Annotated in this window: 52 protein-coding genes, 1 pseudogene and 1 riboswitch (1 of these 54 running past the window's edge); of the genes and pseudogenes, 27 read left to right on the forward strand and 26 right to left on the reverse strand. The window is 47.4% G+C overall.

The genetic code is table 11. The annotated features are described in order from the left end of the window. Positions 1–261 precede the first annotated feature (261 nt). On the reverse strand, positions 262–858 hold the full coding sequence (locus J2Y43_RS32390; RefSeq protein WP_309993246.1) for a short chain dehydrogenase: 597 nt from the start codon (positions 856–858) through the stop codon (positions 262–264). Positions 859–1,074: 216 nt separating this feature from the next. Continuing rightward, a complete protein-coding gene (locus J2Y43_RS32395) occupies positions 1,075–2,001 on the reverse strand; it encodes an NAD(P)/FAD-dependent oxidoreductase (RefSeq protein WP_309993249.1) in 927 nt (308 codons plus the stop codon). A 403-nt stretch (positions 2,002–2,404) separates the two neighbouring features. Between J2Y43_RS32395 and J2Y43_RS32400 the strand changes: the two genes are divergently transcribed. Continuing rightward, positions 2,405–3,268, forward strand: a complete 864-nt coding sequence (locus J2Y43_RS32400) for a helix-turn-helix transcriptional regulator (protein ID WP_309993252.1) — start codon at positions 2,405–2,407, stop codon at positions 3,266–3,268. A gap of 98 nt (positions 3,269–3,366) precedes the next feature. Here the strand turns inward: J2Y43_RS32400 and J2Y43_RS32405 are convergent, their stop codons facing one another. The 7 genes from J2Y43_RS32405 to J2Y43_RS32435 all read right to left on the reverse strand — a co-directional run bounded on the left by J2Y43_RS32405 (position 3,367) and on the right by J2Y43_RS32435 (position 11,151). Continuing rightward, entirely contained in the window at positions 3,367–3,675 is a 309-nt protein-coding gene (locus J2Y43_RS32405; RefSeq protein ID WP_309993254.1) for a carboxypeptidase-like regulatory domain-containing protein, read from the reverse strand. A 79-nt stretch (positions 3,676–3,754) separates the two neighbouring features. Then, positions 3,755–4,168, reverse strand: coding sequence for a DUF202 domain-containing protein (locus J2Y43_RS32410; RefSeq protein WP_309993257.1), 414 nt, complete (start codon positions 4,166–4,168; stop codon positions 3,755–3,757). Between the two features lie 358 nt (positions 4,169–4,526). Next, positions 4,527–4,979: a hypothetical protein gene (locus J2Y43_RS32415; RefSeq protein WP_309993260.1), complete on the reverse strand. Its 453-nt coding sequence runs from the start codon at positions 4,977–4,979 to the stop codon at positions 4,527–4,529. A 69-nt stretch (positions 4,980–5,048) separates the two neighbouring features. Next, on the reverse strand, positions 5,049–6,125 hold the full coding sequence (locus tag J2Y43_RS32420; protein ID WP_309993263.1) for an efflux RND transporter periplasmic adaptor subunit: 1,077 nt from the start codon (positions 6,123–6,125) through the stop codon (positions 5,049–5,051). Between the two features lie 22 nt (positions 6,126–6,147). Further along, positions 6,148–9,345, reverse strand: a complete 3,198-nt coding sequence (locus J2Y43_RS32425) for an efflux RND transporter permease subunit (RefSeq protein WP_309993266.1) — start codon at positions 9,343–9,345, stop codon at positions 6,148–6,150. A gap of 12 nt (positions 9,346–9,357) precedes the next feature. Continuing rightward, the gene (locus J2Y43_RS32430; protein ID WP_309993269.1) at positions 9,358–10,656 is read right to left on the reverse strand and encodes a TolC family protein; all 1,299 of its coding nucleotides are present in this window, start codon (positions 10,654–10,656) and stop codon (positions 9,358–9,360) included. Between the two features lie 87 nt (positions 10,657–10,743). Further along, positions 10,744–11,151: a response regulator gene (locus J2Y43_RS32435; protein WP_309993272.1), complete on the reverse strand. Its 408-nt coding sequence runs from the start codon at positions 11,149–11,151 to the stop codon at positions 10,744–10,746. Between the two features lie 146 nt (positions 11,152–11,297). Between J2Y43_RS32435 and J2Y43_RS32440 the strand changes: the two genes are divergently transcribed. The 3 genes from J2Y43_RS32440 (at position 11,298) to J2Y43_RS32450 (ending at position 13,779) form a co-directional block, all read left to right on the forward strand. After that, positions 11,298–11,975 (forward strand): response regulator transcription factor, encoded by a 678-nt coding sequence (locus J2Y43_RS32440; protein ID WP_309993275.1) that lies wholly within the window; start codon positions 11,298–11,300, stop codon positions 11,973–11,975. Beyond that, positions 11,972–13,342 (forward strand): HAMP domain-containing sensor histidine kinase, encoded by a 1,371-nt coding sequence (locus tag J2Y43_RS32445; protein WP_309993276.1) that lies wholly within the window; start codon positions 11,972–11,974, stop codon positions 13,340–13,342. Before J2Y43_RS32440 ends, J2Y43_RS32445 begins: the two co-directional genes overlap by 4 nt. A gap of 167 nt (positions 13,343–13,509) precedes the next feature. After that, positions 13,510–13,779, forward strand: coding sequence for a hypothetical protein (locus tag J2Y43_RS32450; protein WP_309993279.1), 270 nt, complete (start codon positions 13,510–13,512; stop codon positions 13,777–13,779). 132 nt (positions 13,780–13,911) lie between these two features. Here the strand turns inward: J2Y43_RS32450 and J2Y43_RS32455 are convergent, their stop codons facing one another. Next, positions 13,912–14,646 carry a LytTR family DNA-binding domain-containing protein gene (locus J2Y43_RS32455; RefSeq protein WP_309993281.1) on the reverse strand — a complete coding sequence of 245 codons (735 nt, stop codon included), beginning with the start codon at positions 14,644–14,646 and terminating at the stop codon, positions 13,912–13,914. Positions 14,647–15,361: 715 nt separating this feature from the next. Between J2Y43_RS32455 and J2Y43_RS32460 the strand changes: the two genes are divergently transcribed. The 3 genes from J2Y43_RS32460 (at position 15,362) to J2Y43_RS32470 (ending at position 18,840) form a co-directional block, all read left to right on the forward strand. Next, positions 15,362–15,970 (forward strand): hypothetical protein, encoded by a 609-nt coding sequence (locus J2Y43_RS32460; protein WP_309993284.1) that lies wholly within the window; start codon positions 15,362–15,364, stop codon positions 15,968–15,970. Positions 15,971–15,985: 15 nt separating this feature from the next. Continuing rightward, positions 15,986–18,154: a cation:proton antiporter gene (locus J2Y43_RS32465; protein WP_309993286.1), complete on the forward strand. Its 2,169-nt coding sequence runs from the start codon at positions 15,986–15,988 to the stop codon at positions 18,152–18,154. 233 nt (positions 18,155–18,387) lie between these two features. Next, positions 18,388–18,840: a hypothetical protein gene (locus J2Y43_RS32470; protein ID WP_309993289.1), complete on the forward strand. Its 453-nt coding sequence runs from the start codon at positions 18,388–18,390 to the stop codon at positions 18,838–18,840. A gap of 249 nt (positions 18,841–19,089) precedes the next feature. Here J2Y43_RS32470 and J2Y43_RS32475 read toward each other — a convergent pair whose 3' ends face one another. Both J2Y43_RS32475 and J2Y43_RS32480 read right to left on the reverse strand, forming a co-directional pair. Further along, positions 19,090–19,650: a hypothetical protein gene (locus J2Y43_RS32475; protein ID WP_309993291.1), complete on the reverse strand. Its 561-nt coding sequence runs from the start codon at positions 19,648–19,650 to the stop codon at positions 19,090–19,092. An 830-nt stretch (positions 19,651–20,480) separates the two neighbouring features. Further along, a complete protein-coding gene (locus tag J2Y43_RS32480) occupies positions 20,481–21,809 on the reverse strand; it encodes a voltage-gated chloride channel family protein (protein WP_309993294.1) in 1,329 nt (442 codons plus the stop codon). 35 nt (positions 21,810–21,844) lie between these two features. Beyond that, a riboswitch (Fluoride riboswitch) is annotated at positions 21,845–21,910 on the reverse strand. A gap of 992 nt (positions 21,911–22,902) precedes the next feature. Here J2Y43_RS32480 and J2Y43_RS32485 point away from each other — a divergent pair. The 15 genes and pseudogenes from J2Y43_RS32485 (at position 22,903) to J2Y43_RS32550 (ending at position 38,357) form a co-directional block, all read left to right on the forward strand. Continuing rightward, entirely contained in the window at positions 22,903–23,778 is an 876-nt protein-coding gene (locus tag J2Y43_RS32485; RefSeq protein WP_309993296.1) for an SdiA-regulated domain-containing protein, read from the forward strand. An 81-nt stretch (positions 23,779–23,859) separates the two neighbouring features. Then, positions 23,860–23,964: pseudogene (locus J2Y43_RS33685) on the forward strand (hypothetical protein); the annotation flags it as partial. A 171-nt stretch (positions 23,965–24,135) separates the two neighbouring features. After that, positions 24,136–24,948: a prolipoprotein diacylglyceryl transferase gene (lgt, locus tag J2Y43_RS32490; RefSeq protein ID WP_309993299.1), complete on the forward strand. Its 813-nt coding sequence runs from the start codon at positions 24,136–24,138 to the stop codon at positions 24,946–24,948. Positions 24,949–25,351: 403 nt separating this feature from the next. Next, positions 25,352–26,032, forward strand: a complete 681-nt coding sequence (locus tag J2Y43_RS32495) for a response regulator transcription factor (protein WP_309993301.1) — start codon at positions 25,352–25,354, stop codon at positions 26,030–26,032. Then, positions 26,023–27,393: a HAMP domain-containing sensor histidine kinase gene (locus J2Y43_RS32500; protein WP_309993304.1), complete on the forward strand. Its 1,371-nt coding sequence runs from the start codon at positions 26,023–26,025 to the stop codon at positions 27,391–27,393. The genes J2Y43_RS32495 and J2Y43_RS32500 overlap by 10 nt, the downstream gene beginning before the upstream one ends. Before the next feature lie 294 nt (positions 27,394–27,687). Beyond that, complete coding sequence (locus tag J2Y43_RS32505) at positions 27,688–29,091, forward strand: TolC family protein (RefSeq protein ID WP_309993307.1); 1,404 nt, start codon at positions 27,688–27,690, stop codon at positions 29,089–29,091. 17 nt (positions 29,092–29,108) lie between these two features. Continuing rightward, complete coding sequence (locus J2Y43_RS32510; RefSeq protein WP_309993310.1) at positions 29,109–32,360, forward strand: efflux RND transporter permease subunit; 3,252 nt, start codon at positions 29,109–29,111, stop codon at positions 32,358–32,360. Positions 32,361–32,368: 8 nt separating this feature from the next. Beyond that, positions 32,369–33,484 carry an efflux RND transporter periplasmic adaptor subunit gene (locus J2Y43_RS32515; protein ID WP_309993312.1) on the forward strand — a complete coding sequence of 372 codons (1,116 nt, stop codon included), beginning with the start codon at positions 32,369–32,371 and terminating at the stop codon, positions 33,482–33,484. A gap of 688 nt (positions 33,485–34,172) precedes the next feature. Further along, on the forward strand, positions 34,173–34,835 hold the full coding sequence (locus J2Y43_RS32520; RefSeq protein WP_309993314.1) for a Crp/Fnr family transcriptional regulator: 663 nt from the start codon (positions 34,173–34,175) through the stop codon (positions 34,833–34,835). Positions 34,836–34,915: 80 nt separating this feature from the next. Then, positions 34,916–36,337, forward strand: coding sequence for an MBL fold metallo-hydrolase (locus J2Y43_RS32525; protein WP_309993316.1), 1,422 nt, complete (start codon positions 34,916–34,918; stop codon positions 36,335–36,337). A gap of 30 nt (positions 36,338–36,367) precedes the next feature. Beyond that, positions 36,368–36,571 carry a DUF2892 domain-containing protein gene (locus J2Y43_RS32530; protein WP_309993318.1) on the forward strand — a complete coding sequence of 68 codons (204 nt, stop codon included), beginning with the start codon at positions 36,368–36,370 and terminating at the stop codon, positions 36,569–36,571. 4 nt (positions 36,572–36,575) lie between these two features. Continuing rightward, positions 36,576–36,881, forward strand: coding sequence for a rhodanese-like domain-containing protein (locus J2Y43_RS32535; RefSeq protein WP_309993320.1), 306 nt, complete (start codon positions 36,576–36,578; stop codon positions 36,879–36,881). A gap of 14 nt (positions 36,882–36,895) precedes the next feature. Next, a complete protein-coding gene (locus J2Y43_RS32540) occupies positions 36,896–37,459 on the forward strand; it encodes a YeeE/YedE thiosulfate transporter family protein (RefSeq protein WP_309993323.1) in 564 nt (187 codons plus the stop codon). A 164-nt stretch (positions 37,460–37,623) separates the two neighbouring features. Next, the gene (locus J2Y43_RS32545) at positions 37,624–38,070 is read left to right on the forward strand and encodes a DUF6691 family protein (protein WP_309993478.1); all 447 of its coding nucleotides are present in this window, start codon (positions 37,624–37,626) and stop codon (positions 38,068–38,070) included. 101 nt (positions 38,071–38,171) lie between these two features. Then, on the forward strand, positions 38,172–38,357 hold the full coding sequence (locus J2Y43_RS32550; protein ID WP_309993480.1) for a DUF6132 family protein: 186 nt from the start codon (positions 38,172–38,174) through the stop codon (positions 38,355–38,357). 17 nt (positions 38,358–38,374) lie between these two features. On the opposite strand, the gene J2Y43_RS32555 is transcribed toward J2Y43_RS32550, so the two are convergent. Together J2Y43_RS32555 and J2Y43_RS32560 are read right to left on the reverse strand one after the other, a co-directional pair. Then, the gene (locus J2Y43_RS32555) at positions 38,375–38,719 is read right to left on the reverse strand and encodes a DsrE family protein (protein WP_309993326.1); all 345 of its coding nucleotides are present in this window, start codon (positions 38,717–38,719) and stop codon (positions 38,375–38,377) included. An 18-nt stretch (positions 38,720–38,737) separates the two neighbouring features. Next, positions 38,738–39,193 carry a DsrE family protein gene (locus J2Y43_RS32560; RefSeq protein WP_309993330.1) on the reverse strand — a complete coding sequence of 152 codons (456 nt, stop codon included), beginning with the start codon at positions 39,191–39,193 and terminating at the stop codon, positions 38,738–38,740. 259 nt (positions 39,194–39,452) lie between these two features. Here J2Y43_RS32560 and J2Y43_RS32565 point away from each other — a divergent pair, with 259 nt between their 5' ends. The 3 genes from J2Y43_RS32565 to J2Y43_RS32575 all read left to right on the forward strand — a co-directional run bounded on the left by J2Y43_RS32565 (position 39,453) and on the right by J2Y43_RS32575 (position 42,887). After that, positions 39,453–40,262: a sulfite exporter TauE/SafE family protein gene (locus tag J2Y43_RS32565; RefSeq protein WP_309993333.1), complete on the forward strand. Its 810-nt coding sequence runs from the start codon at positions 39,453–39,455 to the stop codon at positions 40,260–40,262. Between the two features lie 119 nt (positions 40,263–40,381). Next, entirely contained in the window at positions 40,382–41,446 is a 1,065-nt protein-coding gene (locus tag J2Y43_RS32570) for a c-type cytochrome (protein WP_309993334.1), read from the forward strand. Positions 41,447–41,486: 40 nt separating this feature from the next. Then, the gene (locus tag J2Y43_RS32575) at positions 41,487–42,887 is read left to right on the forward strand and encodes an OprD family outer membrane porin (RefSeq protein WP_309993337.1); all 1,401 of its coding nucleotides are present in this window, start codon (positions 41,487–41,489) and stop codon (positions 42,885–42,887) included. Positions 42,888–43,319: 432 nt separating this feature from the next. Here the strand turns inward: J2Y43_RS32575 and J2Y43_RS32580 are convergent, their stop codons facing one another. The 12 genes from J2Y43_RS32580 to J2Y43_RS32635 all read right to left on the reverse strand — a co-directional run bounded on the left by J2Y43_RS32580 (position 43,320) and on the right by J2Y43_RS32635 (position 55,497). Further along, positions 43,320–43,994, reverse strand: coding sequence for an ABC transporter ATP-binding protein (locus J2Y43_RS32580; protein ID WP_309993339.1), 675 nt, complete (start codon positions 43,992–43,994; stop codon positions 43,320–43,322). 16 nt (positions 43,995–44,010) lie between these two features. Beyond that, positions 44,011–45,252: an FtsX-like permease family protein gene (locus tag J2Y43_RS32585; RefSeq protein WP_309993342.1), complete on the reverse strand. Its 1,242-nt coding sequence runs from the start codon at positions 45,250–45,252 to the stop codon at positions 44,011–44,013. A 10-nt stretch (positions 45,253–45,262) separates the two neighbouring features. After that, positions 45,263–45,958, reverse strand: coding sequence for an acyloxyacyl hydrolase (locus tag J2Y43_RS32590; RefSeq protein ID WP_309993343.1), 696 nt, complete (start codon positions 45,956–45,958; stop codon positions 45,263–45,265). 33 nt (positions 45,959–45,991) lie between these two features. After that, a complete protein-coding gene (locus J2Y43_RS32595; RefSeq protein WP_309993344.1) occupies positions 45,992–47,098 on the reverse strand; it encodes an HlyD family efflux transporter periplasmic adaptor subunit in 1,107 nt (368 codons plus the stop codon). A 32-nt stretch (positions 47,099–47,130) separates the two neighbouring features. Then, positions 47,131–48,432 carry a TolC family protein gene (locus J2Y43_RS32600; RefSeq protein WP_309993348.1) on the reverse strand — a complete coding sequence of 434 codons (1,302 nt, stop codon included), beginning with the start codon at positions 48,430–48,432 and terminating at the stop codon, positions 47,131–47,133. 92 nt (positions 48,433–48,524) lie between these two features. Beyond that, entirely contained in the window at positions 48,525–48,902 is a 378-nt protein-coding gene (locus tag J2Y43_RS32605) for a DUF2147 domain-containing protein (protein ID WP_309993351.1), read from the reverse strand. A gap of 135 nt (positions 48,903–49,037) precedes the next feature. Next, positions 49,038–49,850 (reverse strand): hypothetical protein, encoded by an 813-nt coding sequence (locus J2Y43_RS32610; RefSeq protein WP_309993353.1) that lies wholly within the window; start codon positions 49,848–49,850, stop codon positions 49,038–49,040. A 16-nt stretch (positions 49,851–49,866) separates the two neighbouring features. Next, entirely contained in the window at positions 49,867–50,673 is an 807-nt protein-coding gene (locus tag J2Y43_RS32615) for a DUF4249 domain-containing protein (RefSeq protein WP_309993355.1), read from the reverse strand. An 8-nt stretch (positions 50,674–50,681) separates the two neighbouring features. Next, positions 50,682–53,006 (reverse strand): TonB-dependent receptor, encoded by a 2,325-nt coding sequence (locus J2Y43_RS32620; protein ID WP_309993357.1) that lies wholly within the window; start codon positions 53,004–53,006, stop codon positions 50,682–50,684. A gap of 55 nt (positions 53,007–53,061) precedes the next feature. Next, positions 53,062–53,562: a DUF6515 family protein gene (locus tag J2Y43_RS32625; protein ID WP_309993359.1), complete on the reverse strand. Its 501-nt coding sequence runs from the start codon at positions 53,560–53,562 to the stop codon at positions 53,062–53,064. 142 nt (positions 53,563–53,704) lie between these two features. After that, on the reverse strand, positions 53,705–54,493 hold the full coding sequence (locus tag J2Y43_RS32630; protein WP_309993362.1) for a LytTR family DNA-binding domain-containing protein: 789 nt from the start codon (positions 54,491–54,493) through the stop codon (positions 53,705–53,707). Next, positions 54,490–55,497 (reverse strand): histidine kinase, encoded by a 1,008-nt coding sequence (locus tag J2Y43_RS32635; protein WP_309993365.1) that lies wholly within the window; start codon positions 55,495–55,497, stop codon positions 54,490–54,492. The genes J2Y43_RS32630 and J2Y43_RS32635 overlap by 4 nt, the downstream gene beginning before the upstream one ends. A gap of 317 nt (positions 55,498–55,814) precedes the next feature. Between J2Y43_RS32635 and J2Y43_RS32640 the strand changes: the two genes are divergently transcribed. Next, positions 55,815–57,254, forward strand: coding sequence for a DUF1800 domain-containing protein (locus J2Y43_RS32640; RefSeq protein ID WP_309993367.1), 1,440 nt, complete (start codon positions 55,815–55,817; stop codon positions 57,252–57,254). Between the two features lie 73 nt (positions 57,255–57,327). Continuing rightward, on the forward strand, positions 57,328–57,671 hold the beginning of the coding sequence (locus tag J2Y43_RS32645) for a DUF1501 domain-containing protein (RefSeq protein ID WP_309993370.1). 877 nt of this gene lie beyond the right edge of the window; the window shows 344 of its 1,221 coding nt (coding positions 1–344); it begins with the start codon at positions 57,328–57,330; its stop codon lies off the right edge, out of view.

Genomic DNA, 57,671 nt, shown 5'->3' on the forward strand with positions numbered 1-57,671 from the left:
TGTGCCGGAATGGCAGTCGATTCCAGCGAATCAGGCCACTTTAACATTCCAAGACATTCCGGATTTTAAGGGGTCAACATCCTCCGGTATATCCATTTAATCTAAACTCCAAACAAAGCTGGTTCACTTTAAAGTCGACAATCGATTAGCTAACGGCAGAGTACTGATTCTTAGTTTTGCCAAAGAAAAGAGAAAGAGCCGCGTGCAGAACACATTAAAGATCGACAATGCCCTTTTGATGGTAAATAGTTAAAATTAAATTTATCTAGGAGTTATAACCTGGCCTGTTCTAGCTCCGAATATGCTTTTTCGGAAACCGTATTCAAGTTCCCTCATGGTAACCGGCACTTCTCCCGGGAAATATGGAAAATACTGGGGAGAATCTTCGATTACAGTAGGGCTTATTGCGTTGATCCTGATGCCGCTTTCCAGTTCGATCGCTGCTGCTCGTACGAACGCTTCGATCGCCCCATTGGCTGTTGCAGCATTCGCAAAATTTCGTTGTGGGTCAGTTGTCAAAGCACCGGCGATCAAAGTAAATGACCCCTCCGGATTGATATAATGCTGCCCGACGAGCACCAAGTTGATCTGACCCATCAGTTTTCCTTCCAAACCTTTTCGGAATTCCCGGTCTGTCAAGTTCCTCCAAGGGCCAACATACGAAGGACCTGCAGTGGAGATGAGCGCATCAAAGGAACCTACTTGCTTGAATAAATTCTCTATTGATTCGAGTGAAGTAATATCGACTTGAATATCACCGCCGCTGGAACCAACCCTTATAATTTCATGGTCTTTTTCAAATGCATCCGCAAGATACTTGCCCATGGTGCCTGTGGCACCCACTACTACGATTTTCATTTTTTGTCTACTGATTTAAAATATGTGTTTTATATAAGAAGATAGGTTGCACTGGTATGAACTAACCCATTCAATGGTGAGGTGGCTCCGAATTGGGGGGAATTCGGTTACAGAAATAGGAAATGCGAAGCCCCAGCCGGTTTAAGAAGATCAAAACACGCCTTGTTACTGAAATTGTCATCCCAACAATACCGATCAAAGCTATAATGAACAGGCTCATGGGAAGGCGCTTTTTGCACCAAATTCTTCCATAATCAACCTCTTGCCACCTATCATCCCCGCGGTTGTCCCCGTGGCGACTGCGTTAGCGATTGTTCGCATGCGGCCTGAATTGTCACCACAGGCATAAACGCCATCAATTGTTGTTTGTTGGTAAGCATCTACCTGAACATAACCCTCCGAAGTTATTCCACATCCCATGGATTCAGGGATCAAACTGTGCTGTGTAAAGGGCATTAGGGCATATGCTACTTTCAGTGGTGCCGCTGGCCCCTCGGCGAAAACGATAGCTTCTACTTTACCGTCAATATGGTCGAGCTTGAGAATTGGCTTTTCGATTATTTGTATCTGGTGCCTAGAAAGCTGCTGGGCTTGCTGATCTGTCAATCCGGATGACCCGTTCGAAAAAAGGGTCAAATCCTTGGTCCAATTGGAAATCAGCCTAGCAAAATCGTATCCCTGCCTCCCACTGCCGATGATTCCTGTAACCTGGTTCTTTACTTCATAACCATGACAGTAGGGACAGTGCAGTACGGAAATGCCCCAGCAGGCGGAAAACCCGTAAATATCGTGTATGAGATCCTTAATGCCAGTGGCAAAAATCAAGGCCTTTCCAAGAAACAACGTACCTGATTGCGTTATAACTTCAAAACCATTTTTACGCCTGGCTGCGCGGGTTGCCAGTTCCGTATTAAAGGAGATGGTTGGGTATGAGCTTACCTGCTCTCTTGCCAGTTGTGAAATCTCCCGTGGTTTTTGGCCGTCCTGTGTCAGGAAATTATGTGAACACGGGGTTTGCTGGTTGCATCGTTTGCCATTATCGATGATCAGCACATGCTTTGACGCACGCCCCAATGCCATGGCTGCTGCCAGCCCCGCATAACTTCCCCCTACTACTATTACGTCAAAATATTGCGTTTTCATCGCTATTTGGAAGGTTTCAGATTTTGTTAATACTTTCACGCCTATGCGATAGCAGCTCGACAACAAGGTTTACCACCGGCAGCCCAACAAAAACGATCCATGGGACGAGTGAAACTGTAAGAACAAGCGTCCTCTGATATAGTGGCAACACTGACAAAGGCTCTCCAAAAAAATAGAGGAACAGGGTAATGGAAGGGTAAATCACAACCCAAATTTTTATCGAGGCTGTTATTTTTGCTTTTGTTTTCACAGCTTAATTTGTTTTCTCCGAATGATGCAAAGGTAATTCGTGTTGAAGGTCAGGAAATAGGATAAAAATTGAGTTGGATAGCAGAATTATCGATTATGATTAACTATTGTAGGCTAATCCTAACAGATCGTCAACACCAATAGCCCCAGACCGATGAAATCAATCCCTGTAAGGCATATAGCACAAACACACCAGGATCAACATGATCATGGCCGGTTCAGTATTAGGGAGCTTAGTGCAGTTCTCAAAGGAGAAGACCTGGTGCATGATCTACACAGGCACGACTTTTATTTCATTTTGGCGATTGAGCAAGGCCAGGGCGTCCATGAAATCGATTTTATCAAATATGACGTTCATGACAATGCGATATTCATCCTGCGACCCGGCCAAGTCCATCACTTATGGTTAGCAGCCAACAGCCGGGGATATTTGCTGGAATTCGATAATTCATTTTACAAAGCCCACAGCCCGAGCACAGAGGCGCAGTGGAAAAGGGCAACTTCTCAGAATTACCGACAGGTTGACCAAATCCGTTTCAAAAAACTGATTAGCTACCTTTCTAGCAGTTTCTGTGAATATACCTTTAGGGAAGACGGATACCTGCCGGCGATAAAAGCCAGCATAGAACTGTTCATGATTGAATTTGCCAGACAAAGCCCAACTCCCGCAAAAGGCGCGTCTGCCATTCCCACCTACACACAGGAGCGTTACGAAGAGCTACTAAGGCTGCTCGAATCAAACATCACCCAGATTAAAAGCGTCGCCGAATATGCCAAGATGGCAAATCTGTCGATCTATCAATTGAATGCCATCACCAAGGCATCTGTCGGTAAGACGACCGCAGACCTGATCAATGAACAGATTATTCTGGAAGCCAAAAGGTTTCTGCTGGCAACATCGAATCAGATCAAGGATATTGCCTGGCATTTGGGCTATGAAGATACCTCCTACTTCATCCGCTTTTTCAGGAAGCAAACCGGTTATTCACCGGAAGCCTTTCGGAAGCAACTGAGCTAATACATTTACGGGGACATCCCGATTCCGACCATCGGTAATAAACACATCTTTCCTATTGCATTGCTGTCTAAGGTCGTTTGCGCAGCCGAATAGCCGGTCTATCTAAAACTGTTTGATTCTGTTTTGAGCATAACATCGAGCGTAGTCTTAGTGCCTAAATGGATTTCCTGTGACTGGTAGCCGGTTAACGAAAATACCAGTGTTGCTTCTTCGCCCGCGTTGACGGAAATTGAAAAGCGCCCGGCAGCGCTTGTCATCGTACTACGCTGCGTTCCCTTAATGAGCACATTGACATTTGACAACAATAAGCCGTCCTCATTCCTAACTGTACCTTCGACTTCTGCGACCATAGGGCCCGCCTCCATGAAAAGCTCATTCGCGGTTATTTTTGGCTTGCGATCGAACATAAACAGAGTTATTAAAAGCGCGGAAATTATCGCCGTATGCCTACCAAATGTCGTTATTGTTTTCAACATATCTGGGATTCTATTTGATTAGGTCTTGCAGGTTAACACTTTGCACCAGGTAAACTACAAGAAGGACACTAATTAACACCAGCACAACGGTCAACAGATTAGTCAGCCAGCTCCTTGGATGGTAAGTCCCACTTCTCAGCTCTGCCTCTGTCAAGTGATACTGGATAAAGGCAAGCAGTATCGAACAGATTCCGAAAAGTACCAACACGATCCCGATGATTTTAGAATATCCGTGCGAGTGAATTTTGGCCGGCTTTTCAAGTACAAGGCCAATTTGAGTAACAAATAGCGAAAATTTAACAACAACAAACCCAAATGCCATAATCCCGACTCCGGTCCTTACCCAGGCCAGATATGTACGCTCATTGGCAAGGTGATCATTAGGTTTGTAATATCTATTTTCACCTCCAGTATTTTCTTTCATATTCTTTTTCATCAATACTATGACGCAGGAAGGGTAAAAAGCCAGTACTCATCGATTACTGGCTTTCTTCTAAACGAACACGGTGTGATTTTATCACACCGAAAAAATGATGATAAAAATAGCATTTTACCCACAATGAAACACCATAGTGACTACAATTGCCATAATATTTCGCAAACAATAAAATCCAAGTACAGATTCAAAAATCCACCGCAAAACCATTGCGGTGGATTAAGCACTATCTGCTCATGCATAGCGATTTACGCCATACTATCGTAAAGTATCAAATAAAAACGGGTGCGTTAAAATTTTCTATTTTTTTAAATTAATGCTATTTACATTCACCTTATAAACTCGTTTATCTCTTGCCTTCAATTTTTAAAATTATGTTTTCTATTTTTTCAACCAATTTTCCATCCCACCTCCCCCCTCCTATTGACGGCCTATTAAGCTCATTTAGTTTATTTGCGATACCATCCGAAGTATTGAATTCTATTTCCCTTAACGCTTTAATAAAAGGAGCTACTTCCAAAGCAAGTTTTTCCGTAGAACTTAAATTATTCGCCTTTACTTTACCAAGCGGCCTATCAGTCCTTGATGTAGCACCAGGCATAAATGATTCGACTCCAATGGCAGCATGGCCAGCTTTCATACCTGCGCTGTACATTTCGCCAAGGACCTTGTAAAACAAATAACCGCTATAAGCATCAACGGACATTTTCCCTTCAACGGGTTTTACCACCATTCTGATGACTTCTTCAATGAAGATTTTTCGAAGCTTATCGTCACGCAATCTTTCCAGTAGCGACAAGCATAGTTGTACAAAATCACTATTTGAGTGCACCATTCTCCTAGGATTTATCGCATGACCTGCTGCCACCTACCGGCTCGCCACTACCTTTGTCCCCTGCCTAAGGTCATTGCGCGCGTTTACAATAATCTTATCTCCTTTTTTGAGATTTCCAAACACCTCGGTCATTTTCGATTGTTGGCCCAGGCGAACATCCACGAATTCTGCGTTACCTTCCGGGTTAATTTTGATCACGTACTGACGTTCGGTTGAAACGACAACGGCCGTGCTGGGTACGATCAATGCACCTTCGGTAGCTTCCGGGGTCAACATCACCTCTGCGAACATGCCTGGTTTAATCATTCGGCTTGCGTTATTGACGTCGATTTCGACAGTTTCAGACCTGAATTTCAGGTTCATATTGCCTGACCGGCGGCTGATCGTTCCTTTGAAAGTCTGTCCTGGTACCGCATTCAAATGGTAGCTAACCGGTTTGCCTTTTTTTAGGCCCAGGCTATAATTTTCAGGCACGTCCACCACAAGTCTCAGGCGGTCCTGCTGTTGCAGGTTAAGCATCGGCCCCACCTGCCGAAGACCCGAACCTACCAGCGCCCCGGGATGGACGTTCCGCTCGGTGATGATCCCATCGAAGGGTGCCCTAACGGTCAGGTAGCTTTTTATTTCCGTCAAGGCGTCAAAGTTTGCCTTCTCACCCATCGCCGAGGCGCTGTCAGCCATCATTTTGGCATGTGCACTTTCCAAATCGAGCGCCGATACCGAGCCCGTTATGCGTGTGCTGGCCTTCAACCTGCGGTAGTGCTCCTTGCTGGCCACGAGCATAGCCTGAGCTTTCAAAAAATTGGAACGCGCCCCTACCAGCTGCTGCTCGGTTTCGGGTGCTTCGAGCACCATCAATACTTCCCCTTTGCGTACCGGAGAGCCCCGGTCGACCAGCACTTTCTGCACAAAGCCGTCGGCCTTTGGGTAAATGCTGACCTCCTGAAAGGCCAGAAACTCGCCCGGCAACTGGATCTCTTGACCTACTTTACCCTGGGATACTTCGCCAATTTTAAAGGAAACCTCACTTTTATCCTTTTGCTTTTTTGACTGTTTGGGAGTGGATGATTCAGAGGAAGAACAGGCCGAAAAAGCGCCCAATCCTAACATTAGTATTAAACAGTGATATGGATTAGTTTTCATTTCTTAAAGATTGTTCAGATTTATGGGAGCCGTTTGCTGATATTGCTACGTTTAATGCTACCTCATGGTCGGGAAGCAATGATGGGTCTTGCAATGGTGTTTTCTTTTGCAGCAGCGCATACACCTGGGGTACGATATAAAGGGCAGCCAGGGTGGATGCGACCAGCCCACCGATGACGGCCCGTCCCAGGGGCGCCACCTGTTCGCCAGCTTCACCGGTGCCGAGCGCCATCGGCACCATACCGGCAACCATCGCAAAGCTCGTCATCAAAACCGGCCTTAACCGCAGTCCTGCGCTATCCAGGGCAGCCTTTCCGGCGTCCCGGTATTCCCAACGCAAGCGCTCGGCATTGGTCACAATCAGGATTGCGTTGGCAACCGAAATACCGGTGGACATGATGATACCCATATAGGATTGAAGGTTCAAAGTACTTCCAGTTAGTAGCAGTGCTCCGATCGATCCGGCGATGACGGCTGGAATCGTTGAAAGGATGACAAATGAAAGTTTAAAGGATTGGTAGTTTGCCGCCAAAAGCAGGAATATGACTAAAATTGCGATACCTAATCCGGTTTGGAGACTGCCGAGTGTCTCTGTCAAAAGTGATGACATCCCCTTTACCTGGGTGGCTATACCTTTGGGCGGCTGTCCGAGCGAAGCGATTGCATTTTCTACCGACCTGGTTGCCGTACCAAGGTCTTGATGGTGCATGTTGGCCGAAACGGTCACAAAGCGCCTGGGCCCGGTCCTGGAATATTCGCCCGGCAAGGTATCGACTGAGAATGTTGCCACATCCGCCAGCACGGGACGGGCCTGGCCCGCCACGAGTGGTACTTCCTGCAATTGCGCCAGGTTGCGCATAGCAAATTCAGGAATCTGCACCTGTACCTGGTAGGTATAGGCCGAGTTCTGGTCAAGCCACTGATTTTTCTCAGTGTACCGGCTCGATGAAGTAGAAGCGGTAATCGAGCGTGCAGCAGCTTGCAAGCTTAGTCCCATCACTGCCAGCTTTTGGCGGTCGAGTTTGATATTGATTACCGGAAATTTGAGGGGTTGGACAATCCTTACATCACGCAAGTGCTCATCGTCGGAGAGCTTTTCGACCAGCCGGGATGCATAACCTTCGATTTCCCTCATGTTGCGCCCGGCGACCTGAACCTCAATGGGCGTGAATGCCCCACCGCTCATCAGCTTTTCGGTCAGATCTGCCGGCTCAAAGGATAGAGTAATTTCAGGCATTTTTTCACCGACAAGATCCCGGATACGTTCCTTCAGGTCTTGAATGTTCGTCTTATATTCCGGATCAAGGCCGACTTTGATAACCGCGTCATTGGGCCCACTTGTACTTACATACAGGTTCGATGTTGCGTAATTTGTAGGAACCACGCCGACATAAGCCGATGATACAGCTAAATGTCCATCAGCTGCCTGGTCTACCTGTTCGAGCAGATTTGCCACCTGCTCTTCGGTTCTTTCCAGACGGGTACCGTCCGGGGTTTTCATCCGGATTACCATCTGACCTGAGTTTATCTGCGGGAGCATGTCCTTGCCGATCACTGAAAATCCCCATGCGGCCAGGCCGATGATTAGGACTGCGTAGATTGCTACGACCAGTTTATTGAAGGTAAGCAACCTTCGGTTTTGCGAGATAAACCCTGCCCGGACCTTATCGAAAAAAGTGGACGGCTTGGCAGTATCCCTCTCGTGCGTCTGCTCATGGTGCTCCTTAAGCATCCAGTTGGCCAGGATGGGTACCAGGCTTTGGGCAAGCAAGTAGGATACTGTCATCGCAAACCCGATCGAAAGAGAAAGGGGTAAAAACATCGCTCGGGGGACACCTGACATGATAAATGAAGGTGCGAATACGGCGATAATACAAAGCAGGATTAGTAAAAGCGGCAAAGCAACTTCCCGGCACGCATCGTAGATCGCCAATCTCTTTGGCTTCCCCATCTCAAGGTGCTGGTGAATATTTTCGATGGTCACCGTAGCCTGATCGACCAGTACACCGATCGCGAGTGCAAGTCCGGAAAGTGTCATGATGTTGATGGTCTGACCGGCAAGGTTCAAACAGAGCACCGCGGCTATAACTGAAACCGGGATCGTAATGATAACAATCAGCGAGGAGCGCCAATCGCCCAAAAACAGTAGCACCATTAACCCGGTCAATAGTGCGCCCAAGCCGCCTTCGAAGAGTAAGCTTTTCACAGAATTGATCACAAATACCGACTGATCGAACTCGTAGTTCACCTGGATATCATCCGGAAGCAGGCTGCGCATTTCCGGCAGCTTTGCTTTCAGCGCCGTTACCACATCCCAGGTTGAGGCGTCAGCCGTCTTGACAACCGGAATATAAGAAGACCGGCTACCATTGACCAGCGCATAGCCAGCGGTAACATCCGAGCCGTCTGCTACGTTGGCAATATCCTTTAAAAGAACTGTCCTGCGGCCCTGGGTGCTGACAGGGATCTGATCAAAATCTGCGACCTGCTCTTCGAGTGAGTTTAGCGTCGTGATATAAGTAGTGTTATCTACCCGGATATTACCCGAAGGGGTCATCGCGTTGTTGGAAGCGAGCGCTTCCACCACTTCGTCTGGCGAAATGTTCAGAGCGCGAACCTTTTGCGGGTCCAGGTTAATGACGATTGTGCGCGCATTGGTACCGATTGGTGGCGGGGCTGTAAGGCCGGGAACCGTCGAGAACAATGGCCGGATCCTGGTTACGGCCAGTTCATGGATTTCTTTGAGCGGCCTGGTCTTGCTGCTAAAAACCAAATCGCCAATCGGGACAGATGAAGCATCGTATCGGACCACCTGGGGCGGCAGCGCACCCGGCGGGAAGAATTTCATGGCCCGATTGACCTGGATGGCAACTTCGGCGGCAGCCTGCGCCATATCACTTCCCTCATAAAAGGATAGTTTGACGATCGTCAGGCCTTGCACGCTCCTGCTGGAAATTTCCTTAATGCCTCCAATGTAAAGAAACTGGTCCTGCATACGGGTGGCAAAGAAACCCTCCATCTGAGCAGGGGACATACCACCGTAAGGCTCAATCACGTAAATAACCGGCGAATTCAGTTTGGGAAAAATGTCGACCGGGATCTTGGTGGCGGACATGATGGAAAATACCACCAGTCCGGTGACAAAAACCAATACCGCGATCGGACGTTTTAATGATAGGTTCAACATGGGAAAATAATTTTACGGCCGGCGGAAAAAACTAAAAAACTCATCGAAGTCGCTGGTAGCATAGGCGCGTCGCAGCCTGAGCTCGACAGCGCGCCGCTGCACGTCAACTGCCTGTTTTTCGACTTTGGTCAGCAGCTGCATCGCATCTGTCAGCCCCAGGATATTTTCAATACCGTTATTATACAGGGAAAGCCGCTGTTGGTAAGCGCTCTGGGCAGACCTGATAGCGGTAGGCAATTCACGCAGCGCCTGGCGCATGATCGACATCACCGAGTCGGAGGAGGCCAGCGTATTTTCAAGTTTCATCCTTTCGAATTCGAGCTTTATATCCGCTTCCTTGACTCTGAACTGCTGGACTTGCAGACGGCTTTTGACACGCCGGAAATCAACCAGGTTAACCGTTGCGGCCAAACCTACCAAAAAGTTGGTGCGGCTGTAACCAAAACCTGACCCGAGCGGCCCGAAGTTGTTATCCAGGTCTAGGCTTGTGCCACGGGCCCAGGCAGCGGTCATTACTGAAACCCTTGGCAAGGCTGTCCTGCGGATCACTCCCACTTCGGTTTGCTGACGGCTCAATAAACTAGCCTGGTAGCGAAGCAGCGGGTGGGCAGGGCCTACCTGTAAGTCTAAGGGCACAGAAACTAGCGCCTGTTCATGGAATGTGGTGTCAATCACGAGCTCGCTGACTGTCCTGCCCGTGAGCATCGCCAGTTGCAGAAATGAGCGCCTGAGCCCTTCATCGATCTCATAGTAGTTGAGCCTGGCCCGGGAAAGCTCCACGCTTGCAAGCGATGAGTCAAGCCCTGGCCTGATGCCGTTGCTGACCAGGTTGTTGATGATTTTACTGACTGTGTCAGCGCGGGCCAGGTTACGCGATTCAATCTGCAAGATCCTTCCTCTCCATAGCACATCCAGATACGTTCCAACCACTGCCTGCCTGAGCAAAAACGCTTCCCTTTCAACCCCGGCCTGTCCGATAGCAATGTCGGCGCTAACAAGCTGGTCTTCCGCTTTGAAACGGCCAAAATTGTAAACTTCCCAGTCTGCTGTTGCCAAAGCAATGTTGCCAGAGGTCAGATCCATACGATTTTCAGGTCTTCGGCCGCCCGAGGTCGGAACGATCATCCCCATTGAAAAATACGAACCCGACAAGCCGTTCGCCGTTCCGATATCGATCTGGTCATGCAGGCGAACATTCGGTAAACGACTGTCTTTCAACACCCTGGCGCTAGCCTGAAATGCTGCCAGCGCTGCCCTTTGGGCTTCAATGCTCGGATATTTTTCTATCGCCGAACTTACTGCCTGCTCCATGCTGAGAGGTTGTCCTTGTGCGGCTGAATGGATGGCAAAGGCTATTAAAGTAAAAGCAAGCGTACGCGGTAATCTTAACATATTGGTTTATAGGTTCTTCGCAAACGAAACTGCCGGTCGCAATAATTCTTTCCACTCATTGAAAGACGCCGGCTTAAATAAATAGCTACTGGCTTGCTGGTTATATGCATTGGAAATAATCTCAGGGTTAACATTGGCCGATAATATAAAGACCGGTACATGGTCAAAGGCAGGGCTTCTGCGGATCTGGTCAAGTATACCAAATCCGGGTCCGGCGAGCGTCGGCAGGTTGATAAATATGATGATATGCTGCAAAGAACCATGGAAAGTAACCCCGTCAATTAAGCTTTCAAACGACTCGAACCGTTCGACAAGGCAATCAGGGTGAGTTTGGCTTACGGCCATTTCAAAGAAAATGAAATCATCTTCATCATCCTCGGCAAAAAACACCGTCCATTGATTATCAGTAGCCATTGCGCGTCAGGGTTTGAAACCCAAAGTAAACAGGCAAGTTCTTATAGGGTGGTTAGAAGGTTATTAAAAGTTGATTAGAGGAGCCATTTTTATAGGTTTTCTAAGGTCAAGGGTTGTTAATTTGGCAACGTAAATAACCGATGCATATGAATGTTTTAGTGGTAGAAGATGATGTCGAACTAACACAGTTCATCCAAAAAGGCCTGGTCTCTGAGGGAATCGGCGTCTCGATCGCTTTCGATGGAGTTATCGGGCGCACTATGGTCAACGAAAACCGGTTTGATGTGGTGGTTCTGGACGTAAACCTACCAGGCGTCAATGGCCTGGGCCTATGCCGCTTTATCAAGCAAAACTGGCCGGCCATTCCTGTGATCATGCTCACAGCGTTGGGCAGCCTGGATAATAAAGTATTGGGCTTTGAAGCGGGGGCGGACGATTACCTTGCCAAACCCTTTGCCTTTAAAGAATTACTCTTTCGCCTGAAAGCGCTGGCCCGAAGACATCCGGCCCGCGCCCCGCGCCCGAAGCGGTTGGAAGTGTTGGACCTGGCTATTGAGACCGATTCGCACCGGGTGTGGCGAGGGGGCGAAAGGGTCGAATTGACCGCTCGCGAATATGCATTGCTGGAATACCTGATGCTCAACCAGGGACGCGTCGTCAACCGGATCGACCTGCTTGAAAATGTCTGGGACGTACATTTTAACAGCAATACCAATGTGGTGGACGTCTATATCAATTACTTGCGAAGGAAGGTGGACCGAACCGAGCCCAAATTGCTGCACACTGTATTTGGCGTTGGATATATGTTAGGGGCCGAACCATGAGCATCAAGCAGCGGATTACGATCTGGTTTGCAGCCCTGGTAGCATCTTTGCTACTGCTGTTTTCACTTTTCATTTACCAGACCTACGAATCCTACCGCCGGTCGCTGATGCGCAACCGTTTGCAGCGGCGAGCGCTGGCCGGGCAGCTGTACTTTCAAAACCGCGTCGAATTTCACAGGTCGAGCTACCTCACCCTGCCAGATCAGCATGAAACCATTCTTGGGCCAGCCAATCATGTCATTTATAAATCCTCAGGACCAGACGACCACAAGCTTACGAAAGGACTGCTTGCTCAGGCGCGGAAGGGAGAAGTCCATTTCAACTATCAGGCCCGTCCCTGGAATAAACCAAAGGAAGGCGTAGCGCTCTCCTTCATCATTGACGGGCAACGTTATGTATCGGTAGTGACCGCCTATGACCTGCCCGGCAGGCAAGCCTCCAACAGCCTTCTGTTCATATTGTTTGTCGGTAATATCGTATTACTGGTCATTGTCGCTTTTGCAGGCTTCTGGTTTGCCCGCCGGTCGATGCGCCCCTTTGATCAGCTGATAGAGCAAATGAACCCCTCGACGGCCAACGATTTTTCATTTAGGCTCCAAAGCACTTCCAAGGCTGACGAGGTGGCTTACCTGGCTGGCTCCTTTAATGAACTTTTGGGAAGGCTGCAAGTGCTTGCCGATAGCCAGGAGCATTTTGTTGCGTATGCTTCGCACGAGATCCGCACGCCATTGACAGTTGTGAAAGGAATACTGGAAACCTCGATTGCCTATGACAATCAACTTGCCGATACTCGCATTAGTATGGAAAAAGCGTTGCTGCGGCTTGAAGATGCCATCAATCTGGCCAACTCGCTACTTCAACTCGCAGAAGTAGAAGGACTGCAATCGGTTAAAATGCAGCAAGACGTCAATGTCGTTGACACAATACTAGACTCCATTTCTTACTTCGGAGAAAAGCATCCTGATCAGCAGATTAACTTCATCTTATCTGACACCTTTACTGAAAAAAGCCAGGTTATTTATGTGATGGGTAACTCGCTTCTGCTCAGAACCGTGCTGATCAATATCCTTGACAACGCCAGCAAGTATTCAGGAAAAAAACCAGTTTCGCTGGATGTGGATTTAACAGGTGATCAGATGGCAATTACGGTCACCGATCGGGGAATGGGTATCCCCAATGAACAGATAGCGGACATTTTCATGCCTATGATGCGGGCCAGCAATGTAGGCAAGATCCCTGGCTTTGGATTAGGGCTAACGATCGCGAAGAAAATCATTGACATGCACCAGGGGACCCTTGAAGTCGATTCGAAAAGCAATCAGACCACTGTGTCAATCAGGCTTCCGGCAAGTACAATACAGGCTTAGTGGACATTGGTAAACAAAAGTAGTGCAAATGATAGGTTTACCCGTTTGCGGTTGCAATATGCCTCCGCAAACTTTTGGTCAGAAAAATGCAAGTTTGGGCGAAGAAATCGCTCTAAAATAATTGCTGGATACCGAAACCCATTCGCATTAAGTTAAGCTTGAATCAGATGTTAGTTTTTTTACTAGTTATCCTGGCAGTAGGCGCTTTTTGCCCTGCGATCATTTACTTTGCCAACCGGCTAGGTCGCGCTAAGTTTATGGCCAGACTCAAACGGGAAAACCTGGACAGAATCAAGTCTGATCTGGATGAAGTCTCACACGCATTTAATAATGGGATGCTCAATGAAGAAGAGTTTGAAAAAAAGTGCAATCTTCTGATCGACGAATTGCTGGAACAGCTCTTTAAAACAACAAACGAAGAAAACGAGCAGGTATGAGTGCCGGATGCCTGAGAAGCTTACCTGAATGCTGCCTTCCTAAGCAGACCACCGCTTCTCGGCAATAGATCTCCGTTTCTCAGGGTGTGATGCTGCTGCGATTATTAAAGTCGTATGATCTCTCAGAATGCATTATAAATCAGGATTGCCGGAAAGATTCCGCTGTTGAACGCGCTGTATCAGCGCCTCGCGATACGTTCTGCTTACAGGGATTTCTTTTTTACCAATCCAAATTGAATTGCCCTGAATGGCATCGATCTTTGAAAACTGAATGATAAAAGAGCGGTGCACCCGCATGAACTGCGAAGCGGGCAATATTTCTTCCATTTTACCCAGCTGCATAAGCGTCATCAAGCGATCGGCGCTGCGGTGGATAAGAACATATTCGCCGTAAGCTTCCAGATAGTCAATATCGCCTAATGTTACCTTGTAGGTTTTGGCATCCGATTTGATAAAAATATAATCCTGCTCAATATCCGCCAGGACATTTTGGCGTATAGTATTACGGGTTCCCAAACGGTCCATCGCCTTACCGACGGCCTGAAAGAATCTTTCAAAGGCGATGGGCTTAACCAGGTAATCGAGCGCATCGAGCTCATAGCTTTTGACGGCGTATTCTGTGTAAGCTGTGGTGAATACAGTCAACTGGCTTTTCCCCAGCGTCTGCATGAAGCTGATACCATTAATGTCAGGCATCTGCACATCCAGAAAAAGTAGATCGACCCGCCGGCTTTTCAGCACTGCCCAGGCTTCAATCGCATTCGCGCAGGTTGCTACCAAATCTAATGAGGGGATTTTGGAGACATAATCCGTGAGCAGTTTGCGGGCCAGGGTCTCATCATCGATGATCATGCAGGTAATTTTCATAGGTTCACAATCAGTCGGATTTCAAATGTATCGGCATTATCGATGATTTCCAGCCCATGTCTGCCAGGATATGTGAGTTCCAGGCGTTTTTTTACATTCGCGGAAAGCACAGTCTTTCACTAACTCGTGATCCGCGTCAGAAATGCTTGCTCAAATGAATAATGCCCAACATGGAAGACCCGTTACTAATGTTTACCATCGCTCTTTACGCTTGTCAAACAGAATGATTCGGTCCATACCTTATTTGGTCCGGGTTTTCCGTCACTAAGTTGTCTCTCGCCCGAAATTTCACAATTGTTATTAAATACATGGGAAAGGTTTGGTTAGTAGCTGGTTATCGGCACAACCACTTTGAAATACAAGGGCCGGTAGTAGGGCCAGAATTTCTGTCGGCCCGCTGTGCATTGAAATGGCGGGCAGTGAGAAGTATTGTAAACCTTTTTCAGAACAACCAGACCAATCCAATGTTTCATTGCTTCTCTCGCTGACGCACTTTGATCCGATCCTACTCCCACCCGCGTTAATTGCAGATGCATTCCAATCGATGCGTCCCAGACCATGGTCATAGCGACCTTTCAAGTCACCGTCGAGCGCTATGGCATCTCTATAATCCAACAAACTTCCGCTTAGCGGACACTGATTTTGAAGCAATTGGTTTGCAACAGGATTTTGTCGATTTCGGCCTTTGATCTCTCCTTATAAATACTAGCTCTCTTTGAAAACCTCTTTTTATTCGCTAATCTTAGGCACCCAAAAAGAGGCACAAATGAAGAGATGGACGTTACTATTTCTGGCTATCGTAGCAAGCTTACAAAGTTGCGGATATAAGGAAAAGGAGGTGCAGTTGACCAAAAGAGAGCAACGGATCGCTGAAAAAGAACTCTCATTGATGCAATGGGAACAGCGGTTGGCACTTTGGGAAAAGGATTTACAGGAAAAGGAGAAGAAACAGCACCAAGATTTCGATACAGCCACAGACTCGCTGAACGTACAGCCCTTAACAGGAAAGTGGATCGTAAGAATGCGCTGTACTGAAACAAACTGCGACGGGTCAGCGATTGGTGATTCGAAAACAGAAACCTGGGAGATTGCGTACTTGAATAACGGTATTGTTATAAATGCTTTTGCTGGCAACAAACTGTCAAGGATATACAATGGGACTTTCAGGGAAACCCGTCTGGAGGCCACAAATGGTCAACCAGACTCCGAATCGGTGATACGTGTAACATTGGAAATGAACGGAAATAAAATGGAAGGGACGCGAGAAGTAGAGCGGGCCAATTGCAAAATCCTCTATACCCTGACTGCTGAAAAGCAGAAATAATTTTTAAACACGCACATGACTCCTTTGTTGCTGATAGATCTCTCGCTCCCCCTTAAAAACCCGGTCATTATCTTTTCGGTAGTGCTGTTTATCATCCTTTTTGCGCCAATCCTATTCAACAGAATCAAAGTCCCACACATTATCGGACTTATAATTTCGGGAATGATCGCAGGCCCGTACGGATTTAACCTGCTAAGCCGCGACAGCAGCATTGTGCTGTTCGGAACGGTTGGCTTGCTGTATATTATGTTTCTGGCTGGCTTGGAAATAGACCTGGCGGAATTCAGGAAAAATCGAAACAAAATTATCGTCTTTGGTCTCACTACATTTGTGCTGCCACTTTTCACCGGCACTCTGGCCAGTTACTACATCTTGGGTTACGGATTTTTGTCGTCTTTGCTGCTAGCCAGTATGTTCTCCACTCATACCTTAGTATCTTATCCCATTGCCAGCAAATACGGTGTAACCCGAAACAGGTCAATTAACATGACAGTAGGCGGAACCATGATCACCGATATTCTTGCACTTCTTATACTCGCAGGCGTAGCAGGCATGTCAAAGGGCGACGTTTCGTCGACATTCTGGCTCCAGCTGGGATTTTCGCTCATTGTTTTTACTACCATAGTCCTATTCCTTTTTCCAATCATCTGCCGCTGGTTTTTCAAGAATTTCGACGACAGCATCTCACAATACATATTTGTGCTGGCAATGGTATTTCTGGCCTCGTTTATGGCAGAGATAGCGGGAGTTGAGGCAATTATCGGGGCATTTTTCTCGGGTTTGGTGCTAAATAAATTTATCCCTCACTCTTCCCCACTGATGAATCGGATTGACTTTGTGGGCAACGCGTTGTTCATTCCTTTTTTTCTAATCAGTGTTGGCATGCTAGTAGATATCAGCGTGTTATCCCATGGATGGGGTGCCTTGAAAGTCGCCGGAGTAATCCTTGTGATAGCTTTGGCAAGCAAGTATTTAGCTGCCTGGATCACGCAGAAAGTATTCAGATTATCTCCCGATGAAGGCTTGATGATTTTTGGACTAAGTTCTTCGCATGCAGCCGCGACACTGGCCATTATCCTTGTCGGCTATAACATCATCATTGGAGAAACGGCATCAGGTCAGCCCATCCGGCTCTTGGACGAAGACATACTAAATGGCACTATCTTGCTGATTCTGGTAAGCTGCGCAGTAAGCTCGTTTGTCGTGGAACGAGCTTCTGAAAAACTGGCACTACTAGACCAAGAGGAGAGCTCGGACGCGTCATACGAGGCTGCCAACCAGAAGATACTAATCTCCCTTGCCTATCCAGATATGGTTGAGGACCTCGTCGATTTCGGGATAATGCTAAAAGCTAAACATAGCGCTACCTCGCTTTACGGTTTACACATTGTTACCGACGAAGATCAGAAACACGATTCAGCTACCCACGGTAAAAAGATCCTACAAAGGGCTGTCAACCATGCTAGTTCATCTGAAAATGTCTTAATTCCACTTACGCGTTACGATACCAATACCAGTAATGGCATCATTTATTCAATCAAAGAACAAGGCATTACGGATGTGGTGATTGGATTGCATCAAAAAACTGATCACAAAACATTCCTTGGCCCAAAAGTCGAGAATATTGTTAAGCGGATTTTTGAAACCATATACATCTACAAACCGGCTCAGCCCTTTAACACCCTTACCAGGATTGTGGTCGCTGTGCCGCCGACCGGGATCAATGAACCCGGTTTTTTGCATTGGCTGGGTAAACTTGTTGCCTTGGCAAAACTGAATACAATGCCCATCCATTTTTACGCCTCAGTCCAGACAATCAAAGTCACCAGGAGTCTACTGGACCGAAAGCCAACCACTGTTCAGGTAGAATTCAGTGTTTTCGATGCGTGGGACGATTTTCTTATCTTTTCCCGTGAACTAAAAATAGATGACTTTTTTGTCATCGTTTCAGCCAGAAAAAGTTCGGCTTCATACCTTTCACAACTGGAAAAAATACCCGGGTATCTTTCAAATTACTTCCACGAACAAAGTCTAATGCTGATCTACCCCAAGCAACTTGAATCAGGAATTAACATGGGCGACATTGAACAAACCGATAGCGCATTGATCGGAACACTGGCCGAAAAGTTGGGTTCGTTAAGTAAAGCAGCTAGTTATTTTCGCAAGAAATTTGGTGAAAAATGAGGATACGAAGCCCCTTGCAATGGTGTTCCGATGTTCAAGGCTGTTCTTTGGCAAATTCTCAGTTAATTTTTTATCGTATGGATTTTTTTATTGAGTAAGACATTTCCGCCCGGGACTTAAAGTGCAATTTACCCACGTCTTAATAAAAAAATCTCGGATCATTAAACCCAACGTGTACCTACATGTCTAATCGGTGAATTGACTGGCCAAGCGCTTTGCAACGGCATAAGACTATGGGAATACGAAATATTCATAAGAAGTCCATTTCTGTCCGTCTAATTGCAATATTATTGCTCGGCCTGACAGATGCCAGTGGACAGCCCAAAATGTCTGCGGAAAGACAGAGGCTTAGCGACATAAAAATCTCGCTCATAAGTAACAGGCTCAATCTCTCGGCTGAACAATCTACCAAGTTCTGGCCCGTCTACAATGAATACTCGGTAAAAAGGCGGGAAATACATAGAGAAATTCGACAGATAATCAGCTACAAGAAGCCAATAGCAGTATCCGAAATATACTCGTCAAAAGATATAGTCAAAATTCATCAGCTAAAACAAAACGAGCTGGACCTGGACAAGCAATATCAGCAGCGCTTTCTTGAAATAATCTCAGTAAACCAGCTCGGAGAGCTATACCTGACGGAAACAGCATATCGCAAGATGCTGCTGAAAAGACTGAAAAGATAGCACCCAGAGCATCTCCGCGTATATCACAATGGCCGCCGGTGCTAGAAGTCCAATAAGGTGCTGGTGATCCTGACCGTGATGAGTCCCATGCTCTAAGTAAGATCGTTTATAAAGTTGACGATTTGTTCGATAATCTGTGGTCGTTATAGGGTTCAATGAAAGAGTGTATCTGCCGTATTTACTTCTGGCTTGACCAATCATTGTGCATACTAAATCTCTTTATCTGCTAAAATGGGATCTAGTGAGGCTTTACCTGTCGGCTCGGTCGGGAACCAACATTGCTGGCTTACTAATGTGTTGGGGCGAACGATGTCTCGACAAATACATTTCGGAGAAGAATTTATGCTCATGCAACGAAGGGAGCCACTTAGATTTCTGGCTGATGTCTATCAGTAACTCTGCGACAGGATCAACGTTCTCGGAGTTTACGCTATTATGCAGGTAAGTTGGCGCGTGGGAAGAAGATCGTAGAGCGAGTATATATTGCCAGCCGATAGCAGCGGCCCCCGCCCAACTCGAATCCATCGCGTCAGTATCGTATTCCTCTAAGAGGCTGTCGAGCTGATTGACCTGAGTTTTGTTCAAAAGAAAGTAATTCGCTTCATGATACGCTTTGCCAAGTTCTGCATCTCGATAGTTGTTTTTTAGCCAGATAGTGTCACTACCGGTAAATTTGACAGAAAATGAGTTCACACCATCTCGGTAAGTCAAGTCAATCACTTTTCCACTATCTGTTTGACGTTGATGACAGTTGGTCAAAAAAAGAAGAATTAGCCAGGCGCACCATTTCATTATCTGCGTACAACTCATAAATATGTATTCAACTATACAATCAATCTGCAAGATCTTCTAGCATTGAATCCTAATCGTATCGATGTGCTCCGGCAGAATATTTATAACGACATCCGCAGAGTCTAAATTGGCCTTTCATTCAGTTTTTCCTGTCATTTGTCAGATTTCTTGATCGCAAATTAGCGAGTGTCTTTAAGCAGAATAGCCAAAAACTTTTGGGCACTAACAGCGCATTAACTATACACCTTATTTTTTAGGTCGATTTTAATATACAGGCTTGGATTCTCAACTATACAGTTTATTGTGGATTTTCATCCGGCTTTCTTCGGTGTTTGTCTTTTGTGTGACTGTTTTATCGAAGGCGCTCAACCTGGATGAGCTGCATTTCTGGTGCCGTACGGATGCCATGCACGTTCTTACCCATACCGGCAGAGACGTATGTACCGAAGAGAGCAAAAAAAAATGGTAAATACGCATAGCCAAGGTCAGTCAGGTCGGCTCACGACCCGGTAGGTTTCCGTGTTCTCCGTTACGGCGAAGGCAGAGGCCAGCAAGTTCTTATTTTCTGTGATAAACAATCGGATCTTTCCAGGATCATCAATGATCTCGATACAAACGGGCAGGCGCTGGGCGGGCTTATTTCCGTCGAGTCGAATACAAGCCTTGCGTCTCCCAGGAATCCCGCCTTAACCGGCAGCATGATCGCTTGTCGAAGTCCGGCCGCTTTGGCACGCCTCAGAAGGGCTGTCGATAACAAATTATCGCCCAGAAAACGTTTCCAAAATGAAGTGTTAGGCACTTTTTGACCTTGATGTATGTAAATCCTGACCGTATTCAAGAGGGAGATATCAGCGTTTTTCATGAGCTAGTTTTTTAGGGTTGGATTGAAGATTACTAAGGCTTTCGCCCTCGTGTTGACGGTAGACCATGTGCTTGGACCGGCCAACAACCTGCGACCCGTAAATTCCGCGGTGCCCGGAAAAGAAGTAGGCGATTATACAAGCTATTGCCGCATATAAGCCACAATCCGCGCCGAACAATTCGATGGCCATAATAGTGCAGGCCAGCGGGGTGTTGGCAGCACCCGCAAAAACAGCGACGAACCCCATCCCTGCCAGAAGCCCAACAGGTAGCGGGACAAAATAAGATAGGGTATTGCCCAAGGCGGCGCCGATAAAAAACAATGGGGTCACCTCCCCACCCTTGAACGCTGCCCCAAGGGTTATTGCGGTAAACAGTATTTTTAACGCAAAATCATAAGCAGGAAGCTGTTCGTTAAAGGATGCGACAATCGTCGGAATCCCCAGGCCGATGTATTTGGTGGTTCCAAGTCCGAATACTGCGACGGCTACAATGATCCCGCCTGCGACCGGGCGCAGTGGCGGATATGCAATTTTCACTTTGAAGAAGCTGCCCACTTTATGGGTAAGCTCGCTAAATACTACTGCACACATGCCAAAAATCGCGCCGGCAATTACCGCATACAGCACATTTGCTGCTGATAAATCCGGGATGTGCGGGATATGGTAGCGCGTATGGCCTACCTGCCAGGCCTTTGTGGTCATATCGGCAAACACGGAGGCTGCAAACGCTGGAAGCAATGCATCATATTGCAGCCTGCCCAGCAGGAATACTTCCAGGCCGAAAATGGCCCCGGCCAGTGGCGTGCCAAATACCGAACCAAATCCTGCGGCGATACCGGCAATCAGGATCAGCTTCCTGTCCCGCGGGCGAAGCTGCAAGATACGGGTGAACTGGTCTGATATCGAGCCCCCGATCTGCAGTGCCGTCCCTTCACGACCTGCAGATCCGCCAAACAGGTGTGTAGCAATGGTTCCGATCAGCACAAGGGGTGCCATTTTCAGGGGAATGATCTTTGAGGGATGGTGTATGTTTTCCAAAAGCAAATTATTACCCCTTTCCACATCTTTGCCCAAGTAATGATACAGGCATCCAATCGCAAAGCCCGCAACCGGCAGTAACCAGATAACCCAAAGATGGCTTTCACGCCAACTGGTCGCCCAATCCAGCGATACCAGAAAAAACGCAGACGCAGAGCCAACCAGCATGCCGATCAAGGCAGAGATCAGAAGCCACTTAGTTAGAAAAAAAATAATGGGGTTTTTCCAGAAAAGAAAAGCAAAAGGCCGGGGGAGACGAAAACGTGGTGTTGACATATGTATATACCTATTAGATGAACAAAATAATTTTGATCCTAATAGGCGCCATCAGCCCAATCGGGCGGTTCCAGCAGGAAGACACCATTTCCTGTATTGATAGACAAAATAACGATTTAATACACAATCATCCAAGGAATGAGGACGAAACATCACAGTTTAGACAGCAGACAGTGGCTTATCCAAGTCATAACCCGATTCAAAAATTCGGACAATTTGAGTTCCTGGCAGGGTGAACCATGTCCAACAGACTTTCACCCTCCGGACGATCCATCCTATCCTTGCCGATGCAACGAAGAAGCGCCTGAAAAACTTGGAGACGGACCTGGTCAAGTCACTCAACACTGTAAACATGATGGTGCAGGCTCCTAAACCTGGCGAGGATCATCCGCGCCGATCTACGTCTGACTATATCCAAACTGGACAACGAGGCCAATAAACTCACAAATTGAAAATTCGGCGAGATCTATGAGACCGAACTGCCCAAGGAGGAAACTGCCGAGCAACCAAGCTCGGAGGGCGGTTCTGTGAGTGCTCCAGCTATCGTCTGGTAACATCAGCAAACTTGCGTATAGGGGGCACGACCGACTAAGTCTACCTCTTGTAAGGCTAAGCACCTCTTTTCACTGATACTCAAAATTGTCCAATTTTGCTGACGATTTGCAACTACGGTGCGCCAGGCGCGGCATTTTTCGGGCATCGGGGAATTCTTGCCACCTGTAATTGGGAATGAGGAACATCGCTTTTTTATGCGAACCAGGATTTGCCCGGCACTAACCTCAGGGCATGTTCCCTACGAAATCTACCACGGTGGGAAGCAAGTGTTTACAAGCAAACTCAACCACATTAATGCCTTATCATTCCACCATCCAGTGATCCATGTTATTACCTGGCGACAAAAAGAACGGCTAAGGATATATGTCGGCCAAGCAAATTATGGGGATCTCCCCCACGCCTTTGCGGCCGCCGAAAGACCACAACACACTCATTTTCAGAAAAATAAAATACAGCAATGATATTCTCGTAAGAATTGGACACTATGTTATCGTTGATAAACTGGATACCTTTGTTCAAATCAATTGACTTGTCGGCCATGCGAAACGTCTATAAATTCTCACTTCTTCTTATCTGGGTCGTGATCTTGAATTGTGAAACATCCAAGAAAAGAGAAGTAAGTCAAACGGCTGACCTAGCAGTCAACAATAGTTTGAAGCATTACAATCTCGACAAACCGCAAAAGTTTAACATGCCTGAAAGTTTGCTGGAAATTTCAGGGATTGCTTTCCGTGACCAGCTTAACGACACCATTTATGCAATAAATGACGAAGAAGGTAAAATCTTCCGGCTAGGCTGGAATGTTCGTAAACAGCTGAATTCAAAATTTGGGAAACATGGCGACTACGAGGATGTAAGCATAGTTGGGGGAACGGCTTATGTACTCAAAAGTAACGGTACCCTTTATTCATTTCCTTTTGACAGCGCAAATTCTAAGAAAGTTAATGAAGTGAATGAGATCAAAAATGTACTTCCCAAAGGTGAGTACGAAGGTATGTATGCGGACCGACTCACCAACAGCTTATACGTGCTCTGCAAGAACTGTTCGGTTGATCACTCAGCCGGTACGGCGTCAGGCTATATCATCAAGCTCGACAATTTCCCCGCAATTATGAATAGTTTCCGAATTGATTTAGAGTCAATTGCAGATTCTAGAAAGAATGTCAAAGATGGATTAAGGCCCTCCGGATTAGCAAAAAATCCACTTTCTGGTGAATGGTACGTAATTTCAGCCGCTCGAAAATTGTTGATCGTGACTGATTCTAGTTGGAAAATCAAAGGAACATTCTCCCTAAATAGCAACTTATTCAATCAACCGGAAGGCATTGCATTTGACAAATTTGCAAACTTATACATCTCCAATGAGGGTGATGACATTACAAATGGTAACATTTTAAGGTTTAATCGGCAATGATCTTGGTATTCGGCAAACTGGTGTTTTTTTTACAGGTGCGTCCGATGGATGACGGCGGCCATGCTTTAAGGTTATACAAATAAGGAAATTGCTGTAATACTGGATTTAACAGCAACCAATGTCAGTGCAGGGTTGTACCGGCTACAGTCCAAAATCAAAGACTTCTTTCAGAATGAACATCAGTGAGCTAAAACGCGCCTGGGAGCAGCAAAAGGTATACTTTGAAGACCTTTCAATCCCGGAGAAGGCAATTCTACGAGTGATACAAAAGGATCTGAACAGGGAGCAGCAAGTTCGGCGGGTTCTTTATAATGCATCGTCATTTATGTTGTTGATCACCTTATGTCAAACCTGCTAATGCTCCATTACATTATCTGGGATGTGCGACCCGAAGTATTCTCCTGGGCCAATGTGCCTCGATGGTACGGCGTTTTCTGGGCGACCGGCATCTTTCTGAGTATTTACGTTGCCAGCTATATTTTCAAGATCGAGAAGCGCCAACGGAGCGAAGTGGATGAGCTTACGCTCTACTTGATCATCGGTACTCTGGTCGGGGCTCGCTTAGGGCATATTTTGTTTTATGAGCCCCTGCATTACTGGCAACATCCCATCGAGATACTGCCTGTTTCGGTAACCCCATCGTTTCATTTTACCGGTCTTGCAGGGCTGGCCAGTCACGGAGGCGGATTAGGCCTGATCATTGCGGTATTCATTTTTGCCAGACGAAAAAAGATGGGTTTCCTGTGGCTACTAGACCGTATCGCGGTTGTAGTCCCCTTATGCGGCGCATTTATCCGTTTAGGTAATCTGATGAATTCGGAAATGATTGGGATTCCAACGACGATGCCTTGGGCATTTGTCTTTGCCCAGGTTGATCATCTCCCAAGGCACCCAGCCCAGTTGTACGAAGCGATTTACTGTGTTTTCCTATTCGGGCTTGTCTTCCATCTATGGCGTAGCAAACGTAATAGGTGGGGAAGTGGAACACTTTTTGGCGTGACATTGTCAACACTCTTCACACTGCGGTTCTTGGATGAGTTTTTCAAGATAAATCAGGAAAGTTTTGAAAACAACATGATGCTCAATATGGGTCAGATACTGAGCATTCCATTTATTATAGTCGGATTGCTTATTATCGCTGTCAGACTGCACAAACCCGCACCTCTTTGATTGCGTCACATCCTGACCGTTTGATTGCTGTGCTACTCATTTTTATTGGTCAGTATTTTTTCCCAGCTGGCTGATCGAAGTAAATCTTCCTAGGCGTCTAACTGTTTCTTGTGAGTTGAAGCCCTGGCATCCCTTAACAGAAGGTTCAGGGGAACTCATATTTTGGTTAAAGCTACGCTTGCTTTTCCTGCCGCTGGCAACCATGATAACCCCAGTCTGCGCAGCCAATCTTGCCGAAAAAGCCAATAAATATCCTCTGCGCCATAGGCAAATACACCGAATGGTTGACCAGGAGCTTTTGCTAGCATATGTCTAAAACGGATTTTTAATTGACTTTTAATTCTTTTCTAACCGGATCTTTAGGCTGCCAGGCTAGCTTGACAACCAAAATGAATTTAATCCTATGCAAGTATTACTCGTAGAAGACGATCCTAAGTTAGCGGCGTTTGTTCAAAAGGGTTTTTTCAGCGAAAACATCAACCTGGAAATAGCTTATGACGGTTATATAGGCAAGCGAATTTTAGAGCAGCATAAATTTGATGTCGTTATCTTGGACGTCAATCTACCTGGTCTGAATGGCTTTCAACTCTGCGGGTTTGTCAAAGCAAGCTGGCCCGAGACACCTGTCATGATGTTGACCGCGCTGGGTATGCTGCAGGATAAAATTTCCGGGTTTCAGGCTGGTGCGGACGATTATCTTTCCAAACCCTTCGATTTCCAGGAGTTGTTGATGAGAACGAAGGCGCTTGCCCGCAGAGCCGGGGCATACTCCCAGGCAAAGATATTGCAAATCAGCGATCTGGTGATGGAATTGGATGGTCAGATTGTTAAAAGGGGCAATAGAATCATCGATCTCTCAAAGAGGGAGTTTGATCTGTTGGAATACCTTCTTTTGAACAAAAGAAAAATTGTGAGCAGAGTCGATATTTTGGAAAAGGTCTGGGGACTTCACTTTGACACAAGCACCAATGTCATCGATGTATATATTAATTACCTGAGAAGAAAGATTGACAAAGATTTTGAGCAAAAGCTTATTCACACAGTGGTCGGTAGGGGGTATACAATTCGGGAGCCATGGCAATAAAGCAAAAAATCATCATTGCTTTTACATTGATAGTTGCTGCTATACTAGTACTTTTTTCGTTTTTCGTTTACTATTCTTACGAAGACTATCGTGCGGAACTGATGAAGGAAAGGCTTTTTGGACGGGCAGAAGCAACCAAAAAACTTCTTGCCACGCCAAGGGCTTTTAAAACCAATGTATTTTTCCCGCTCACAGAGCAGTATGAAGCCGTTTATGATGAGGAAAACATGCTGCTGGTTTGCACCCAGAAAAGTAACGACTTTATTCCAGATCAAGCATTTTTTAAAAGTGTACGATTGAAAAAGCGGTTTGCTTTTACCTACATCTCCCCGCTACATGATTTTGATAAAGAGGGCGTGGCCATCACTTACCGAGTCAAGGGTAAACCTTATTTGGCCCTGGTGACAGGCTATGATCTACACGGCTATAATATGAGCAGGACCCTTCGGTTTTCGCTTTTCTTTGGAAACCTACTAGCGCTCTTGGTGATCGGAGTTACAGGATATTTCTTTTCCAGAAAGGCGATGTCTCCTTTTGACGATTTGATCCGGCAGATCGATCGTGCTGCGATTTCAGATTTCAGTTTTCGCATTAACCATAATGCCGACGTTAATGAAGCTACGGTTCTGGCAAAGTCATTTAACCAACTTCTTAAAAAAATCCAGCAACTTGCAGACAATCAGAGGAGTTTCATCTCTTATGCTTCCCATGAAATCAGAACGCCATTAACGGTTATCAAGGGTGTTCTGCAAACATCTTTAGCGTATGACAGGCACCCCAAGGACTATCAAACTTCGGTAGGCGAAGCATTAGGGGGAGTAAATCATGCGATCGAGCTTGCCAACAATCTGCTTCTGCTCGCAGAAATAGAGAGCCTCCAATTTTTCGTCAATAAGAAGAATATCAGTATAGTAGATCTGATCATGGATTGTATTGGTGATATCAACCAAAAATATAGTTCTCAAGTCATCCATTTTCAGTTCATTGAAAACAGTGCCGTTGTCCAGCAGCAAGCGGTCGCCGAAGGAATCCCACATCTTTTGAAATCGGCGATCGGCAATGTAATCGACAATGCCTGTAAATATTCCGCTTTTCAACCAATAACGATTCTGATCACCGAACAGCAGGAATTTGTAGTCATAGTGGTTCGGGATCAGGGTATTGGTATCCTCCCTGAAGATTTAGAGGACATTTTCTTACCCATGATGCGGGGAAGTAACACCGGTCAGGTAACCGGATTTGGTATTGGACTCACGCTGGTCAGAAAAATCGTTGAGTTTCACGGTGGCTTTCTGGCGATAGAATCCCAGGTTTCCAAAGGAACAGCTGTCAGCCTCCATCTTCCTAAAATTACATTCTAATGGCATTCCGCGTCTGATTGGTTGCCTCGGACAACCAGCTGTACGAATCCCGGTTTTGAGATTAAAGCTTTTTAATGACACCTGTCAAAAAAAGGTAGGGCCATTTTGGTATATCAATAGCCAACAGACTCATTATTAGCATTTTGTAAACATATTCAGTTAATAGTGCCTATTGGCCATGGCACAAAAATCATCGACAAGCCATTCAGGATTCTCATTGCATTTTAACGCGGTTCTCAGACCGTTCTAAGGCTAAGACCTGAAATTTGACATCATCAAAAATAGAGATGTCAAATGCACAAATACATTGTAAAAATTATGCTGGCAATACTGCTATGCTCCCAACAAGCCGTCAGTCAGCAAATGCCGAAAGTGCTTTCCCTGGATGAGGCAATCAGCCGATCAATTGAAACTTACCCCTCAATTCGGGCCAAGCTGGCGGAAATTCAGGCTAGCAAGGCAGAAGCCGCGGCCAGTCGTGTAGGTTACACTTTGCCTGCCATAAGTTTTCAGGCACAGGCCCTTTATGCCACGTCCAATCAGGTCAGGGGGACTTTTTTTCCAAATGAGGGAACAGCTATTCCTACTTCTGGTGGTATTAAAGTAAATGGCTATACTTCCGACGCGGTGTTGAGCAGCTTCAGTACACTCTTGGGAAGCTACAAGCTGGTGAATTTCGGAAAAAAGAAAACAGACGAGACCCTATCAAAGGCCCGTATCGAGCAGGCCAGCGCGGATTATGAGCGCGAATTGTTTGAACACAAGGTAGAAGTGGCTGATGCCTATCTGCTGACACTTGTTTTTCAGGACGCTCTTAAAGTGCAGCAAAAGAACTTTGATCGAATACAAGCATTCTACAGTGTAATACATGCTACGGCTGCTGCGGGTTTAAGGCCTGGTGTAGACAGCTCAATGGCGGCGGCAGAACTGTCCAAAGCCAGTGTAGTGCTTTTGGAAAGCCAGAAAATAGCCGAACAACAGAAAATCAAACTGGCCGAGCTCTTGGGGGGTGAGAGCCCCAATTTCGAGCTGGTTTCAGACAAATTCAATGTCACACTCCCCGTGTATAATGTACACAATATTCAGCAGGAAAATCCCCTTCTGAAGTTTTACGAAAAGCGGATCGGTTCCAGTATTGCACAAACCCAGGCCATCAGAAAATCATATCTTCCGTCGATTATGGCCAGGGGAGCGCTATGGGCGAGAGGCTCCGGGATATCTGACCGGACTGATGACGCAGGCAATTTTGCTTACAATTCATCTCTTTCCGGTCTCAAGTTCAGGGCATATGATTACATGGCCGGACTGACAACACTTTGGAACATTTCGGACGTGTTCCGTACAAAACAGCAAGCCAGATCCCAGCAATATCTTACGGAAAGTTACCAGCAGCAATTTAATGAGGCTAGGCTGCGAGTGGATGGACAAATGCAGACTGCTGACCTGCAATATGCTAGTTCCTTAAAGGTCGTCGAGCAGGCGCCGATACAGCTTTCTGCTGCCCAAGCGGCTTATGCGCAAGCTGACGCCCGGTATCAGGCGGGCCTGTCTACCGTTGTTGAACTGACCCAGTCCATAGCGCTATTGAACCGGGCCGAGATCGATCAGATAATTGCCCATAACAATGTATGGCGCTCATTTTTACAAAAACTGGCGGCTGTCGGTGATATAACTGATTTCTTAAATCAAGCCAAATAGTATTTAAACACTGAATTATGGACAAATTACTGACAGGCGCCCTTTCCAAACCTGTGATGGTGGTAGTGGTCGTGCTGGGGCTGGCAATCTTTTCGATCATGGCCCTTTTTAAAATTCCGGTTGATATTTTTCCTAAGTTAAACCTTCCCACTATTTACATTGCCCAGCCCTACGGCGGGATGACGCCATCGCAAATGGAGGGGTTTATTGCTACCAGGTACCAGAACCAAATGCTATATGTCTCTGGTATCAAGGACATTGAGGTCAAGAATGTTCAGGGGCTTTGCCTTGTCAAACTGACCTTTTACGAAACTGTGGACATGGCCCAGGTAGCCGGTGAGGTGGCCAACCAGGTAAGCAGGGTGATGAGTTATATGCCCCCAGGCACGGTACCACCTACGGTGGTCCGTTTTGACGCGACTAACTTGCCGGTGGGTCAGCTCGTCTTCACCAGCAAAAGGGCTACCCTCAATGAAATGCAGGACTATGCCTCCACACGCATCCGGCCATTATTTTCGCAGATACCTGGCGCATCATCGCCGCCCCCATTCGGCGGGAATGAAAGAACTGTGGTAGTAAGAGTTGATCCTGAGGCTATGCGCAGCTACCAATTTTCACCAGAAGAGGTTGTACAGGCCGTTGTAAAAAACAATCAAATTGCCCCAGCTGGCAACGTACGTGTAGGGGACTTCACCTATATGACCCCAATGAATTCCGTACTGGGCAATGTGGAGGACTTCCTGAATATCCCACTGCACAAAGGGGGCGGGCCAACCGTCTTTCTCCGTGATATCGCCAGCGTCGAAGACGCTTCGGATGTTACCGTGGGTTATGCGCTTGTGAACGGAAAGCGCTCAGTATACATCCCCTTGACCAAGACATCAGATGCCTCTACGATGGATGTGGTCAATGCTCTTAAGGCCAAACTGCCGGAAATGCAGTCGTTACTTCCTGACTATATTCAATTGAAATATGAATTTGACCAGTCCGTTTATGTGATCAATGCTGTGGAAAGCCTTGCCTCTGAGGGGCTTATTGGGGCCTTGCTGACCGGATTGGTAGTGTTTCTTTTTCTGGGCGATCTAAGAAGCTCGCTGGTTGTCATCGTGACGATACCGATTTCGCTGTTGGCTGCTGTTTTGGCCATGAACCTGTCCGGGCAGACTATCAATATCATGACCCTTTCCGGCCTAGCATTGGCGATCGGTATCCTGGTCGACCAGTCGACAGTGGTGATCGAGAACATACATCAGCATCTGGAAATGGGCAAACCCAAGGCGCGGGCCATACTTGATGCGACACGCGAGGTGTCATTCCCGCTGCTGCTGATCACACTTTGTATCCTGGCAGTATTTGCGCCTGCGCTTTTGATGAATGGGGTACCTAGGGGGATGTTCATGCCGTTGTCACTTGCGGTCGGGTTTTCGATTATCGCCTCTTACCTGTTCTCGCAAACGTTGGTGCCAGTACTCTCTAATTGGTGGCTGAAAAATCACGAACATAAAATGCCCCATCAAAAGAAAATTCTCAACGATCTTTCCTCGGGTGCAGAGACGAAAATGGAAGTTTATGAGGAAAAGCACTTGGAGAAAATAAGTGGATTCGAAAAGTTCAAGCTGAGGTATCTCAGCATCCTGGACATTCTCATGAAAAGAAGTGCCCTGGTCATTCCTATTTACCTGCTTATAAGCTTTGGGATTCTGACTTATGGGTATTTGGCCATCGGTAAAGATATGATGCCCAAACTGGATCATTCACGACAATTTCAGCTCAGATTAATTGCCCCGCAGGGATTGCGAATTGAAAGGACAGAGCAGCAAGTCATACAAACCATCAACCTGATCAAGGGTATTGTAGGTGAAAGAAACGTTGACATCACCTCGGCATTTGTTGGGATGACGCCGTCAAGCTATGGCACAAGTGCATTGTATGTTTTTAATTCGGGACCACACGAAGCTGTTCTGCAGGTAAACCTGGCCGAAGGATATAAAATCAGCTCCCTGGATGAGCTGAAAGAAAAAATCAGAAAAAAGATCCGGCAAAATCTCCCCGATACCCGCGTTTCCTTTGAACCGATCGAACTGACGGATAAGATAATGAGCCAGGGTGCGCAGACACCGATCGAGATCATGGTAGGGAGCAAGGATCTCCCCGACGCAAAGAAGTACGCAGACAAGTTAACTTCTGCGCTGAGCAGGATACCCTATTTGCGTGATGTGCGCATCAACCAGCCACTGAATTATCCGACTTTTGACATTCAGATTGACCGTGTCCGCGCGGCCCAATTCGGGCTCTCGGCCGATGAGATTTCCAAATCGTTGGTCGCCGCTACATCATCAAGCCGTTTTACGGCAAAAAATTTCTGGCTCGATCAGAAGAAAGGATTTGCCTATCAGGTTCAGGTGCAACTTCCGGAGTACCTGATGTCCTCACCACAGGATATTGATAACATACCACTAGTCCCTGGTCAGCTTCGGCCAACGCTGGGAGACGTGGCTTCAATAAAAAAAGTGACAGTGCCAGGGGAATTTGACCGGATAGGCCCAAGGCGGATCGTAACCGTTTCTGCAAATATTTACAAAAAAGACTTGGGAACCGCAGCAGCCGATGTCAGCAGTGCCATACTGAAAGCCGGGGCGCCAGCTACTGGTACGATTGTAGAGCTAAAGGGCATGGCGCGGCTTTTGCAGGATACGCTAAGCAGTTTAAGTTCCGGACTGGCCCTGGCCGTCGTCGTCATATTTCTACTATTGGCTGCCAACTACCAATCATTCAAAGTGTCATTTGTGGTGCTAGTCACCATTCCCGCGGTTTTGGCGGGCTCTATAACGATCCTGCTTCTTACTGGCAGCACACTCAACTTGCAGTCATATATGGGAATTATCATGTCGGTGGGCGTATCGGTGGCCAATGCGCTGTTGCTGGTAACAAACGCTGAAACATTAAGGATCAAATACAAAGATTCTGCAAAAGCTGCCCGGGTGGCAGGGGCAGTCCGGTTGCGCCCCATTTTGATGACATCCATTGCGATGGTAGTTGGGATGGTCCCAATGGCCAGCGGTATGAGCGAATCCGGGGAACAGACTGCTCCGCTTGGCAGGGCCGTGATCGGGGGGCTTGTTGCCTCGACAGTTGCAGCCCTACTGATCCTGCCCTTGGTATTTAACGCTATACAAAGGAAATCCTCTGTCAAATCAGTATCGTTGAATCCGGAAGATACTGAAAGCGAAGTGTACGACATAGACGAAGTATTCACAGAAAAAGCTTAAAAATAAAGATGAGAACAAGAATAGTTATTTTTTGCAGTGCACTCGTAATAGCTGTTGCGATCAATGGATGCAGCACCAGGGGTGCAGAAGAAGACTCAAAGAGCATCGAAAAGCAGGACGAGCAAGTGGTCTTTCCGGCAGTGAAAGTCACGCGAGCCAACCCGGGCGAAAATTTACAGATACCAGGTGAGTTAATGAGCTATTACGAAACAGATATTTATCCAAAGGTCAATAGCTATATCAGAAAAATGAACGTAGATATTGGCGATAAGGTCCATAACGGGCAGGTATTGGCAGAACTTGAAGCGCCGGAGCTCACTGCGCAACTTGCAGAAGCTTACGCCAAAGTTCGTTCCTTTGAGGCTCAAATGATAGCTAGTAAAGCAGTATATCGACGTCTGCTGGTAGCTGCCAATACCAAAGGCGCTGTTTCACCCAACGATATGGATGTGGCCCGTTCCAAAGTTGTGGCCGATAGCCTCTCTCTGCTTGGGGCGAATGCAGTTTATCAGGCGCATCAGGAAATGATTAGCTATTTGAGAATCAAAGCACCATTTGACGGCATCATTACCGACCGTAAGCTGGCGCCAGGGGCATTCGTTGGACCAGCGGATAAAAGTGCTACGCCTATGTACAGGATTAAACAAGAGTCCATGCTTCGCTTACAAGTAGCCATTCCTGAGCGGTACACTGATGCGATCCGTGAAAAACAACCCATCAGTTTTTCGGTGGTAAGTCTGCCCGGACAGATGTTTAAGGGTAAGATCAATAGGGTTACTCATAATATTGATCGCCAGACCAGGTCTGAGCTGGTCGAAATACAGGTCATCAATCTGGGTCAGAGGCTGGCCCCGGGAATGTACGCTCAGGTAGTCCTTCCAGTAGGCAGGTCCGGTAGTTCATTGGTCGTGCCAAGCTCGGCAGTGTCAACAACAATGGAGAAATGTTTTGTCATACGGATAGATAACGGAAAGGCGAACTGGATCGATGTCAAAAAGGGCATGGAGAGTGGCGGGAAAACCGAAATCTTTGGACCGGTCAAAGATGGCGACACAGTGCTGAAAACGGCGAACGATGAAATTCCGCAGGGGCAGCCCGTCAAGGTCACTTACTCGGACTTCTGACACTGGTCTTGACCTTATTGACATATGCGTAAGATGCTCTGGGTGTAATCTTTTATTTTCCAGAAGTTTCTTACGCTATGTTGTTCTACCCTGGTTCCCGGAGCTGATTCACGAAGATTATTTTGAAAAGGTGCTGGCATTGATCGGCCAGCTCAAGCCCTTTTGTTTTAGGTGATGAATCCTGATTACATCAAATATCGGACTACTGGGCTTTACCAATTAATGGTCTGTCGAGTATCTTTCCATATTCTTTTCCATTTTGCAGAATATGCACTTTACTGGCCAGAACTTTACAGACCAGCCGCAGAGTTGAGGTAAATGATGAGAATATAGATTTTAATGCACCAGATTACCACCTTTCTTGAATCATTTGGAAATGTGTTGGGATAGCACTCTAGCTATGATACAAATGTGATATATATTCTGAGAGTCGCATCTTGCAAAATGAGTGCACAGATTTACCAAAATCGTTTCAACAAGGTGTGTCCAATATTTTTGACACACCCTTCAGTTAGTAATAATACCCGAGCCCTATTTCGCAATAATTTATCCTGAAAGCCGAAGACCCCAAAAAAGTGTAGGCAGGTCTTTCGAAGGCAGTGTCAACGCTCGCATCGCAATGTGACTCTGGTCACAGACCGGCAGTAGTGATTTTGTAAATTTGCATGTTTTCCAATCACGTCAGAAAATGAACATGCATACAGAGCAAGCCGCGATAAGTCAATACCTGGAAACCTATTTCAGCCAATTCGAGCCGGAACTGATCAGAAAGCTGGCCGAAAACAGCATCCTGAGGGACTTTGAGGGTGACGAGCAGTTGATGCGCCCGGGGCAGTATTTCAAATCCACCATGCTGATTGTGGAGGGCGGTGTGAAGCTATACCGGGAAGGTCAGGACGGCAACGAGTTTTTTATTTACCAGCTAGGCCCTGGCGATGCATGCGCACTTTCGATGATTTGCGCGACAAAAAAAGAACAAAGCCAGATCTCTGCCAGGGCCGTAGAGCCCACACGGGCTATACTCATTCCTATCGCCTTGATGGACGAGTTGATGACGAGCTATAAAAGCTGGTACTATTTCGTGCTGGAAACTTACCGGTCCCGGTTTGAAGAACTTTTGCAGGTCGTCGACGGCATTGCTTTCAGGAGCATGGACGAGAGGCTGGAATTTTACCTGAAAAATCAGCAAAAACTGCTGCATAATGATGAAATCCCCATCACCCACCAGCAAATTGCCAGTGACCTGAATTCATCCAGGGAGGTTATCTCACGGCTTTTAAAAAAGATGGAACAGAGGGGAATGGTCCGCTTGGGCAGAAACACGATTAAAGTACTGAGAAATTTTCCCTGAGTGACAAATATCACTGACGGCCTTACCCGCACTTCCGAACTTTGTATTGTTCATTAAGAAGAATCAAAACAAGGAAGGCTATGCGAATCGAGCAAATCTATACCGGCTGCCTGGCCCAGGGCGCCTATTACATTGAAAGTGAAGGCGAAGCAGTGGTTATCGACCCGCTTCGCGAGGTGGAGCCGTACATCAACCGGGCTGAAAAAGATGGAGCAAAAATCAAGTACGTGCTCGAAACGCACTTCCACGCTGATTTTGTCTCCGGTCACATTGATCTGGCCGAAAAAACAGGAGCGCAAATCGTATTTGGACCCACTGCCAAGCCGGGATTTCTCGCCCATGTTGCACAGGATGGTGAAGTGCTGAAAGTAGGTAGTGCCACAATCAAAGTGCTGCACACCCCAGGGCATACGATGGAGAGCACCTGCTTTCTTCTCTCCGATGAAAACGGAAAGGATATCGGGCTTTTTACCGGCGATACATTATTTATCGGAGATGTCGGCCGTCCTGACCTGGCGCAAAAGGTTGTTGCAGACCTTACCCAGGATAAACTGGCACGACATCTGTTCCATTCATTGCGCAACAAGATTATGCCGCTTTCTGACGATATCATCGTCTATCCGGCCCACGGTGCAGGCAGCGCCTGTGGTAAAAATATGAGCAAGGAGACCACCGATACGCTGGGCAACCAGAAGCGGTTCAATTATGCCTTGCGCGCGGACATGACCGAACAGGAATTTGTGAAAGAAGTGACGGACGGATTAATGCCGCCCCCCGCATACTTCCCCGAAAACGTGATGATGAATATCAAGGGGTACGAAAGCATCGATACGGTGCTCGAACGCGGAAACGCTGCCCTGGACCCGGATGCCTTTGAAGCCGCCGCAAATGAAACCGATGCGGTAATGCTCGATACCCGCGATGCCAGCGTTTTTGCCCAGGGGTTCATCCCCAATTCGATCAATATCGGGATTGACGGAAGTTTTGCCCCCTGGGTTGGCGCCATGATTCCCGATATCAAACAGAAGATACTGGTGATTGCCGACCAAGGCAGAGAAGAAGAGGTCGTCACCAGACTGGCAAGGGTCGGCTATGATTACACCATCGGCCACCTCAAAGGTGGCTTTCAGGCCTGGAAAAAGGCCGGGAAGGAAACAGACCACATAGAATCGGTAACGGCCATCGATATGGCAGAGCTTCTCAAAAAGGACCCTTCCCTGTCGGTGCTTGATGTGCGCAAGGCAAGTGAGCACTTTTCCGAGCACGTGATCGGCTCCGAAAATATACCGCTGGATTATCTGAATGACCACCTCGCAGAGATCAGCAAGGACAAAACCTACCTGGTACACTGCGCGGGTGGGTACCGTTCGATGATTTTCAACTCCATTCTCAAATCAAGAGGATACCATAACCTGATTGACGTTCAGGGAGGCTTTAAAGCCATTAAAGAGTCGGGGCTTGTTCCGGTAAGCAACTACGTGTGCCCAAGTACCATGTTATAGCTATTTGGATTCAATTAAACCACTTATGTCATGAAATCAAATTTAGGAACCACAGACAAAGTAGTCCGCGTGCTGGTCTTCTTGGCCGCCATGGTCTTATACTTTATGAAAGTAACCTCGGGAATCTTCGGAATCACATTAATTGTGGTCGGAACGGTACTGCTGCTGACTTCATTGCTGAATTATTGCCCACTGTATTCCATACTGGGCATCTCCACCAAAACGAAAAAATAAACTTATGGGAATCTTATCATCATTATTCGGATCAAAGAATTCCGATTACAAAACCCTGATAGAGCAAGGAGCGGTTATTGTCGACGTGCGCTCGCCTCAGGAATTTGCCACAGGACATATTCAGGGAAGTATCAATATCCCGCTGGATCAGATCAATGCAAAAGCAGACATGCTGCTCAGGAAAAACAAACCCATAATTACATGTTGCCGGAGTGGCGCAAGAAGCAGCATGGCCGAAGGCATGTTGAAATCTGCCGGGGTAGACGCCTATAATGGCGGGTCCTGGGAGAGTCTCAAACAGAAAATTTAAATATAAGCGCTCACATGCTGGAAGTAGTCAAACAGCCGTGGCCCTGGTACGTCGCGGGGCCGCTTATCGGGCTCACCGTACCCGCCCTGCTCATTCTTGGAAACAAGTCATTTGGGATATCATCTTCATTGAGGCACGCCTGCGCGGCATGCCTGCCGGCCAAAATTCCATTTTTCCAATATGAATGGAAAAAAGAAACCTGGAACCTGGTATTTGTGCTGGGAATTTTTCTGGGAGGGATGGTCGCATCCCACTTTCTGCCCAACCCTGCTCCCATCAAAGTAAATGAAAACCTGGCAAGAGAGCTCGCGGCCTACGGTATAACCGACTTTTCGGCAATGGTACCCCTGGACATTGTGAGCTGGGAAAAGCTGCTTTCGGCTTCCGGCCTGATCATGATGGTCGGCGGAGGGTTTCTGGTAGGATTTGGGGCGCGATACGCAGGTGGATGCACGAGCGGGCACGCCATCATGGGGCTCTCCACATTACAATGGCCTTCCCTGGTCGCTACCATCTTTTTTATGATTGGAGGATTTGTGATGGCCAACTGGATTTTACCCATTATACTCAGCTTGTAACACCATGGATGACACATTGAGACACCTCCAAAAAATGATCCCATCATCGACATTGGTGGTGGGGAAAGATTTCGAATTTAAAAAAACTAATGCTGTAATAGATGAGCAACTTCACATCTGAAATAAGCAGGGCGAAAGAACACGATATCCGCGCGACTGACGCGATGTGCATCAATGAAAGCGAACAGGACCATAGTTGGTATTACAACTCAAAATATCTGGTCACAGGTGTATTGTTCGGTATTGTATTTGTTAAAGCCGAAGTAATCAGCTGGTTCAGGATACAGGAAATGTTCCGCCTTCAGTCTTTCCACATGTATGGGATTATTGGCAGCGCTGTGCTCGTAGGCATGCTCTCAGTATGGCTTATCAAAGCCCTAAAAATCAAGACCATACATGGAGAGAAAATTACTTTCTCCGATAAAAAATTTAGCAGCGGACAAATTTACGGCGGGCTCATATTTGGATTGGGCTGGGGACTTACCGGCGCTTGCCCGGGTCCTTTATTCGCACAGATTGGCCTGGGAGCTACGGTCGCAACCGTGACCTTGCTGAGCGCGATCGCGGGAACTTGGGTGTACGGACGTTTCCGGCAGCAGTTGCCCCATTGAGATCAAAACCAATGGGGACAGGGATTATGGGCCCTGTCCCCTGTTATTTTCACTGTGCAATCAATAATCTTGCATTGGTGTGCCGAAAACTTTATTTAATGATGAAAAAAACGTCAATCTTATTTCCTTTTGCAGGCATAGCGATCGGGTCGATCTTAGGTTATCTGTACTACCATTTCATAGGCTGCTCTTCGGGTACATGCCCCATTACCTCAAATCCGGCAACCTCAGCCGCCTATGGTGCTGTGATGGGCGGGTTATTAATCAGTTCATTGGTCAAAAAATAAAACTATTTCAATGCTTGTTAGCCAGCCTTTACATAACTCCATCCTTGCTGTTGCTTAATGACCAGGTCCGCTATTGCAGAAGGAATTATTTCCAGGCCAGCAATGAGCTCGCTTTCTGACTTGGCATTTGAAACAAGCATGTTGTGACACGCCGCAACGGCAACTTTGCGCAAAAGCAGTGACTTAATGTCTTCCCGAAACGGGTTGCTCTGATTCAAACAGAATGGTAGAGACGCGCCATGGCAGACTATCCTGACCTGGATGTTGCCCCTAAGGTAGTCGAGCAGGTTGTTTACCTGACGAATCATGCTGCGATGAACTTTTATATCGTCCGAGGTCAGCTGTATGATTGCTTTATACATTTTTAAAAAAAGTTATTATCAGGGATGTATATAAGCCCAACCCTCGGCCTGACGTATGATCAGTTCTCCGTTTGCACTGGGTGCAAATGAAACAAATGGCCACAGTTCTTCTTTATCAATCTTTCTTTCCCGCAGCGTATTTTCGCATTGAGCCAGTATCACACCCCTATTGAGTAATGCCATAAGTTCGGCCTGGTAGGGTCCATCTTTCATGTAAAGCGCCACACCGCCGCCGTGTACAATCAGCTCTATCTGTACTTTTCCTTTCAGGCGCGGATCATCCAGCGCGTTCTGAATGTTTTTCAGCGTCACCTTTATTTTCTTGTCATCATCAGAATTAAGTTGATAAATCGCTTTATACATTTTTTTTGTCGCCTGGGCACCCTTAAACACAGGGGGATCTGCCTTCTGTGCGATGGTCGAAAGGGAGAATGCCATTAGTATGGCCAGGCATGCGAGTCTGAAAACATTCATTTGTGTCTTATTTATGTTGTGCTGCCAAGTTGCATAAAAGCAGCATAATGCTTTGTGACATTTGTTACACAGCAGCGGGATTGCAGGGTAAAACCTTAATCAATTTCGGTGATCGGCCCTTCGGTACTTTTCTGCCGAAACTGTATTGGAATTCCTGCAAATCGCTGATGTAATTTTTCATGTGTAACATTTATCACTGACCAGGGCTTTTGCGGCTGGTACTTTTGCAGGGTAATTAATTCAATAATCTCATCAAAACATGGACTCCACAGAAGTTTTGGGATTTTCGGCCTCCATATTAATCGGGATCAGCCTGGGGCTAATCGGCGGAGGGGGCAGTATACTCACATTGCCAGTGCTCGTATACGTTATGGGTATTAATCCCGTTCTTTCAACGGCATATTCCCTTTTTGTTGTAGGTACGACTTCACTGGCAGGCTCTTTCAATTTTATGCGCAAAGGGCTTGTTAACTACAAAGCAGCGCTTGTGTTTGCCATTCCGTCCTTTGTCGCCGTATTTCTGACACGAAAATATTTCGTTCCGATGGTACCGGATTCGCTGTTCACGGTGGGCGGCTTTGAAGTAACCAAAGATGTAGCGATCATGCTCTTTTTCGCTGTGGTGATGCTGGCTGCCTCTTACTCGATGATCAAAGAAGACAAATCCGGACCGCTAGAAGTGAGCCGCCGACCCAAATTCAACTATCCGCTGATAGGACTCGAAGGAGGGGTGGTAGGTATGCTCACCGGTGTCGTAGGCGCGGGAGGCGGGTTTTTGATCATCCCGGCTCTGGTTTTACTGGCAAAACTGCCCATGAAGATGGCAGTTGGGACTTCACTACTGGTCATTGCAGCTAAATCGCTGATTGGTTTTGCGGGTGATATTTCAAATACGACCATTGACTGGACTTTCCTGATAGAATTTACCTCCCTATCTATTTTAGGCATCTTTCTTGGATCCTTTCTTTCCAGATTCATATCCGGTGAAAAGCTCAAAAAGTCCTTCGGCTGGTTTGTGCTAGCGATGGGCATCTACATCATTTCAAAAGAAATTTTCTTCAAATCGTGACCGGTACCAAGGATGGTGTTAGCCACACCACCGCACAGGACGTTCCGCAATAGCCGAATGCGAACACGTGAAAAGCTCAAACCCCTGCGACATGCGTATATACATAATCGTCATCAACAATGTCTCCCGATGATTCAGTTGTTAAATTAATCCGCTCCCTGAAGCTGCTTGTCACCCTTTTGGGCGTTGTGCTGGGGTTGCTGCTCATACTGCTGCTTATTCTGCTGTTCGGCGTGCCGGAATTCGATTTGGCTCAGCCGCCCGGCAAAAAACTTGCTGAAATGAAATCAGTCAATGCAGACCGGCATATGATGTGGAAAGGTCCCTCTGAAAAAGATATTTCAAAACTCTCGCCGACCGAGCAACAAATGGTCGGATACGGAAAGGAGCTGATTGTACATACAGCGGATTATCTGGGTCCGAAAGGCAGCGTAAAACATTTGTCCAATGGCATGAATTGTCAGAACTGCCACCTGGATGCCGGCGGCAAACCCTGGGGAAATAATTATTTCGCGGTCCAGGCTACCTATCCCAAGTTCAGGGCACGCTCCGGAAAAATCGAAACCCAGGCCAAACGGATCAACGATTGTTTTGAGAGAAGCCTCAACGGGGAGAGCCTCAATGAGCAGAGCAATGAAATGGCGGCCTTACTCGCTTACATGAAATGGATGGGAACGGGTGTTCCGGCCAAACAGGTACCTGAGGGTTCGGGGATCTATAAAATACATGACCTTGACCGCGCTGCCGACCCGGTTGCGGGCAAAGCCGTATACGAACAAAAATGCCAGAGCTGCCATCAGCCGACTGGCGAGGGCGTAATGGCCCCCGATGAAAAATCCTATTTATTCCCTCCGCTTTGGGGAAAGCACAGCTATAATACCGGGGCAGGGCTTTTCAGAATGTCCAATTTGGCAGGATATGTGAAGGCCAACATGCCGCTCGGCGCTTCCTATGACGCTCCGCAGCTCACTGACGAGCAGGCCTGGGATGTGGCGGCTTTTATAAATTCTATGCCCCGCCCACAGAAGGACCTGAGTAATGACTGGCCCGATCTGGTAAGTAAGCCATTCGACCACCCTTTTGGCCCCTATGCGGATCCATTTCCTGTAAAGCAGCACAAGTATGGTCCTTTCACCCCTATTAAAGATTGGCAAAAGCAACATAAAAATTCAAATACCAGATAGCCGCCGGTGAAGGCACCTGAGGCAGGGAAAGGGAATATGCATGAAAACACAAATTTTGTTTCTCCTTATATGGTCGTTCGTAACCAGTTCCCCGCTTCCCGCGCATGGACTGCAAAAGTCGCACGAGGCAGTCAGGGATACGAACACATTAGGGCATCTATTAAAAACAGGGAAGTTTTACGGGCATGCCAGGTCCTACTGGTCAGCAACCCTGAACCAAAAACGCCTGACCGATTACTATGCCTGGGGAGTGGGTGCCGGAATTGGTTACCAAACGCCAAAGTTCTTACACCGATTTCAGCTGGGAATCAGTAGCTTTTTCATATTCAACCTGACCTCATCCGATCTTGCCAGGCCCGACCCGGCCACCTCGATGGTAAACCGCTATGAAATTGGCCTTTTTGATATCGAACGACCGAACAATCACCAGGACCTTGGTCGTCTGGAGGAATTTTACATGAAAGCCCATCTTGGCAAAAAATCGATACTGACACTCGGTCGCCAGATTCCTGAGACACCCTTTATCAACCCACAGGACGGACGTATGAGCCCAACACTGACCGAGGGGGCCGTGCTGGACATCAATGAATGGCAACATTTGAAACTACATGGCCAGTACCTATGGCGGATCTCACCCCGCTCAACCACGCGCTGGTTTGGCGTAGGGGAAAGTATGGGAATGTATCCGGTTGGGGTTGGCATCGATGGAGTGCCTTCGCAGTACAAGGGGCAGACAGATGCGGATTTCATGGCAATTTTTGGCGCTACTTACAGAAAGAAGAAATGGGAGATACAGCTATGGGACACCTACGTTGACAATGTCCTGAATACATTTTTTGTAAAAACAGAGTGGAGATCCCAAGCCAAAGGAGGAACAAACTGGCTGGCAGGTGCCCAGTTCACAATGCAGAACACCACAGGGAACGGAGGAAACCCTAACGCCTTGATAGCTTACGCGCAGCCCGGCAGTGGTTCGGTTGTAATCTCAACACGTGTGGGGCAAGAGTCTGCAAGGTTTGACTGGCAGATGAATGCAACGCACATCGGGTCTGACGGACGGTACCTGATGCCCAGAGAATGGGGCAAAGAGCCATTTTACACCTTTATGCCCCGTGAGCGTAACGATGGATTCGGTAACCTGACGGCCGTTACATTGAATACCCGCTTTAAACCGGAAAAGCGTATCGACCTGACGCTGAGCGGAGGCTATTTTCATTTGCCCGACGTCAGGAATTTCCAGCTGAACAAATATGGAATGCCCAGCTATTCACAAGTTAATTTAGGTCTTACTTATCAATTTGACCAATACCTGAAAGGCCTCAGCGCATTTCTGCTGGTTGTCCGTAAAGACAAAACTGGCAGGGTTTATGGCAATGACCGGTTTGTATTTAACAAGGTAAACATGGTGCATGCAAACCTTATTCTCAATTACCGGTTCTAACAAAAAGCTCTACTTTAAACCGATCCACATAACATGCGACCTCGACCTTCATTTTTCGGATTTAATCGGCTTTATACAAAGGCTTGACTATCTAAACCCAAGAATCACAGTCAAAAAAAATCGTTGGCATAGCCCTCGCGTTTTTAAAATTCTGGCACAGAAATTCTGTTTTCCGGGAACGTATTAGTTTGCTTTTCGCAGATTGCCCGCGAAAACATAAGGCAGTAAGCCCAGTTCAGCCGCCTACGCCACTTGGATCGCCGTCCTTGGGCTTACCTGCCGAGCTGGTATTGATTTGATAAATGGTAATGACGGTCGTCTTCCCGGTCAGGCTGGCAGAATAACTCGATAAAACGGCTTGTGCGAGTTACTGAAGGACAGCATATCCGCGCTGGAATCTTTCATCAAATCCAATATCTTGGTTACGTTTGCTCAAGACATTATTTTCCCATCCACCATCTCGATGATCCGGTCACAATTCGCAGCAAATTCATCGTCGTGGGTGACGGCTATAATGGTTTGTCCTGTTTCGTGAGCTAATTGACGGAAGATGTCAAACACCACTTTAGTATTCTGCGAATCGAGATTTCCAGTAGGTTCATCCCCCATGATGATTGCCGGTTCGTTGATCAGAGCCCTCGCAATGGCCACCCGCTGCTGTTGTCCGCCAGATATTTTCGATGCCTTCTTCATTTCGTGCCCTCTAATGTCCAGCATCGTCAGTAGCTCCATGGCTTTTGCTTCTATCAACTCTTTGGACTTTTTGCCTAGTTTGAGTGCAGGCAGCATCACGTTGTCCAGCACCGAAAATTCAGCCAGCAGGTAATGGAATTGAAACACGAACCCGATGTGTGCGTTGCGGAACCGTGACAACTCGTTTTGGCTAAGTCCGGTAACGGTGGTCCCATTGATAGCGATACTTCCCTGGTAGTTCGTATCCATTGTCGAGAGCAGGTAAAGCAGGGTCGATTTACCGGAACCTGATTTGCCGACAATGGCCACAAACTCTCCTTTTTTCACTTCAAAGCCCACGTCCCTGAGTACCTGGAAGGTATCCGGCTCATGGAAATATTTGTTAAGGCCTTTTGCGGACAGTGCTGTGTTCATTTTCTTATAAAGATGATTAACCTCTGAGTATTTCCACGGGATCTATTTTGGACGCTTTGCGTGCGGGCAGGTATCCTGCCACAAATGTGATGATCAGCCCAAAGACCATCGCCAGTATGTAGTCAGCTGGCAGGTAAGAGATCGGAAGTGTATCCAAAGATGCGATTTTGAAGGGAATACGGTCAACGATGGAAGCAATGGTAAAGCCGAGCAACAGCCCGATAAAACCACCGATTAAACCAATAATAACGGATTGCACCAGGAATATTTGTACAATGTCTTTGCCATCGAAACCCATGGCTTTCAGGATCGCTATTTCCCGTATTTTCTCGCTGACGGTCATGTTCATAATGTTGTAGATACCGAACCCGGCCACGATCAGTATGGTGAGTGAAACGGCAATGGCGATGATGTCCCGCAGGGTGTTTGCTGACTCCAGCTGCCCGTTACCTTCCTGCCAGGCTTCTGTTTTATATTTGATATCGGGGCTAATAGCACCGGCTATTGCTTTCGCCTTGTTGTAATCGCCGATATTGGCGAGCACTTCGGTTGCATAACTTTTATTTTTGGATAGCAGCTGCCTGGCCGTATTGATCGAGATCAGGGCGCGGCTCTTGTCCACGCTGCCCGTTCCGGTCTGTATCAGGCCGGTCACTTTAAGGATTTTGCTGACGCCATCCGATGTGGTTAGCGTAACATTGTCGCCCACCGACGCGCTGAGCTTGTCTGCCAGCCCCGTCCCCAGCACGACCGCATCGGAACGCCTTTCCAGCTCGTTCAGGTCGCCTTCGGTCATGTATTGCATGGTATTGAACATCCTTATCTCATTGGTTACCGCTATTCCAGAAAGCGTGCCGCTTACTTTGGTCACCCCGTTGCGGAAAAACACGTTCTGGCTGACCTGTTCAGTAACGGCCACTACTTCTCTGTGTTTTTGCAGCACCTGTACCACCTCGTCCGCGTTTCTAATGCCCTCGGTGTAGCTGATATGCCGGGCATTGCTTACGCTGAGGAGGGTATCGCTGCCGCCGTTCTGTGGGATCAGTATCGTGGGTTCACCACCCAGCTCATTATACACCCTGATGTGCGCCATAGTGGTAAAGGTGATCTCGGTCTGGGCCCCGTTCACACCATTCATAAAGCTGTTCATGAAGATGTACATCGATATGCCGAAGGTGACGCTCAGCACTGCTACGATAAGCTGCCTTATTTTTGAGGTCAGATATACCCAGGATATTTTCGTATTTACGTTTGCCATTTTTTTTGTTTTATAAAATCCAGCTTAATCCCGCAAATAGTCCATTGCTGTCGTGTGAGGGGTTTCTGTCCGCGCCTTTTGTATTACCGTTGGAAATATGCAGGTGTCGTGCTCCGAACAGGAGCTGTATATTGCTGCGGAGCCGGACGGAAGCACCGATCCCGTATTTGGAGGTGCCATTCAGGTACGTCCCGGCCCTGCTGTCCCGGCTGGTTGGTTTGGGAAAATGATCGGTGAAGTACACCAGCCCGCCGCCCGATTCAAACCATAGTTTCCAGGCAGGCTTATCAACGGCACAAAACCGGGCAAAAGGCCGGATGGCGAAGCCAACCGTACTGTTATAGTCATCAAAGGGAACGGTCGTGCTCAACTCCACGCCAACCGAAAGCCATTTGCGCAGCATCAGGTTAAGGCCGGTACTGCCCTGGGTCATATTCGTATAGGGGTATTTGTAACCGGATGTGGCGCTCACTTCGGTATACAGGGTCAACCTTTCATGTAATGCGCTGTCCTTCCTTGTCAGTATCAGGGCGGCGCCCGTGAGCAGCGCTGGTACGATCAAACCCATGCTGGTGTGCAGGCTAAGGGGCTCAAATCCAAGTGGGTTCTGATACCATCGGTCTCCGGGAGGATACTGTGCACAGGCTTTGTCTGCTCCTGCTGTGATTGTGAGGATAAAAAATACAATTGCGCTTACTTTTCTCATATCGGACATAATGATATTCAATGTTCGGTCATGTCAGGTACCCGGTAGTTCTACGCCCTGTTTTTTGTTTTTATCCTTAGGCAAAAGGATAACATCCTTTTCGGTCAGGCCTGCTTTCACCTCCACCCAGCTACCCGCTTTCTGCCCGGTCCTGATCGCCCTTTCCGTTCCGTCCCGCATTTGTACAAACTGCCCTCTTACCAAAGCTGCCGACGGGATCACGAGCACAGACCTGGTTCCTTCCTGCATAATATTGGCCTGCAATTGGGTACCCGATAACAGGAGCGGCGGAGGGCTTACAAACGCTGCTTCGACCGAATACGATTGTGCCGACTGGTCGAATGCGGGCAATATGCGGGTGATGGTAGCGGTGAAGGTGGTGTCGGGGTAATTGTTCATCTGTATGATAGCGCGCTGACCTACGCTGAGCCGCGTGATATCGTCCTCTGCAATAAAAAGCTTCATAATATGCCGTCCGCTGCCGATCCTTGCAATTACCTCGCCCTTGCGCACCAGCTCACCCTTTTTTTTGAGCACATCCAACACGACTCCCGGCTTATCTGTACTGATTTCGTACTCGCTCAAAATAGCCTGCTGGGTTTTTACCTGTTGCAGACTTCTGTCGGCGTTCAGGCGCAGCGCATCCTGCGCCTGGCTGTAACTTTTTTCCAACGCAACAAGGTTACTCTGCGAAGTTTTATACTGCAGTCCGGCTTTTTCAAATTCCAGCTGCGATACTGAATTTTTGCTTCTTAAAGACCTGTAACGTTCATAATTGAGCCGGTCCTGATCGAGCTGTGCCCGTGCTACACCGATTTGCGCCTGTAGCTGCGACAACTGCGGTGCATCAGGAGCGGCATTTTTCAAGGCATCGTTGTACACGATCCGTGCCTCCTGCAATTGGGTGCGAGCAGCATCGCTCTTAATGCGGACCAGGATCTGCCCGGCGGTAAGCTTATCTCCCTCACGCATATTAAGCTCCCTGATCGTGCCTTCCGCCGTGGCGGCGATCACGAATTCATTTTCCTGTTCCAGGTGGCCACTGGCAAAAACAGCCTGTTGAAGAATTTTCCTGACCGGACTGGTTTCCTGTTGGCTACTGCATGCCCAGAGGCACGTCAACAGCATTGCTGTAATCATTGTCGTGCTGTTTGCCTTCATTGATTTCGACATTATAGTTTTATCCTCAGGTAGCGCTGATAATAGCTAACGTAATAGTTGCTAAGGCTTTGCATGTACTGGTTCTGCACCAGCAGCAGGTCCTGGAACTTGTCCAGCCGTTCGTCCAGACCGATAATCCCGCTTTCATACCGGTCGTTGGTATGGCTATCACTGCTGCTTTGGAGCCGCAGGACCGCCTCCTGTTGTTTCAGGTCTTCCGTGCTCTGACGGAACTGGATCAACAGGTTCTCGTCTTCCTTTCGGGCGACGCGTGCCTGATTGTCCAATACCCGCTGCTGCTGATGAAGCTGTATTTGCGCCTGGGTAACCTTTTCCCGGGTAAACAGACCGTTGAAAACGGGTATGCTTAACTTGAGACCCCAGAATTGCTGGGGCAGGTTGTTGGCCGCCGACAGGTCGAACATTTTATCTGTGGCCCAGTTGCGATTAAATTGATAACCTACTGTCAGCGAAGGATATGCCATAGCCCGGCTTTGAGCAAGCTGCCGTTCGTTCAGTCGCAGCTGCGCCTGCTGAACCTGTACCTGCGGGTGAATGGGCGCAGTGCTTTCTTCTCCAACGCTGCCAGGCTGAGAAGCAGTTAATTCTCCTGAGAGCATAACCTGCTCGGAGGTATTCAATTGCGACTGGAACTGGTTGTACAGCTGCGCGAGGGATGCCGAAAGACTCCCTGCCTGCTGTACAGTTTGTATGTGCTGGATTTTGCTGCGGTTCAGATTTTCTTCGGTAAATATGCCGGCTTCGTATTTGTCCTCCGCAATGCGGCAAATGCTGTCCGATACTGCAATGTTGCCCCTGGCGATGGCAATGTATTTTTCAGTAAGCAGGATGGAATAATAGGTTTGCGCAAGCTGGTTATAAACCTGAAATCGGGCACTGCGGGTATTGGCCTCACTGAGCTTTTGCGCCGCCCGGGAGGTTTTCACATCGAACCATTTTTGGAAATTGATCACCTCCCAACTCGCCTGCACCCCTGTGCTGTACAGGTATTTCCTGCCGAAAGTATATTCATTAAATATCCCCTCCGGGGCGGCAGGATTCAGCAGGCTCGCCGGCACCAGCGTGGGCTGGAGGGTAATGTTATCATTAAACCCGGCCGAAGCGTTCACAGCCGGGAGCAAGGCCGCTTTCGCAGCCCTGGTTTTTGAGGCCGCAATAAGTTGCTGATCCCTGGCGCTTTGTATACTGACAGCATTTTGATCTGCATAACCGAATACTTCTTCGAGCGAACTAAACCTGAGTTGAGCATGGCCGGGAAAACTGACAGTACAAAGGAGGAGTAATCGGAGCATTAATTTTATTTTTATCATCTTCAACAACCTCTTAGGCTTTGTGGCAATAAAATGGACCAATGGGCCTGGAACTGAAAACCGCTCATTTCAGATCATTTACATCTCTTCCATAGCTTCTTCCGGCTCATCATACCGGCTTTTCCGGTAATTTGAAGTTCGTCGTTGCCAGACATGGAAATGCTGACGGGGATGTCCTGATCACGGGCAGGTATATACGCCTTTCCTTCCCATTGGTCGTTTTTGTAAGTGATGTCTTTCAGAACGATATCGCCCACCCGTATCTTACCGGCGGTGTTTTTCAGCCAGATAATTTTTCCAAAGAAGCTTCCATTGTTTTCGAAGATTTCGATTTTGCGGTCGCCGTCCGGGCTGAGCCATTTTCCGGTAATCTCTTTTTGACCGTAGCCAGCGGTAGACAGAAGAACAAGAATGCCCGCTGCGAAGTATGCCGATTTCCTGAATGGATCCATGAGTGTTTTGTTAGTTTGGTATTCAAATTAAACATCTGTCCAAATGTCCCTTTTGTCAAAATGGAATGAAGAGGACACATTGCCGGTCGAAAGGGACGGAATACTTGCCAGGCTGTATGGCAGGCCGGGATTACGCTACCGTGTCACCAGGGCGTAGCTTACTTTGAGGGTCAGCGAAGGCAAAAAGAAAGAGCTGAAACTATCCTTGGTTTTCTCCCGCAAAATGGGCTCTGCGAACTGGTTAACGAGCACGTTCCCGATGAGCGAGCTGGATTCAATCGAGGTGCGGCTACCCATATTCCATTGTCCCGACAACTCTGTGTGAAGCCCGAAACGTGGTATTTTCATGAAACCAAAACGTCTGCCTATGGTAATACCGAGCCTTTGCAGTGAGACCTTCGAAATGATCTCTGCGGTCTCGTAAAATTCCCTGAGCCGGGCATTTTTATCTATCAGGTCCATTATTTTGTCTTTGCGGTCCTGGCTGTCGAGGAAGTCATAGTTTTCAACCAGCTGTTGTGTGGTGGAGGGAAGCGTGAAGTTTTGATTCTGGAAGTTGATCCCGGCATAAAATTTCCTTCGTCTGGGAAGGTGATAGGTCAGCCCGGCTTCAAAAACGGTGCCGTTTCTCAGGTTGTCCTTGATGAACCGTCGCCGCATTTGCTGTTCCACTTTTTTGTTCGGCAATGCGTTTAATGCGACCGTCGTATAGAACCTGGAAAATTGCCCGAAACCCAGATAGCCCGAAAGTTTTGTTTTCGTCATCACTTCAAGCCCTATGGCCTGTTGTATGGGGAACTGACTTTTTAGTGAGACGGAAAGGAGCGGCACCTGCTTTTTTGGTATCGTGTCGCCGGGAATTTGGGCCAGCGCACCTTCGGCAAAAAGCAGCAGGAAAATAAACGAGAAGTAATATCCGGCAGCGCGGACCAGTCCTATGTTTTTCATACAACAAAGCATTTGGTCAGGGTACCGTTATCTCACGTGTTTCACTGGCGTGTGCGCTGAAATAACCCAGGGCGCCGCCTTGCATATTACTGACCGGATTGGCCGGTGATGCAGCGCCTCCGTCGCCCAGTGCACCTCTATCAAGGCTGTACCAGTACTGGTACGCCGCCTGATCGATACACTGCATTTCCACGGTGATTTTGTCGCCGGTCAGTATGTCATTGTCGTCATCTGCCGGGTAACGCAGGGGGGCAGTCACCTTGTTGCCGTTCGTGCGGTCGTCATTCCGGATAAAAATGGTTTTCTCTTTAACCCCGTTTTTGAATTGAACAAAACGGTAAAAGTTGACCGCATTGCCGGGATCTGTGTAACCTACATGGGCAAGATACCGCTCCCGATTTGAAATATTGGAACCATCTTTTTTGACAAATAATGAATCCATTTTCACCCGATCAGGCATGATGGAAGTTGCTGTATATTCGCTTCCGTTTAGCGTTACGTGAAGGCGATAGCTCATTCCGGGCTTTCCAACCAAGAGGGAATCCTGATAAATTCCCTGCTGCGTTTCCATTAATGGATAGACGTTTCCCTGTGTGTTGGAAATAGTGACGATGGCACCAGAAACGCCCGGATAGACACCTGTGTTTTCAAAATCCGTTGTTTGGGAAATCACCACCAGGGCCCCTTTCTTTTGATTGGTTATCTGCCCTTCAATCACATACCGCTGATCGGCCGGGTCCAGTTCAACGTCGATCACCTTTTCACAGGAACAAAGAAAAGATGTGAACAGCAGCAACGTGGCTGAATATTTTAAGGTTGACATATCTTCGTTTAAAATTTGAAATTGTAGCTGATCGATGGTATGAATTTAAAAAGAGCAGTTTGGACTGCCTCCGTTCTGCCTGGTATCGACTCGCTGTCCCGGAATTCTATCATGTAGGTATTTTCCCTGCCGTAAGCATTGTAGAGGCTAAATGCCAGCTCCTGTTTCAGGTTTTTACGATCGCTTAGCTTCATAGTGGCACCCAGGTCCAGACGGTGATAGTCAGGCATCCGATAGCCGTTCCGTTTGGTATAGTAGTAGGCGGTCTGGCCATCTACCTGATATTTACCGGCCGGAAAGGTGATTGCGTTCCCGGTGTAGTACACCCAGTTTGCAGACAACGTCCATTTGTTGTTCAGCTGGTAAATACCCACCAGGGCAACATCATGCGTACGGTCCTGTCGGGCGTTGTACCAAAGGTTGCTGTTGATGCCATCGATTTTTCGTTCCGTTTTGGACAATGTGTAGCTAATCCAGCCGGTCAGTTTACCCGACTTCTTTTTGAGCTGCCATTCGGAACCGTAAGCGCGCCCCTTGCCGAATAGCAGCTGTGTTTCAATAGCATCGAAATTGCTGAATATATTGGCCCCGTTGCGGTAGTCGATCTGATTTTGCATGGTTTTATAATAGATCTCCGTACTAAGCTCGTACTGGTTTTCGACCAGGTTTCTGTAATAACCCAGCGAAACCTGGTCGGATATTTCGGGCTTGATGTTGTTGTTGCTCGCGATCCACTTGTCTGTCGGGTTGGAGGCAGTGGAATTGGATATCAGGTGCAGGTTCTGCACGTTCCGCACGTAAGACGCCTTCACCGAAGCAAGCTCGCCCAGCTGGTAACTGGCAGACAGCCTCGGTTCCAGGTTCAGATAGGTTTTGGCGACCTGTCCTTTGTCGTAGTGCAGGGTGTCGATTACCATCCCGGCCGAGGTCACGGTATAAAAATCACCCTCGCCGACCGCGCTGAACGCATTGATTCTCAATCCATAGGTCAGGTTCAGTCTGGATGACACCTGCCAGCTATTCGAAGCGAACAAGGCATTCTCCCAGGCGAATCTTTTCTGTAGTTCCGAAGCATTGATACTTGATGATCCGGTAGGCGTCACCTCACCCGGCGTAATCGTATGGTGAATTGCATTCACGCCGAAGCGCACCGTATTTTTGTTGTTGGGAAACCACTGAAATTCCTGTTTGAGGTTGTAATCGCGGATTTGGGAAAAGATATCAAACTGGTTTCCACCATTCTGAATGGCGACATTGTAATCATAATTGCTAAAAATCAGGGAAGTGTTGGAGAATAGTTTACGGTTGAAGATGTGGTTCCAGCGCACGGTGGCCGTTGCATTTCCCCATTGCAACCCGAAAGTTTCCCCCATACCCATGTCATCCTTTCCAAAGTATCCCGAGACGTACAGGCGGTCTTTTTCCCCTAGACTGAAATTGAGTTTGGCATTCAGATCATAGAAATAAAGACGATAGTCCCTATACTCGCTCGAAGCCCTCAGAAACACATCGGCGTAGGTTCGCCGGGCGGACAGCAGGAACGAGGATTTGTCTTTCTGAATAGGTCCTTCCACATTCAGCTTGGCCGAAATAAGCCCGATCCCGCCACTCACCTCATAATCCCGGTTATTGCCCTCGTTCATTTTGATGTCCAGCACCGACGAAAGCCTCCCGCCATATTGGGCCGGCATTCCCCCTTTGTAAACAGTCATATCCTTGATGGCATCCGCGTTGAAAGTGGAGAAAAAGCCGAGCAGGTGCGACGCGTTGTAAACCGGCGCTTCGTCGAGCAGGATCAGGTTCTGATCGGTGGCTCCGCCCCGTACGTAAAAGCCGCTCCCGCCATCCCCCGACGACTTGATCCCCGGCAGCAATTGCAGGACTTTGAGCGGGTCCCGCTCTCCGAACAAGACAGGAACGGTGCTTATTTCTGTGATGTTCAACTTTTCTGCACCCATTTGGGTGCTGGAAACCTTATCATTTTTGTTGGCAGTGATTACCACCTCGTTCAGCGTGGTAGCTTGGTCGGACAGGGCAATGTCCAGTTTTTGGTCTGAAACCAGTAATATTTCAAGTGCCTTTTCGCTGAAACCAACCAGAGAGTAAATCAGGGTGTAGGCACCTGGCGGAAGACTCAGCGAGTAAAAACCGTATTCATTGGTTACAGTACCGGTAGCAGGTAATTGCTTTACGCTTACCGTAGCACCGATCAGCGTTTCGCCCGTAGCCGCATCTTTCACAGTGCCGGCAATGGTAGCTTGTTTTTGTTGTGCCAACGAACCGCCTGCCGCCAGCAGCAGCAGGCAGAGCGTTAGTTTGATGAATCGGATCATAAATTGAAATGATGTGCAGTGTGAGAAATGCTTGGCAGGCGCCAAATTTTAACAATTACTCCACCTTGCCGACAACCACGTAACTTTCGCTCCCATTTTCGGAAACTGATTTTTCATAGTAGGTGTCGTTGATTTTGTAATATTTCCGGCCTGCGATGTAAACGCTTTGCGCGCCCTCAGGCAGTGTGGATAGTTGGGACGGGCTGTTATTTACCGCCAATTCCTTAGGAGGCTCTACTACCTCGTACCGGCCCGGGGAATGCTGTACATAATACACGCCACCGGCATAGAAATAGGGCATTCTGCCCATTGTAACGCTGGTGTAACCAACAGGCAGTAGGGTCACGCGAAGGCCTACTGGCGGCCTGACCACTACATACCCGCGACCATACGGTTTATAATAAACGCCGCCGTGATAGTGATACCGAACACCGGCGTGCACAACGATCTTCGATTCGCGCGGAGGCCGCCGGATCACCGTTACTGAGGATTGGGCATTTGCATGCAATGAGAGGGCCATCATAGTCATGACCAAAAGCCCTTTGAGCGTTTTCATGGAATATTATGTTTAATCTTGAAATGACCAAAACCAAGGGGCTGATAAAGCGTTGATTTCTTTTCAAAATTAAAACCGGTCATCAGGTCACTTCCGGGCAATCGAAATGAAAGGGACAAAAATGCAGCTGAACAGGCCAGGATTAATGGATTTCCAGCCATCGCAAAAATTCCGAAGACTTGACTTTGGACACGATCACCGGACCGGAGGCGGGAATGGCTAGTCTTACAACAAGACGTCTTGTAAAATAATGTTCGGCATTGACAATGCTGTTGCGGTTAATGATAAACTGCCTGTTCGCCCGGAAAAACAGGGAACCATCGACCAGGGTTTCAAGCTCGTCAAGGGTGTGGCTAAGTACGTATTTCTGACCTGAAAATGAATGGGCGCTCACCAGGCTGTTTTCGAAATGGAAGTAGGCAACCTCGGCTATTTTCAGCGGGATGATCTTATCCTGGTAATGTATCAGAAGGGTCGATTTGTAAGAACCTGGACCCAACTTTTGAAGCATTAGCTCCATTTTCTTTGTCAGTGTGTGCTCATATCCGCCATCGTCCGACTGTCCACCAAATACAGCCCGCATTTGTTGATATTTCCAGAGACTGGCTTCCAGTTTTCTTTCATCAATGGGTTTGAGCAGATAATCGACGCTATTCGTTTCGAAAGCACGGATCGCATAGGTGTCGTAAGCTGTACAAAAGATTACCGGTGCGCTGGGTTTGATCTGTTTAAAGATCTCAAAACTCAGGCCATCCGCCAGCTGGATGTCGGAAAATATCAGGTCAGGCGCGCTGTTTTCCGAAAACCATTTCACAACACTCTTTATGGAGGGTAGTATAGCTACTATTTCAATGCTATCGTCAAGCATTTCCAGCTGAGCCTTGAGCTCCCTTCCCGTTTTTATTTCATCTTCAATAATCAATACTCTCATTTTAATAAGGGCAACTTGACAATAAAACAGGCGCTGCTACTAACGATTTCAATTTCTTGGTTGGAAAGCAGCTGATAGCGTTCTTTAATATTATTCAACCCTTTTCCCGTGCTTTCTTCCACAGACATTCTGGGTAGAACGTTGTTTTCTACGCAAAGCATTTCCGATTCGACATAAATACGGATCGTCAGTGGTGCATCTACAGATACAATATTATGCTTTACTGCATTTTCTATCAGAATCTGCAAGCAATAGGGCGGTATTTTACAGCTGAGGCTGGTGTTTGGGAGTTCGATATCCACATGAAGGGCGCGTTCAAAGCGTTCCTGTAAAATGTAAATATAAGATCGGGCAAATTCCAGCTCCCTTTCAAGTGAAGTCAGATGCTCCTGCTCATTGCCAAGTAGATAGCGGTATACATTGGCGAGTTGCATTACGTATTGTTTTGTTGGAGCGTCTGTGGCAATCGTTCTGAGCGTGCTCAGCGAATTGAAAAGAAAATGAGGATTTACCTGTTGTTTGAGCAGACTCAGCCGGGCTTCCAGATTTTCCTGTTTGAGCAGTTGGTTTTCGATTCTGGAATTCTGACTGTCTGTGACCAGTTGAAGATAGAAGGAAACAAAATACTCAAGTCCGCCTACCATGAGCCCCCTAAATGCCATCATCATCATTTTTCTATCCTGGGGAAGACCGTTAAGGTTCATCATTGGGAAGCTCTCTGTATGCATTTCCCGCAAAGGATAAAGAATGACAATGGCGACTAATGCACAGGCTGTAAGGGCAAACCCCGTTTTCAGCGCCTTGCCCCTAATCCAGGCGGCACCCAGTGTATACTGGTTTGTGATCCAGCAGCAAATAGATATCAGAAATGTAATGCCAGCATTCCTTAGTACCAGTTCGCTCTTTTCCACTTGGTCTAATCGTATCGCGCTCGATATGAAAACGATCAAAGCTATAAATACCGAAATGACAAGCCCTGGCCAAAGATTGAATTTTTTCATCATCTAAAATAAATTAAAGGAATTGAAAATCAGACAACCACTCAGGGCCGATAAACATGAAAGGGACAAAATTGAACTTCAAACGGCCACGATAGTCCTTAACCGGCCGACTAGACCACCCCTAAAGTAAGGAAGCTGACCAGTCTTGAGATCAGGGGGGATGATCCGGAATATTGTACAGTAGAACTTAAAGACCGGGGTAACAAATTAAACCTTGTGTCGCCTTCGAAGTCATAGAACCGGATATGGGGCCTGGTGGCTTGCACACATCCTGCATAAGCACTTTCAGGTAACGGGCTAACCCCATGTAAATCACTGCCATGGAAAACATCAGCAAATCAGAACAATTACAGCACCTGTACTGGCGTGCCGGGTTTGGGGCAACCCATGAGCGCTTACTGAAAGAGAACCGGACCGTCAAAACCGTGGTGAAGGAAATGTTAACCCAGTCTAGCTTTCAGCCGCTGGTAGTCGTGGATATTAATCAGTTTAAGAGCAATAAAACGCTTAAAAAACTGGTCACCAATGGTAAGCCCGATCGTGAAGCAATCAAAATGCGGATTAAGGGAAATGCGGGACTTATACGTGACTTAAATGTGCTTTGGATCGAGAAAATGGCTTCCGGCAAAGACGTTCTTCGTGAAAAAATGGCTTTGTTCTGGCATGGGCATTTTGCCTGCCGGGTGCTCAATCCGGCCGCCGTCCAGCGTTACCTTAATACGATCCGGACACATGCCCTGAGCAATTTTGCGGATCTGTTAATGGCAGTTTCAAAAGAACCGGCAATGCTTCAATTCCTCAACAATCAGCAGAACCGCAAGGATGCGCCCAACGAAAACTTTGCCCGGGAAGTAATGGAGCTGCTCACATTAGGGCGGGCCTCAGGGAGTTATACAGAAGCGGATATCAAGGACGCCGCCCGGGCGTTTACCGGTTGGGGATATAATCTGAGGGGAGAATTTACCTTTCGGAACAATCAGCATGACGATGGGTTAAAAACGATTCTTGGTCAAACCGGTCATTTTGAGGGCGAAGATGTAATCAGATTACTGCTGGAAAAAAAGCAGACGGCTCGTTTCGTTGCAGGCAAAATATATCAATTTCTGGTTAGCGAACAGACGGAAAACCCGGAGGCCGAAACGCGGATCAAAGGCCTTGCTGAAAGGTTTTATAAAAGTGGTTATGACATTGCCAGGCTTCTGGACGACATTCTGACGGCTGACTGGTTTTATGAAACTTCGGTGAGGGGTAACCGCATAAAATCACCCGTTGAATTGCTTGTAGGGATGCAGCATTCGCTGGGATTTGTTTTCCAGCAAAAGCAATCGTTAATATTCATCCAACGTACATTGGGGCAAGTTTTACTTTATCCACCTAATGTGGCCGGGTGGCCCGCAGGGAGAAACTGGATCGATTCTTCAAGCCTTTTATTCCGGATGAAATTGCCTGATCTTATTCTGAGGTCGCATGCGGTGACCCTGCAGCCCAAGCAAGATGGTGACGTGAATACGGAACTGCTCGCCAGGCGCGGAGGTGATTTGATGCAGGTGGAGATCAACTGGGATGCATTTGAAAAGTCTTTTTCGGGGGTTGGTTCCGCCCAGCTGGCTGATGCTTTGGCGGCTTATTTGATCCAGCAGCCGCTAGGGAAAACACAGCATGCATTGATTCTTCAAACTGCCGGTAGCAGCGCGCCGGATGAACGAATCAAAAACTTAACTGCGGCACTTATGGCTTTGCCTGAGTATCAACTTTGTTAGAAGTGTTAACGCAGAGTACTTGCGTACATCGAAATGCATTCCATTTTAAAGAAGCCAGTCAAAATTGATCATTATGAAACGACGGGAATTTTTGAAGCAATCGGCCTTAACCACTGCCGGGACTATGATGATCCCGTCATTTCTTAAGGCTTATGAACTGGATCAAATGAACGTAGATCCTACGGGCAGCAAAATATTGGTGGTGGTGCAGCTATCGGGAGGCAACGACGGGCTCAATACGGTTATACCCTTTCGAAACGACATTTATTACCGCGAAAGACCCACTCTGGCCATCGCCCGTGAAAAAGTACTGGCATTGAACGACGAAGTCGGGTTCAATCCCGCGCTGGAATCGTTGAAGGCGTTATATGACGATGGGCTGGTTAAAGTGATCAACAATGTGGGGTATCCCAATCC

Source organism: Dyadobacter sp. BE31 (assembly GCF_031457695.1).
In the GTDB taxonomy this organism is placed as follows: Bacteria; Bacteroidota; Bacteroidia; order Cytophagales; family Spirosomataceae; genus Dyadobacter.

Bases quoted from the DNA above. Each gene is read 5' to 3' on its own strand.
- J2Y43_RS32500 (WP_309993304.1), top strand. From the start codon at position 26,023: ATGGCAATAAAGCAAAAAATCATCATTGCTTTTACATTGATAGTTGCT.
- J2Y43_RS32570 (WP_309993334.1), top strand. From the start codon at position 40,382: ATGTCTCCCGATGATTCAGTTGTTAAATTAATCCGCTCCCTGAAGCTG.
- J2Y43_RS32595 (WP_309993344.1), bottom strand. From the start codon at position 47,098: ATGATTACAGCAATGCTGTTGACGTGCCTCTGGGCATGCAGTAGCCAA.
- J2Y43_RS32605 (WP_309993351.1), bottom strand. From the start codon at position 48,902: ATGGATCCATTCAGGAAATCGGCATACTTCGCAGCGGGCATTCTTGTT.
- J2Y43_RS32400 (WP_309993252.1), top strand. From the start codon at position 2,405: ATGAAATCAATCCCTGTAAGGCATATAGCACAAACACACCAGGATCAA.
- J2Y43_RS32565 (WP_309993333.1), top strand. From the start codon at position 39,453: ATGGACTCCACAGAAGTTTTGGGATTTTCGGCCTCCATATTAATCGGG.
- J2Y43_RS32450 (WP_309993279.1), top strand. From the start codon at position 13,510: ATGTTAGTTTTTTTACTAGTTATCCTGGCAGTAGGCGCTTTTTGCCCT.
- J2Y43_RS32430 (WP_309993269.1), bottom strand. From the start codon at position 10,656: ATGGAGCAGGCAGTAAGTTCGGCGATAGAAAAATATCCGAGCATTGAA.
- J2Y43_RS32410 (WP_309993257.1), bottom strand. From the start codon at position 4,168: ATGAAAGAAAATACTGGAGGTGAAAATAGATATTACAAACCTAATGAT.
- J2Y43_RS32535 (WP_309993320.1), top strand. From the start codon at position 36,576: ATGGGAATCTTATCATCATTATTCGGATCAAAGAATTCCGATTACAAA.
- J2Y43_RS32610 (WP_309993353.1), bottom strand. From the start codon at position 49,850: ATGAAAAACATAGGACTGGTCCGCGCTGCCGGATATTACTTCTCGTTT.
- J2Y43_RS32420 (WP_309993263.1), bottom strand. From the start codon at position 6,125: ATGTTAGGATTGGGCGCTTTTTCGGCCTGTTCTTCCTCTGAATCATCC.
- J2Y43_RS32435 (WP_309993272.1), bottom strand. From the start codon at position 11,151: ATGGCTACTGATAATCAATGGACGGTGTTTTTTGCCGAGGATGATGAA.
- J2Y43_RS32425 (WP_309993266.1), bottom strand. From the start codon at position 9,345: ATGTTGAACCTATCATTAAAACGTCCGATCGCGGTATTGGTTTTTGTC.
- J2Y43_RS32445 (WP_309993276.1), top strand. From the start codon at position 11,972: ATGAGCATCAAGCAGCGGATTACGATCTGGTTTGCAGCCCTGGTAGCA.
- J2Y43_RS32455 (WP_309993281.1), bottom strand. From the start codon at position 14,646: ATGAAAATTACCTGCATGATCATCGATGATGAGACCCTGGCCCGCAAA.
- J2Y43_RS32555 (WP_309993326.1), bottom strand. From the start codon at position 38,719: ATGTATAAAGCAATCATACAGCTGACCTCGGACGATATAAAAGTTCAT.
- J2Y43_RS32545 (WP_309993478.1), top strand. From the start codon at position 37,624: ATGTGCATCAATGAAAGCGAACAGGACCATAGTTGGTATTACAACTCA.
- J2Y43_RS32465 (WP_309993286.1), top strand. From the start codon at position 15,986: ATGACTCCTTTGTTGCTGATAGATCTCTCGCTCCCCCTTAAAAACCCG.
- J2Y43_RS32505 (WP_309993307.1), top strand. From the start codon at position 27,688: ATGCACAAATACATTGTAAAAATTATGCTGGCAATACTGCTATGCTCC.
- J2Y43_RS32480 (WP_309993294.1), bottom strand. From the start codon at position 21,809: ATGTCAACACCACGTTTTCGTCTCCCCCGGCCTTTTGCTTTTCTTTTC.
- J2Y43_RS32620 (WP_309993357.1), bottom strand. From the start codon at position 53,006: ATGATCCGATTCATCAAACTAACGCTCTGCCTGCTGCTGCTGGCGGCA.
- J2Y43_RS32635 (WP_309993365.1), bottom strand. From the start codon at position 55,497: ATGATGAAAAAATTCAATCTTTGGCCAGGGCTTGTCATTTCGGTATTT.
- J2Y43_RS32525 (WP_309993316.1), top strand. From the start codon at position 34,916: ATGCGAATCGAGCAAATCTATACCGGCTGCCTGGCCCAGGGCGCCTAT.
- J2Y43_RS32600 (WP_309993348.1), bottom strand. From the start codon at position 48,432: ATGCTCCGATTACTCCTCCTTTGTACTGTCAGTTTTCCCGGCCATGCT.
- J2Y43_RS32395 (WP_309993249.1), bottom strand. From the start codon at position 2,001: ATGAAAACGCAATATTTTGACGTAATAGTAGTAGGGGGAAGTTATGCG.
- J2Y43_RS32470 (WP_309993289.1), top strand. From the start codon at position 18,388: ATGGGAATACGAAATATTCATAAGAAGTCCATTTCTGTCCGTCTAATT.
- J2Y43_RS32390 (WP_309993246.1), bottom strand. From the start codon at position 858: ATGAAAATCGTAGTAGTGGGTGCCACAGGCACCATGGGCAAGTATCTT.
- lgt (WP_309993299.1), top strand. From the start codon at position 24,136: ATGCTCCATTACATTATCTGGGATGTGCGACCCGAAGTATTCTCCTGG.
- J2Y43_RS32540 (WP_309993323.1), top strand. From the start codon at position 36,896: ATGCTGGAAGTAGTCAAACAGCCGTGGCCCTGGTACGTCGCGGGGCCG.
- J2Y43_RS32485 (WP_309993296.1), top strand. From the start codon at position 22,903: ATGCGAAACGTCTATAAATTCTCACTTCTTCTTATCTGGGTCGTGATC.
- J2Y43_RS32510 (WP_309993310.1), top strand. From the start codon at position 29,109: ATGGACAAATTACTGACAGGCGCCCTTTCCAAACCTGTGATGGTGGTA.
- J2Y43_RS32530 (WP_309993318.1), top strand. From the start codon at position 36,368: ATGAAATCAAATTTAGGAACCACAGACAAAGTAGTCCGCGTGCTGGTC.
- J2Y43_RS32580 (WP_309993339.1), bottom strand. From the start codon at position 43,994: ATGAACACAGCACTGTCCGCAAAAGGCCTTAACAAATATTTCCATGAG.
- J2Y43_RS32520 (WP_309993314.1), top strand. From the start codon at position 34,173: ATGAACATGCATACAGAGCAAGCCGCGATAAGTCAATACCTGGAAACC.
- J2Y43_RS32590 (WP_309993343.1), bottom strand. From the start codon at position 45,958: ATGAGAAAAGTAAGCGCAATTGTATTTTTTATCCTCACAATCACAGCA.
- J2Y43_RS32585 (WP_309993342.1), bottom strand. From the start codon at position 45,252: ATGGCAAACGTAAATACGAAAATATCCTGGGTATATCTGACCTCAAAA.
- J2Y43_RS32550 (WP_309993480.1), top strand. From the start codon at position 38,172: ATGAAAAAAACGTCAATCTTATTTCCTTTTGCAGGCATAGCGATCGGG.
- J2Y43_RS32640 (WP_309993367.1), top strand. From the start codon at position 55,815: ATGGAAAACATCAGCAAATCAGAACAATTACAGCACCTGTACTGGCGT.
- J2Y43_RS32630 (WP_309993362.1), bottom strand. From the start codon at position 54,493: ATGAGAGTATTGATTATTGAAGATGAAATAAAAACGGGAAGGGAGCTC.
- J2Y43_RS32475 (WP_309993291.1), bottom strand. From the start codon at position 19,650: ATGAGTTGTACGCAGATAATGAAATGGTGCGCCTGGCTAATTCTTCTT.
- J2Y43_RS32495 (WP_309993301.1), top strand. From the start codon at position 25,352: ATGCAAGTATTACTCGTAGAAGACGATCCTAAGTTAGCGGCGTTTGTT.
- J2Y43_RS32560 (WP_309993330.1), bottom strand. From the start codon at position 39,193: ATGAATGTTTTCAGACTCGCATGCCTGGCCATACTAATGGCATTCTCC.
- J2Y43_RS32625 (WP_309993359.1), bottom strand. From the start codon at position 53,562: ATGAAAACGCTCAAAGGGCTTTTGGTCATGACTATGATGGCCCTCTCA.
- J2Y43_RS32440 (WP_309993275.1), top strand. From the start codon at position 11,298: ATGAATGTTTTAGTGGTAGAAGATGATGTCGAACTAACACAGTTCATC.
- J2Y43_RS32515 (WP_309993312.1), top strand. From the start codon at position 32,369: ATGAGAACAAGAATAGTTATTTTTTGCAGTGCACTCGTAATAGCTGTT.
- J2Y43_RS32405 (WP_309993254.1), bottom strand. From the start codon at position 3,675: ATGTTCGATCGCAAGCCAAAAATAACCGCGAATGAGCTTTTCATGGAG.
- J2Y43_RS32615 (WP_309993355.1), bottom strand. From the start codon at position 50,673: ATGTCAACCTTAAAATATTCAGCCACGTTGCTGCTGTTCACATCTTTT.
- J2Y43_RS32575 (WP_309993337.1), top strand. From the start codon at position 41,487: ATGAAAACACAAATTTTGTTTCTCCTTATATGGTCGTTCGTAACCAGT.